Origin of the sequence: Enterobacter sp. BNK-22 (assembly GCF_048684805.1) — a bacterium.
Taxonomy (GTDB): Bacteria; Pseudomonadota; Gammaproteobacteria; order Enterobacterales; family Enterobacteriaceae; genus Enterobacter; species Enterobacter quasiroggenkampii.
Genome location: NZ_JBLQTT010000001.1, coordinates 1151672 through 1209051, shown reverse-complemented (window position 1 = coordinate 1209051; position 57380 = coordinate 1151672). Strand labels below are relative to the sequence as shown.

At 52.9% G+C, this 57380-nt stretch carries 54 protein-coding genes and 2 pseudogenes (1 of these 56 cut by a window edge); 31 read left to right on the top strand and 25 right to left on the bottom strand.

What is annotated here, in order from left to right:
• Positions 1 to 107 precede the first annotated feature (107 nt).
• The 8 genes from ACMGGE_RS05540 to ACMGGE_RS05505 all read left to right on the top strand — a co-directional run bounded on the left by ACMGGE_RS05540 (position 108) and on the right by ACMGGE_RS05505 (position 8974).
• Positions 108 to 1697, top strand: coding sequence for a methyl-accepting chemotaxis protein (locus ACMGGE_RS05540; protein WP_420293488.1), 1590 nt, complete (start codon positions 108 to 110; stop codon positions 1695 to 1697).
• Between the two features lie 62 nt (positions 1698 to 1759).
• Positions 1760 to 2686 (top strand): glutaminase B, encoded by a 927-nt coding sequence (gene glsB / locus ACMGGE_RS05535; protein ID WP_045910537.1) that lies wholly within the window; start codon positions 1760 to 1762, stop codon positions 2684 to 2686.
• On the top strand, positions 2686 to 3042 hold the full coding sequence (locus ACMGGE_RS05530; protein WP_045910538.1) for a DUF4186 domain-containing protein: 357 nt from the start codon (positions 2686 to 2688) through the stop codon (positions 3040 to 3042). Before glsB ends, ACMGGE_RS05530 begins: the two co-directional genes overlap by 1 nt.
• A 113-nt stretch (positions 3043 to 3155) precedes the next feature.
• Positions 3156 to 4595: a GGDEF domain-containing protein gene (locus ACMGGE_RS05525; protein WP_045910539.1), complete on the top strand. Its 1440-nt coding sequence runs from the start codon at positions 3156 to 3158 to the stop codon at positions 4593 to 4595.
• Positions 4596 to 4714: 119 nt separating this feature from the next.
• On the top strand, positions 4715 to 5680 hold the full coding sequence (locus ACMGGE_RS05520) for a sensor domain-containing diguanylate cyclase (protein WP_045910540.1): 966 nt from the start codon (positions 4715 to 4717) through the stop codon (positions 5678 to 5680).
• An 82-nt stretch (positions 5681 to 5762) separates the two neighbouring features.
• Positions 5763 to 6290, top strand: a complete 528-nt coding sequence (locus ACMGGE_RS05515) for a GNAT family N-acetyltransferase (RefSeq protein WP_196346330.1) — start codon at positions 5763 to 5765, stop codon at positions 6288 to 6290.
• Between the two features lie 117 nt (positions 6291 to 6407).
• A complete protein-coding gene (locus ACMGGE_RS05510) occupies positions 6408 to 7859 on the top strand; it encodes a tagaturonate reductase (protein WP_196352262.1) in 1452 nt (483 codons plus the stop codon).
• Between the two features lie 200 nt (positions 7860 to 8059).
• Positions 8060 to 8974, top strand: a complete 915-nt coding sequence (locus ACMGGE_RS05505; protein ID WP_045910543.1) for a bestrophin family protein — start codon at positions 8060 to 8062, stop codon at positions 8972 to 8974.
• On the opposite strand, the gene ACMGGE_RS05500 is transcribed toward ACMGGE_RS05505, so the two are convergent.
• Positions 8962 to 9510, bottom strand: coding sequence for a GNAT family N-acetyltransferase (locus ACMGGE_RS05500; protein WP_420293487.1), 549 nt, complete (start codon positions 9508 to 9510; stop codon positions 8962 to 8964). The two genes, ACMGGE_RS05505 and ACMGGE_RS05500, sit on opposite strands and share 13 nt — an antisense overlap.
• Positions 9511 to 9628: 118 nt before the next feature.
• Here ACMGGE_RS05500 and ACMGGE_RS05495 point away from each other — a divergent pair, with 118 nt between their 5' ends.
• From ACMGGE_RS05495 to ACMGGE_RS05470, 6 genes are all read left to right on the top strand, one after another.
• Positions 9629 to 10099 carry a GNAT family N-acetyltransferase gene (locus ACMGGE_RS05495; RefSeq protein ID WP_420293486.1) on the top strand — a complete coding sequence of 157 codons (471 nt, stop codon included), beginning with the start codon at positions 9629 to 9631 and terminating at the stop codon, positions 10097 to 10099.
• Between the two features lie 12 nt (positions 10100 to 10111).
• The gene (locus ACMGGE_RS05490) at positions 10112 to 10552 is read left to right on the top strand and encodes a GNAT family N-acetyltransferase (protein ID WP_420293485.1); all 441 of its coding nucleotides are present in this window, start codon (positions 10112 to 10114) and stop codon (positions 10550 to 10552) included.
• 145 nt (positions 10553 to 10697) lie between these two features.
• On the top strand, positions 10698 to 11693 hold the full coding sequence (locus ACMGGE_RS05485) for an alpha/beta fold hydrolase (protein ID WP_063621625.1): 996 nt from the start codon (positions 10698 to 10700) through the stop codon (positions 11691 to 11693).
• Positions 11694 to 11737: 44 nt separating this feature from the next.
• The gene (locus ACMGGE_RS05480; protein ID WP_420294178.1) at positions 11738 to 12478 is read left to right on the top strand and encodes a response regulator; all 741 of its coding nucleotides are present in this window, start codon (positions 11738 to 11740) and stop codon (positions 12476 to 12478) included.
• The gene (locus ACMGGE_RS05475) at positions 12475 to 13776 is read left to right on the top strand and encodes an ATP-binding protein (RefSeq protein WP_420293484.1); all 1302 of its coding nucleotides are present in this window, start codon (positions 12475 to 12477) and stop codon (positions 13774 to 13776) included. The genes ACMGGE_RS05480 and ACMGGE_RS05475 overlap by 4 nt, the downstream gene beginning before the upstream one ends.
• 137 nt (positions 13777 to 13913) lie before the next feature.
• Positions 13914 to 15104 carry a cytochrome c biogenesis protein/redoxin gene (locus ACMGGE_RS05470; protein WP_420294177.1) on the top strand — a complete coding sequence of 397 codons (1191 nt, stop codon included), beginning with the start codon at positions 13914 to 13916 and terminating at the stop codon, positions 15102 to 15104.
• Positions 15105 to 15109: 5 nt separating this feature from the next.
• On the opposite strand, the gene tam is transcribed toward ACMGGE_RS05470, so the two are convergent.
• Positions 15110 to 15868, bottom strand: coding sequence for a trans-aconitate 2-methyltransferase (tam, locus tag ACMGGE_RS05465; RefSeq protein WP_063621942.1), 759 nt, complete (start codon positions 15866 to 15868; stop codon positions 15110 to 15112).
• A gap of 440 nt (positions 15869 to 16308) precedes the next feature.
• Between tam and ACMGGE_RS05460 the strand changes: the two genes are divergently transcribed.
• Positions 16309 to 16947 carry an acyl-homoserine-lactone synthase gene (locus ACMGGE_RS05460; protein ID WP_048223222.1) on the top strand — a complete coding sequence of 213 codons (639 nt, stop codon included), beginning with the start codon at positions 16309 to 16311 and terminating at the stop codon, positions 16945 to 16947.
• Positions 16948 to 16961: 14 nt separating this feature from the next.
• On the opposite strand, the gene ACMGGE_RS05455 is transcribed toward ACMGGE_RS05460, so the two are convergent.
• Entirely contained in the window at positions 16962 to 17654 is a 693-nt protein-coding gene (locus ACMGGE_RS05455) for a helix-turn-helix transcriptional regulator (protein WP_048030459.1), read from the bottom strand.
• A gap of 306 nt (positions 17655 to 17960) precedes the next feature.
• On the bottom strand, positions 17961 to 18545 hold the full coding sequence (locus ACMGGE_RS05450) for an NUDIX domain-containing protein (RefSeq protein ID WP_045910554.1): 585 nt from the start codon (positions 18543 to 18545) through the stop codon (positions 17961 to 17963).
• An 86-nt stretch (positions 18546 to 18631) separates the two neighbouring features.
• Between ACMGGE_RS05450 and ACMGGE_RS05445 the strand changes: the two genes are divergently transcribed.
• On the top strand, positions 18632 to 19405 hold the full coding sequence (locus ACMGGE_RS05445) for a DeoR/GlpR family DNA-binding transcription regulator (RefSeq protein WP_420294176.1): 774 nt from the start codon (positions 18632 to 18634) through the stop codon (positions 19403 to 19405).
• Between the two features lie 38 nt (positions 19406 to 19443).
• On the opposite strand, the gene ACMGGE_RS05440 is transcribed toward ACMGGE_RS05445, so the two are convergent.
• The 3 genes from ACMGGE_RS05440 to ACMGGE_RS05430 all read right to left on the bottom strand — a co-directional run bounded on the left by ACMGGE_RS05440 (position 19444) and on the right by ACMGGE_RS05430 (position 20851).
• On the bottom strand, positions 19444 to 19806 hold the full coding sequence (locus ACMGGE_RS05440) for an NUDIX hydrolase (protein WP_420293483.1): 363 nt from the start codon (positions 19804 to 19806) through the stop codon (positions 19444 to 19446).
• A gap of 135 nt (positions 19807 to 19941) precedes the next feature.
• Positions 19942 to 20313 (bottom strand): VOC family protein, encoded by a 372-nt coding sequence (locus ACMGGE_RS05435; protein ID WP_196364570.1) that lies wholly within the window; start codon positions 20311 to 20313, stop codon positions 19942 to 19944.
• A gap of 94 nt (positions 20314 to 20407) precedes the next feature.
• On the bottom strand, positions 20408 to 20851 hold the full coding sequence (locus ACMGGE_RS05430; protein ID WP_420293482.1) for a PACE efflux transporter: 444 nt from the start codon (positions 20849 to 20851) through the stop codon (positions 20408 to 20410).
• Between the two features lie 425 nt (positions 20852 to 21276).
• Here ACMGGE_RS05430 and ACMGGE_RS05425 point away from each other — a divergent pair, with 425 nt between their 5' ends.
• The gene (locus tag ACMGGE_RS05425) at positions 21277 to 22314 is read left to right on the top strand and encodes an aldo/keto reductase (RefSeq protein ID WP_262808289.1); all 1038 of its coding nucleotides are present in this window, start codon (positions 21277 to 21279) and stop codon (positions 22312 to 22314) included.
• Positions 22315 to 22418: 104 nt separating this feature from the next.
• On the opposite strand, the gene ACMGGE_RS05420 is transcribed toward ACMGGE_RS05425, so the two are convergent.
• Positions 22419 to 23405, bottom strand: coding sequence for an aldo/keto reductase (locus tag ACMGGE_RS05420; RefSeq protein ID WP_262801690.1), 987 nt, complete (start codon positions 23403 to 23405; stop codon positions 22419 to 22421).
• Between the two features lie 212 nt (positions 23406 to 23617).
• Between ACMGGE_RS05420 and ACMGGE_RS05415 the strand changes: the two genes are divergently transcribed.
• Positions 23618 to 24526 (top strand): LysR family transcriptional regulator, encoded by a 909-nt coding sequence (locus tag ACMGGE_RS05415; RefSeq protein ID WP_420293481.1) that lies wholly within the window; start codon positions 23618 to 23620, stop codon positions 24524 to 24526.
• Positions 24527 to 24553: 27 nt separating this feature from the next.
• Here ACMGGE_RS05415 and ACMGGE_RS05410 read toward each other — a convergent pair whose 3' ends face one another.
• Positions 24554 to 25453 carry a LysR family transcriptional regulator gene (locus ACMGGE_RS05410; RefSeq protein WP_196352252.1) on the bottom strand — a complete coding sequence of 300 codons (900 nt, stop codon included), beginning with the start codon at positions 25451 to 25453 and terminating at the stop codon, positions 24554 to 24556.
• Positions 25454 to 25592: 139 nt separating this feature from the next.
• Between ACMGGE_RS05410 and ACMGGE_RS05405 the strand changes: the two genes are divergently transcribed.
• From ACMGGE_RS05405 to ACMGGE_RS05370, 8 genes and pseudogenes are all read left to right on the top strand, one after another.
• Complete coding sequence (locus ACMGGE_RS05405) at positions 25593 to 25898, top strand: hypothetical protein (protein WP_045910563.1); 306 nt, start codon at positions 25593 to 25595, stop codon at positions 25896 to 25898.
• A gap of 11 nt (positions 25899 to 25909) precedes the next feature.
• A complete protein-coding gene (locus tag ACMGGE_RS05400) occupies positions 25910 to 26599 on the top strand; it encodes a type 1 glutamine amidotransferase domain-containing protein (RefSeq protein ID WP_063621635.1) in 690 nt (229 codons plus the stop codon).
• Positions 26600 to 26683: 84 nt separating this feature from the next.
• Positions 26684 to 27631: pseudogene (locus ACMGGE_RS05395) on the top strand (aldo/keto reductase).
• A gap of 102 nt (positions 27632 to 27733) precedes the next feature.
• Positions 27734 to 28768: an amidohydrolase family protein gene (locus ACMGGE_RS05390; protein ID WP_420293480.1), complete on the top strand. Its 1035-nt coding sequence runs from the start codon at positions 27734 to 27736 to the stop codon at positions 28766 to 28768.
• 150 nt (positions 28769 to 28918) lie between these two features.
• Positions 28919 to 29491: an NAD(P)H-dependent oxidoreductase gene (locus ACMGGE_RS05385; RefSeq protein ID WP_420293479.1), complete on the top strand. Its 573-nt coding sequence runs from the start codon at positions 28919 to 28921 to the stop codon at positions 29489 to 29491.
• A gap of 2 nt (positions 29492 to 29493) precedes the next feature.
• A complete protein-coding gene (locus ACMGGE_RS05380) occupies positions 29494 to 30513 on the top strand; it encodes an aldo/keto reductase (RefSeq protein WP_417929149.1) in 1020 nt (339 codons plus the stop codon).
• Positions 30514 to 30572: 59 nt separating this feature from the next.
• A complete protein-coding gene (locus ACMGGE_RS05375) occupies positions 30573 to 31268 on the top strand; it encodes an antibiotic biosynthesis monooxygenase (protein WP_420294175.1) in 696 nt (231 codons plus the stop codon).
• Positions 31269 to 31283: 15 nt separating this feature from the next.
• The gene (locus ACMGGE_RS05370) at positions 31284 to 32087 is read left to right on the top strand and encodes a carboxymuconolactone decarboxylase family protein (RefSeq protein WP_032705781.1); all 804 of its coding nucleotides are present in this window, start codon (positions 31284 to 31286) and stop codon (positions 32085 to 32087) included.
• 505 nt (positions 32088 to 32592) lie between these two features.
• Here ACMGGE_RS05370 and ACMGGE_RS05365 read toward each other — a convergent pair.
• The 3 genes and pseudogenes from ACMGGE_RS05365 to ACMGGE_RS05355 form a co-directional block, all read right to left on the bottom strand.
• On the bottom strand, positions 32593 to 35040 hold the full coding sequence (locus ACMGGE_RS05365; protein ID WP_414455195.1) for a sigma factor-like helix-turn-helix DNA-binding protein: 2448 nt from the start codon (positions 35038 to 35040) through the stop codon (positions 32593 to 32595).
• Position 35041: 1 nt separating this feature from the next.
• The gene (locus ACMGGE_RS05360) at positions 35042 to 37270 is read right to left on the bottom strand and encodes a DEAD/DEAH box helicase family protein (protein ID WP_414455196.1); all 2229 of its coding nucleotides are present in this window, start codon (positions 37268 to 37270) and stop codon (positions 35042 to 35044) included.
• Positions 37271 to 37951: 681 nt separating this feature from the next.
• A pseudogene (locus ACMGGE_RS05355) lies at positions 37952 to 38279 on the bottom strand (Silver-binding protein).
• Positions 38280 to 38499: 220 nt separating this feature from the next.
• Between ACMGGE_RS05355 and ACMGGE_RS05350 the strand changes: the two are divergent.
• The gene (locus tag ACMGGE_RS05350) at positions 38500 to 39027 is read left to right on the top strand and encodes a hypothetical protein (protein WP_414455197.1); all 528 of its coding nucleotides are present in this window, start codon (positions 38500 to 38502) and stop codon (positions 39025 to 39027) included.
• A gap of 41 nt (positions 39028 to 39068) precedes the next feature.
• On the opposite strand, the gene silA is transcribed toward ACMGGE_RS05350, so the two are convergent.
• The 4 genes from silA to ACMGGE_RS05330 are packed head-to-tail and all read right to left on the bottom strand — an operon-like array spanning position 39069 to position 45233.
• Positions 39069 to 42209 carry a Cu(+)/Ag(+) efflux RND transporter permease subunit SilA gene (gene silA, locus ACMGGE_RS05345; RefSeq protein WP_420293478.1) on the bottom strand — a complete coding sequence of 1047 codons (3141 nt, stop codon included), beginning with the start codon at positions 42207 to 42209 and terminating at the stop codon, positions 39069 to 39071.
• A gap of 10 nt (positions 42210 to 42219) precedes the next feature.
• A complete protein-coding gene (locus ACMGGE_RS05340; protein WP_414455199.1) occupies positions 42220 to 43470 on the bottom strand; it encodes an efflux RND transporter periplasmic adaptor subunit in 1251 nt (416 codons plus the stop codon).
• An 11-nt stretch (positions 43471 to 43481) separates the two neighbouring features.
• Positions 43482 to 43823, bottom strand: coding sequence for a cation efflux system protein CusF (gene cusF, locus ACMGGE_RS05335; protein ID WP_420293477.1), 342 nt, complete (start codon positions 43821 to 43823; stop codon positions 43482 to 43484).
• A gap of 24 nt (positions 43824 to 43847) precedes the next feature.
• Positions 43848 to 45233: an efflux transporter outer membrane subunit gene (locus ACMGGE_RS05330; RefSeq protein WP_420293476.1), complete on the bottom strand. Its 1386-nt coding sequence runs from the start codon at positions 45231 to 45233 to the stop codon at positions 43848 to 43850.
• Between the two features lie 162 nt (positions 45234 to 45395).
• Between ACMGGE_RS05330 and ACMGGE_RS05325 the strand changes: the two genes are divergently transcribed.
• Positions 45396 to 46079, top strand: a complete 684-nt coding sequence (locus ACMGGE_RS05325; protein ID WP_420293475.1) for a copper/silver response regulator transcription factor — start codon at positions 45396 to 45398, stop codon at positions 46077 to 46079.
• Positions 46069 to 47523, top strand: coding sequence for a Cu(+)/Ag(+) sensor histidine kinase (locus ACMGGE_RS05320; RefSeq protein WP_420293474.1), 1455 nt, complete (start codon positions 46069 to 46071; stop codon positions 47521 to 47523). Before ACMGGE_RS05325 ends, ACMGGE_RS05320 begins: the two co-directional genes overlap by 11 nt.
• Positions 47524 to 47526: 3 nt before the next feature.
• Here the strand turns inward: ACMGGE_RS05320 and ACMGGE_RS05315 are convergent, their stop codons facing one another.
• Complete coding sequence (locus ACMGGE_RS05315) at positions 47527 to 48432, bottom strand: LysR family transcriptional regulator (protein ID WP_048223255.1); 906 nt, start codon at positions 48430 to 48432, stop codon at positions 47527 to 47529.
• Positions 48433 to 48549: 117 nt separating this feature from the next.
• On the opposite strand from ACMGGE_RS05315, the gene ACMGGE_RS05310 reads away from it, so the two are divergent.
• On the top strand, positions 48550 to 49953 hold the full coding sequence (locus tag ACMGGE_RS05310; RefSeq protein WP_420293473.1) for an MFS transporter: 1404 nt from the start codon (positions 48550 to 48552) through the stop codon (positions 49951 to 49953).
• A gap of 38 nt (positions 49954 to 49991) precedes the next feature.
• Here ACMGGE_RS05310 and ACMGGE_RS05305 read toward each other — a convergent pair whose 3' ends face one another.
• The 6 genes from ACMGGE_RS05305 to ACMGGE_RS05280 form a co-directional block, all read right to left on the bottom strand.
• On the bottom strand, positions 49992 to 50477 hold the full coding sequence (locus tag ACMGGE_RS05305) for an Hcp family type VI secretion system effector (protein ID WP_420293472.1): 486 nt from the start codon (positions 50475 to 50477) through the stop codon (positions 49992 to 49994).
• Positions 50478 to 50498: 21 nt separating this feature from the next.
• Positions 50499 to 50933: a hypothetical protein gene (locus tag ACMGGE_RS05300; RefSeq protein ID WP_420293471.1), complete on the bottom strand. Its 435-nt coding sequence runs from the start codon at positions 50931 to 50933 to the stop codon at positions 50499 to 50501.
• Entirely contained in the window at positions 50911 to 51303 is a 393-nt protein-coding gene (locus ACMGGE_RS05295) for a polymorphic toxin type 44 domain-containing protein (protein WP_032623152.1), read from the bottom strand. Before ACMGGE_RS05295 ends, ACMGGE_RS05300 begins: the two co-directional genes overlap by 23 nt.
• A 235-nt stretch (positions 51304 to 51538) precedes the next feature.
• Positions 51539 to 52534: a DUF2891 domain-containing protein gene (locus ACMGGE_RS05290; protein WP_420293470.1), complete on the bottom strand. Its 996-nt coding sequence runs from the start codon at positions 52532 to 52534 to the stop codon at positions 51539 to 51541.
• A gap of 9 nt (positions 52535 to 52543) precedes the next feature.
• Positions 52544 to 53530 (bottom strand): DUF979 domain-containing protein, encoded by a 987-nt coding sequence (locus ACMGGE_RS05285; RefSeq protein ID WP_420293469.1) that lies wholly within the window; start codon positions 53528 to 53530, stop codon positions 52544 to 52546.
• Positions 53527 to 54249: a DUF969 domain-containing protein gene (locus ACMGGE_RS05280; protein ID WP_061715107.1), complete on the bottom strand. Its 723-nt coding sequence runs from the start codon at positions 54247 to 54249 to the stop codon at positions 53527 to 53529. The genes ACMGGE_RS05285 and ACMGGE_RS05280 overlap by 4 nt, the downstream gene beginning before the upstream one ends.
• A gap of 200 nt (positions 54250 to 54449) precedes the next feature.
• Here ACMGGE_RS05280 and ACMGGE_RS05275 point away from each other — a divergent pair, with 200 nt between their 5' ends.
• The gene (locus ACMGGE_RS05275) at positions 54450 to 54995 is read left to right on the top strand and encodes a winged helix DNA-binding protein (protein ID WP_024908533.1); all 546 of its coding nucleotides are present in this window, start codon (positions 54450 to 54452) and stop codon (positions 54993 to 54995) included.
• On the opposite strand, the gene glgX is transcribed toward ACMGGE_RS05275, so the two are convergent.
• Positions 54996 to 57071 (bottom strand): glycogen debranching protein GlgX, encoded by a 2076-nt coding sequence (glgX, locus tag ACMGGE_RS05270; protein ID WP_420293468.1) that lies wholly within the window; start codon positions 57069 to 57071, stop codon positions 54996 to 54998.
• Positions 57072 to 57086: 15 nt separating this feature from the next.
• Positions 57087 to 57380 carry the end of a malto-oligosyltrehalose synthase gene (gene treY, locus ACMGGE_RS05265; RefSeq protein WP_420293467.1) on the bottom strand. It continues 2175 nt past the right edge of the window, so 294 of the gene's 2469 nt are visible here — the last part of the coding sequence; its start codon lies beyond the right edge, outside the window; the stop codon is at positions 57087 to 57089.

Genomic DNA, 57380 nt, shown 5'->3' with positions numbered 1-57380 from the left:
TAATTTCGGCCCTCATCACGAGGGCCGTTGTCACTATTCTGCAATGGTTCTGTCATTTTCATTTCGTAGACTCGCTCGCGTCTAACGCCTTGTAAATGAAGCTAATTATGAACCTAACGCAAATTTTCCGCCGTATTGCGCAGCGTCTCACCCCCCGTCACTTTGGCCTGCTGACGGGCATCTTTTGCATCATTGGCCTTTTCTCCGCGCTGCAGCTCTCCTCGTCACTCCTGCTTAATGCCTCCCTGAACGAAGCCCAGCGCAACGAGCAGCACAACCTGTTGGCCTGGCAGCAGCAGAGCAAGCTGGATTTGGCTCGCGTCTCTCTGCTGGCCGCAAGCGATCTCCTTAACCGCTCCGGTGTCTGGTTTATGCAGGATAAAGAGACCGGCTCCGACGGAAGCTGGCATAGCCTGATGGATGACGCGCAAAAGGCGCTGACGGTTTCGCAGCAGGCATGGAAGGCCTGGCTGGCGCTGAATCCACCGAAAGACGACGCGCTGGTGAATAGCTATCAACTTTTCTACGGTGCGATCAAAGAGCAGGCGGAAGGTCTGGTCAAAACCAACACCATCGACGCTTTTTTTGCCGTTCCGGCGCAGGCGTTTCAGACGGATTTTAACGACAACTATGCGCGCTATCAGCAGGCAAGCGAGAAGCAGGCGATACAGGGGCGTCAGAGCCTCATGGCGCAACTCTCCGACCTGCAAACGTTATTCCTGTTTGCGCCGGTGCTGTTAGTCGCCATCGCCGCTGTCGTCTGGTTCGGTATGTCCCGATGGGTGATTACACCGCTGCGTCGGCTCATCGCGCATATCAACCGGCTGGCAGCAGGGGATCTCTCCGGCACGCCGCCGAACGTTATGCGCTTCAATCGCGAGATTGGGCAGCTTAGCGACAGTATTGCCACGATGCAGCTTGGCCTGCAGCAGCTGGTGACGCAGGTCAGCCATGCCACGGCGACCATGGTGGAGAACATTGATGCCCTGGCACAGGGTAACCAGAAGCTGTATCAGCAGTCGGCACGTCAGGCGAAAGAGCTTGAGGATGTGACGGCGCATATCGCGGCGCTGGAAAGCCACGTTGAAGGCAATACCGGGTATGCCAGACTCGCCAGCGCCCGGGCCGATGAAGCGCGCCAGGCAGCCGTGGGGGGAGACCAGATGATGTCGACCGTAAACGCGTCGATGCAGGCGATCGTCGAGCGATCGTCAGAGATGCGCGGGATCGTGGCGATGATCGACAGCGTGGCGTTTCAGACGAACATCCTGGCGCTGAATGCCGCTATTGAGGCGGCCCATGCCGGAAATCAGGGGCGAGGGTTTGCCGTCGTTGCCCGGGAGGTTGGGCTGCTGGCCAGAAAGAGCAGCCACTCGACGCAGACCATTCAGGAGCTGATCAACCGCTCGGTGCAGGGGATTGAAGACGGTTCTCGTGCCGTCACCCTGATGGAAGAGAATCTGCAGCAGGTCACCGGTCTGGTGGGCAATTTAAGCAGTTTGCTTAATGAGATCTCCACCGCCACGCTCAGTCAGGGAGACAGTATTCACCAGATGACGCGTCAGCTTCAGGCGCTGAACCAGGTCTCCCGTCAGACGGATTTGCTGGTCTCTGACGCCTCGGATGCTTCTGAACGTCTGCAAAAGCAATCCGATCTTTTATTGCAGGCCGTTTCGCGTTTTCGTCTTAGCGCCTGACGCAATACATAAGCCTCTGTTATACTCGCAGCCCGTTTTAGCCTGAGGGCAAGGAGCAAAGTGTGGCTGCGGTCATCCATAATGAGATGTTGGACGAGATTCTGGCGCAGGTTCGTCCGTTAATTGGAAAGGGGAAGGTTGCCGACTATATTCCGGCCCTTGCCTCGGTCAGCGGGAATAAGCTGGGCATTGCTATCTGTACCATCGACGGACAGCGATACCAGGCAGGGGATGCAACAGAACGTTTTTCCATTCAGTCCATTTCGAAAGTGCTCAGTCTGGTTGCGGCGATGCGCCAGTATGAAGAAGACGAGATCTGGCAGCGGGTGGGCAAAGATCCGTCCGGCCAGCCTTTTAACTCGCTGCTTCAGCTCGAGATAGAACAGGGTAAACCGCGAAATCCCTTTATCAACGCCGGGGCGCTGGTGGTCTGCGATATGCTGCAAAGCCGCCTCAGCGCGCCGCGTCAGCGTATGCTGGAGATCGTGCGGCAGCTTTCGGGCGTCGACGACATTGCCTACGATCCAGTGGTGGCCCGCTCGGAATTCGAACATTCCGCCCGTAACGCGGCCATCGCGTGGCTGATGAAATCCTTCGGCAATTTCCATAACGACGTGGCGACCGTCCTGCAAAACTACTTCCATTACTGCGCCCTGAAGATGAGCTGCGTTGAGCTGGCTCAGACGTTCCTGTTCCTGGCGCATCAGGGGCACGCGCCGCATCTCGATCAGGAGGTGGTTTCACCTCTGCAGGCACGCCAGGTTAACGCGCTGATGGCGACCAGCGGGATGTATCAAAACGCCGGCGAGTTTGCCTGGCGCGTTGGTCTCCCGGCTAAATCGGGCGTCGGTGGCGGAGTCGTGGCTATTGTGCCGCATGAAATGGCGATTGCGGTCTGGAGCCCGGAGCTGGATGAAACCGGAAATTCGCTTGCCGGTGTGGCGGTTCTGGAGAAACTGACCCAGCGTATGGGACGTTCAGTCTACTGATGTCTGACCTGGATCCTCTTTTTTCCCGTCTGGCGCGATCGACGTTTCGCTCGCGCTTTCGCTTAGGCGATAAGGAACGGCAGTACTGCTGGGACAAAGGCCCGGATACCATTGACCGGCATGCCGCGGATTTTGTCGAAAAGCGTCTTGCCCCTGCACAACCTGCAAACGACGGGAAACAGACGCCCATGCGCGGTCACCCGGTGTTTATCGCCCAGCATGCTACCGCCACCTGTTGTCGGGGCTGCCTGGCAAAATGGCATAATATTCCACACGGTGTTCAGCTCACCGCACAGCAGCAGCAGTATATCGTCAGCGTTATTCACCACTGGTTGGTACTGCAGATGAACGCCTAAATTTGACGAGTTATGATCCCGCTGTATTTGTGTTATAGATGCATCTTAAGTGAGCTCCGATCGTGCTGACGACCGCAATAATTGCCATAAGCTTTCATATGGAATGATATTTAATGCGTTCTGCTCTTACCGCTTTCAGACCGTTCCAGCCTGACACGCCGCTGCGAAATGCATCGACGATCTTTATCCTCACCACCTTGTTCTATTTTGTGGGCGCGGAATTACGTCTCGTGGAGGCCTTGTCGCTGTTCTGGCCACTCAATGGCGTGATGGCAGGGATCTTTGCCCGATATGTTTTCCTGAATCGCCTGCATTACTATGCGGTATCCTATGTCGCGATGCTGATGTACGACGCGGTCACGACCAGCTGGGGGATGGCCTCCGTGGTGATCAACCTGTCTAACATGGTCTTTATCGTCGTTGTGGCCGTGCTGGTTCAGCGTGACAAGCGGCTGATGAAGAAAACCCCCGATCCGCTTAACGCATTACGCCTGTTCAACTACTGTCTGATTGCCGCGCTGCTGTGCGCGTTGCTCGGCGCGGTAGGTTCGGTCGGGATTGACAGTCATACGTTCTGGCCGTTGTTCGCCGACTGGTTTAGCGAGCAGTTCTCAACCGGGGTGCTTGTTGTGCCGTGTATGCTCACGCTGGGCATGCCCGTGCGCGAATTCAGGTTGCGTCTGGAGCAACTGTTACCGGTTATTGCGCTAATTGTCTCGGTGGTCGCGTCGGTGGTGATCGGCGGAGCGGGGAGCCTCTCTTTTCCTCTGCCTGCGCTTATCTGGTGTGCGGTACGCTACCCATTGCCTGTGACCTGCTTGCTGACGTTTGTGACGGGTGCCATTGAAATTATTCTGGTTGCCAACTCGGTGATTAATATTGCCGTGGCGACGCCGTTTACCACCCCAATGATGTTTTCTGCCCGGCTGGGTATTGCCACGATGGCGATCTGTCCGGTGATGGTCTCCGTCAGCATGGCTGCCATTAATTCCCTGATCCGTCAGGTTTCCCTGCGGGCGGATTATGACTTCTTAACGCATGTTTACTCGCGTTCCGGGCTTTATGAGGCGTTAAAACACGAAGAGACGCACCGGCACTCGCGTTTTCTGACCGTCATGCTGCTGGATATCGATTACTTTAAAAGCATTAATGATAACTATGGCCACGAGTGTGGTGACCGCGTGCTGGCGTCATTTGCCAGACAGGTTCAACAGGTTGTCGGCGAAGACGGCATGGTTGCGCGAATGGGCGGGGAAGAGTTCGCGGTGGTGGTAAACTCTGGTAATTCGCAAAACGGTTATGAACTGGCGGAACGTATCAGAACCACCGTCGCCAGCCATCCTTTTACGTGGCGCCACCAGACGCTCTATCTGACGGTCAGTATTGGCCTCGGAAGCGGAAAGTCTGAGTCATGGCAGTTGACCGAGGTCTTCAACACGTTGATGGCCGAAGCGGACGATCATCTTTATCGTTCAAAAAAAGCGGGTCGAAATCGTACCAGTGCCCGGATGTCGGACGAGCAAGTTGCCGCGACCTCCGGGAGTGAAATATAGCTGCGTTAATCGTCATAAGGCATTGACGTGAATAGCAAGCGGCTTAACAGGATGTTCGAACACTGACAATGTCTCTGTTTAAGCTACGCTTTTAGTAACGCTTTACGTCAGGAGACATTATGAAAGCACCTGCAACCCCTGAAAATGAAACAGACAGACTGAACTCGCTGCGCGAATCCGGTTTGCTTGAGATAGACAGCTCCCCGGCGTTTGACCGGTTAACACGTCTTGCAAAGCGCTTCTTCCAGGTGCCGCTGGCGATGGTCAATCTGATTGATGAGCATTCACTTATTGTGAAGTCGGCCGACGGGCAGGCACCCAATTCCGTACCGCGTAACATTTCGTTTTGTGGCCATACGATCCTCACCGAAGCACCGCTGGTGGTGGGGGATATGCTGCAGGACGATCGTTTTGCGGATAATCCGCTGGTGGCCGGTGAACCTCGCGTGCGTTTTTACGCGGGCTTCCCGCTGCGCCTGCGTGACGGCGCGAGCGTGGGCTCGCTCTGCCTGATTGACTACGCGCCCAGGGAGTTTTCAGCGGCCGATCTCGCGGTGCTGGGGGATCTTGGCGCGCTGGCTGAAGATGAGTTTGCCGCTATCAGCGCGGCGACAACGGATGAATTAACGGGTTTATTCAACCGTCGGGGCTTTAATCAGCTGGTGCGGTTCACGCTTTCTGTTGCCCGGCGCCGGGCTGAGCCGCTCACGCTCGGCTGGCTGGATTTGGATCGCTTTAAGGAGATTAACGATCGCTACGGGCATGAAGAGGGTGATAAGGCGCTGAAAGTCATGGCGCAACTGATGCGTGCTTCTTTCCGTGAAGCGGATCTGCTGGTGCGTTTTGGCGGGGACGAGTTCGCCGTGCTGTTTGCGGATACCGACGAGCAGGGCGCCTGGATAGCCATGCAGTATCTCGCTGAGCAGGTGGAACACTATAACGCCCGCAAGCTGCATCCCTGGTCGCTTCAGTTCTCATGGGGGCTTAGCGAATTCGATCATAACGGCAACGACCTGCAGCAGTGGTTAAAAGATGCCGATGAAAAGATGTACGCCATGAAACAGCAGCGCCAGCGCGCCCGGTGACATAACAAAAGCCTATGTCCGATCCGCTTGCGTTAATAAGTTGTTAAATACAAAGTGAGTGTATTCAACGTAAGGAAAAACAATGAATACCTCACTGCAAATCAAAAATCTCACCCGGGAAGAGATCCTCACCCATCTTGATGCGCTGGCCGGGATCCTCGAAAACTGCGTAAACGGCGGGGCATCCGTCAGCTTTATGCTTCCTTATGGCCTGGATAAGGCCCGTATTTTCTGGCGCGGTATTGCCGAAAGCGTCGCGCGTGGCGAGCGACTGGTGCTTGCCTGCGTCGATGCGCAGGACGGAATCATCGGAACGGTGCAGCTGATCACAGATCAGCCGGAAAACCAGCCGCATCGCGCCGATGTGGCGAAGCTGCTGGTCCACGAGAAAGCGCGCCGGAAAGGGGCCGCGATGGCATTGATGGAAGCGCTGGAAGCTGAGGCCAGAGCCAGAGAGATTTCGGTGCTGGTGCTCGATACCTCCACCGGCAGCGGGGCCGAGACTTTCTACCAGCGTGCCGGCTGGCAAAAGGTTGGTGAGATCCCGCGCTATGCCCTGATGCCGGACGGTGCCATGACATCCACGTCCGTGTTTTATAAGTTCTTATAATTTTTCTGCACAACTACGCGACGTATTGATCAAAACAGGGTTTCTGGTCGTTAAGTTTTGATAAGTTATCGTACCAATCTTATCAGGCTGTATGACTAATCATAAAAGGAACCTCTTGTGAACACGCTCAACCGTCGCGATTTTCCCGGTGCTCTGTATCCCGAACGCATCATTCAGTTTGGTGAAGGCAACTTCCTGCGCGCGTTTGTCGACTGGCAAATTGACCTGTTAAACGAACATACCGATCTTAACGCCGGCGTGGTTATCGTCCGTCCGATTCAGAGCGACTTCCCGCCGTCACTGAATACACAGGACGGTCTCTATACCACGCTCATTCGCGGTCTGAATGAGAAGGGAGAGGCGGTGAGCGCGAGCCGGCTTATCCGCTCCGTTAACCGGGAAATCGACGTCTACGGCCAGTATGATGCGTTCCTGAAGCTGGCACACAATCCGGATATGCGCTTTGTTTTCTCGAATACCACCGAAGCGGGTATCAGCTACCACGAGGGTGACCGGTTCGACGATGCCCCAGCGGTGAGCTACCCGGCGAAGCTGACGCGTCTGCTGTTTGAGCGCTTTAGCCACTTCAACGGTGCGGCTGACAAGGGCTGGATCATCATTCCCTGCGAGTTGATTGACTACAACGGTGACGCACTGCGTGAACTCGTCTTGCGCTATGCGCAGGAGTGGGCGCTGCCCGCCGCCTTTATTCAGTGGCTCAATGACGCCAACAGCTTCTGCTCGACGCTGGTTGACCGTATCGTGACGGGGTATCCACGTGACGAAGCGGCTGCGCTTGAAGCTGAGCTGGGTTATCACGATGGGTTCCTGGACACGGCCGAACACTTCTATCTGTTTGTTATTCAGGGACCTGCATCCCTTGCCCGCGAACTTCGTCTGGATAAGTACCCGCTAAATGTACGGATTGTCGACGACATCAGGCCCTACAAAGAACGCAAGGTTGCCATTCTGAACGGGGCGCATACGGCGCTGGTGCCGGTCGCCTTCCAGGCCGGGCTGGATACGGTAGGCGAGGCGATGAATGATGCGGAGATCTGCGCGTTCGTCGAAAAAGCAATTTATCAGGAGATCATTCCGGTCCTCGATTTGCCGCGTAACGAGCTGGAATCTTTCGCCAGTGCGGTGACTGGGCGTTTTCGTAACCCTTACATCAGACACCAGCTGCTTTCCATTGCGCTTAACGGTATGACCAAATACCGTACCCGCATCCTGCCGCAGCTGCTGGCAGGGCAGAAGGCAACGGGGCAATTACCGGCACGTCTGACGTTTGCCTTAGCCGCGTTGATCGCGTTCTACCGCGCGGAGCGTGACGGGGAGAGCTATCCGGTGCAGGATGATGCGTGCTGGCTGGAAAGCTATCAGCAGCTCTGGGCGCAGCACCGCGATCGGCAGTTGAGCACCCGTGAGCTGGTACAGTCCGTGCTCAGCGCACGCGAACACTGGGAGCAGGACTTGACGCAGGTGAGTGGGCTTGTCGACCAGGTCACGCTGGACCTGGATGCCATTCTGCTGAAGGGCATGCGCGCTGCGGTTAAACCGCTTTGCTAATGCGTTCACCCGGCTTCGGCCGGGTTTGAATACGATCTGTTTAGTTACAACATACTATTGGCTTTGTTTTTAAAAAGCACATGCAGCACTGTGCGGATTTCGCTAATCAGGGGAGAAAATGCAATGTCCCGTTAACAAGCTTGCAACGGTGACGGGGATCTCGTTTAATAGCCTCGCTCTTTTCTTTCCTGAAACTCACTATGATCGTTCGTCCTAAACAGCACTGGCTACAACTGATTTTTGTCTGGCACGGTTCGGTACTGCCTAAGATCTATACCCGATTGCTGCTCAATTTCCTGCTTTCTATTGCCGTTATCCTGATGTTGCCGTGGTATACCTCGCTGGGCATCAAATTTACCGTGGCGCCATTCAGCATTCTCGGCGTGGCGATCGCTATCTTTTTGGGTTTTCGAAACAACGCCTGTTATTCACGCTACGTTGAGGCTCGCCTGCTCTGGGGGCAGTTGATGATAGCGGCACGCTCGCTGTTTCGCGAGGTAAAAAACACCCTGCCTGACGATAAACACCTCGGCGAATTCGTGCGACTGCAGATTGCTTTTGCCAACTGCCTGCGGATGACCCTGCGCCGGGAGCTGAACGCAGATCAACTCTCTCGCTATCTTTCTCCGGATGATTTACGTCAGGTGATGAAGGCCAGTGCGCCCGCGAACCGTATTTTACTGATCATGGGGGAGTGGCTGGCCGTGCGGCGACGTAACGGGCAACTCTCAGACATCCTGTTTCACAGTCTGAATAACCGTCTGAACGATATGTCCATCGTCCTGTCCGGCTGCGAGCGCATTGCGACCACGCCGGTACCGTTTGCCTACACGCTGATTTTGCACCGTACGGTCTATCTGTTCTGCATTATGCTGCCGTTTGCGCTGGTTGTGGATCTGCACTACATGACGCCCTTTGTCTCGGCGCTGATTTCATACACCTTTATCTCGCTGGACACCCTGGCGGAAGAGCTGGAAGACCCGTTTGGCACCGAAGATAACGACCTGCCGCTGGACGCCATCTGCAACATGATGGAACGCGATCTGCTGCAGATGAACGACGAAGAGAATATTCCGGAAAGGCTGGTGCCGGATAAGCACTATCAGCTGACCTGACGGGCGTTCCACTCGTCGCGGGTGATCTCCCACAGCTCGGAGTCCAGCATCCCGCTGACGTAGGCTTTCTTCTCCGTCCTGATAAGCCGCATGCCGCTACTGTCTGAAATACGACGGGAGCGGCTGTTAGCAGCGGCCTTCGGTGCCCGCAAAACGGATTTGTTTAGCGTGTTGAACCAGTAATCCGTCGCGGCAATGCTGGCTTCGCGCATAAATCCCTGACCCTGGAACTCCGGCGCGAGCCAGAACCCGCGGTTGTTATCCTCGACGTCGTACAGGCAAATAATGCCCATCAATTCATCCGGCACCTCACGTCGCCGGATGCTCCAGAACCAGGCAATCCCTTTCGCCATATCCGGCAGCGCCACGTTGTTGACATAGTTTTCCGCGCCGTTATCCGGATAGGGCCAGGGCACGGAAGAGACCATATAGCGGACGATCTCCCAGCGTGGATACAGCGTTTGTATCTGGACGGCATCTTCCGCAACCAGCGGTTTCAGCAGTAAACGTTCTGTCGTGATCGTCGGTATCGTCATGCGCGGATCTCCCTATTTAGGCGTTATGCTTTTGTTTGCGTTCTGGTATTTTCATCTCAATAGCACTCTATCTCAGCAAGCTCACTTTTCCATCCTACTATCATTTGCAGAGGTCACTATGGCATTGAGACGAGCCCATCCGCAGGAAGCCGAAGTACTCTGGGACATTCGCAACCAGGCGATTCGTCACGGCTGTAAAACCAGTTACGACGCAGAGGTCATTGCGCGTTGGACGCCTGATCTGATGCCCGAACGCTATCGGCAGATGGTCATTGAATACCCTTTTTACGTGATTGAAGATGAAAAGGGCGATGTTGCGGCAAGCGGCTATCTCGATCTGGATACCCATTGCCTGGAGGCGATTTTCACCTTGCCCGCAGCCTTCGGTAAAGGCATGGCGACCCGGATTATTGAGGCACTCAAACACGAGGCCCGCAGCCGGGGGATAACCCGCCTGACGCTCGATGCGACGCCTAACGCCCAGTCGTTTTATCATAAGCTTGGGTTTGTTACGCTGAGAGAACATAATCATCATTCGCGTATGGCGGGGGCTGATTTACGCTGTTTTGAAATGGCAATTGACCTGTAATGTGAGGAAAACATGGCAGTTACGGTAAGACCTTTACGCGCAGAGGATTATTCCCAATGGCGACCGTTGTGGGAGGGTTACACCCATTTTTATGATTGCTTCCTCGAGGAATCCGTCACCGCAGCGACGTGGGAAAGGGCGCTCTCAGCGCATTCATCGATGTTCTGCCGGGTCGTGGAGAAGGACAAAAAGGTCATCGGTTTCGCAATGTGTGTTCTGCATGAAGGCACCTGGTCAACCGCGCCCATCTGCTACCTAGAAGATCTGTTTGTTGATGCTGCCGAACGCGGGGCGGGAGCCGGTAAGGCGCTCATTGACGCGCTGATTGACGAAGGCAAGCGCGAAGGGTGGTCGAAACTGTACTGGGTCACCCGGGAAAACAACCCGGCGCGTAAACTCTATGACAAATATGGTGAAGCTGACGATTACGTCCGCTATCGTCTCTCCCTCTAAAACTTCAGCGCCTGTGTTTGTATCACACTGTATCAGCGTCCCGGATACATACACAGGCTTGCAATAAACCCGCTTTCGCACATATCCGCTATACATTGAGGTGTTGTGATATCCCCGTGAATTGTACTCAACCGGAGATACCAACATGTTCAGCAAACTTGCTTACTCAACCCTCGCACTGACCGTTTCGCTTGGCACCGTGATGTCCTGTCAGGCCGAAGTCACCGGCACAAACGTCGCCGCAGCCTTTGATCATCCTCAGCAAATTAACGCCGGCGATCTGAATGTCGGTTATGTCGACATTGGCCCGAAAGACGGTCAGCCGGTTATTTTACTGCATGGCTGGCCCTACGATATTCACAGCTATGCCGAGGTTGCACCCGCACTGGCGGCAAAAGGGTACCGGGTCATTGTGCCGTCTCTGCGCGGCTACGGTACCACGCGCTTCCTGTCAGCAAACACACCGCGCAATGGCCAGCCCTCGGCGATGGCGAAAGATATCGTTAATCTGATGGATGCCCTGAATATCAGGCAGGCGGTATTTGCAGGATATGACTGGGGCGCCCGGACGGCGGATATCGTCGCGGCGCTGTGGCCTGAGCGCGTAAAATCACTGGTGTCGGTGAGCGGGTATCTCATCAGCAGCCAGCAGATTGGCAAACAGCCGCTGCCGCCAAAAGCAGAGCAGCAGTGGTGGTATCAGTTCTATTTCGCCACCGCGCGCGGTGCTGAAGGCTATGCCAAAAACACGCATGACTTTGCGCGCTTAATCTGGTCGCAGGCCTCGCCTGACTGGAAATTTAGCGATGCGGTCTTTAACGCCAGCGCCAAATCCCTCGATAATCCGGACCACGTCGCGGTGACGCTCAGTAATTATCGCTGGCGTTTAGGGCTGGAAAAAGGCGAGCGTAAATACGACCGCTACGAGCAAAAACTGGCCACGCTGCCAAATATCACCGTCCCAACGATCACCATCGAAGGCGGCAACAACGGCGCGCCGCATCCGGCACCGCAGGCCTATGCAGCTAAATTTACCGGCAAATATGAGCACCGCACCTTCGGCGCAACCGTGGGGCATAACCCGCCTCAGGAAGATCCACAGGATTTCGTCAAGGCAGTTATCGACGCGGATAAGCTGTGAAATGTGCTATTTTCAGTACGTTACCCTTCGGTCTGGAGAGTTCGGTGGAACATATTGACCACATCCTTGTCGTCGATGACGACAAGGATATTCGTGAACTGATTGTCGATTATCTCGGTAAGTCTGGCTATCGCGCGACGGGCGCGGCCAACGGCAAAGAGATGCGTAGCGTACTGGATAAACAGCATATCGACCTGGTGGTGCTGGACGTCATGATGCCTGGCGATGACGGTCTCACGCTATGCCGGCAGCTACGCAGCGGCAAACATAAAGATCTGCCCATCCTGATGCTGACGGCGCGCAATGAGGAGACGGACAGGATCCTGGGTCTGGAGATGGGGGCGGATGACTACGTGGTGAAGCCGTTTGTCGCCCGTGAGCTTCTGGCACGCATCAAAGCGATTTTACGGCGTTTTCGCACGATGCCGCCCAATTTACAGGTGACAGAAGCAGGGCGGCTGGTGATGTTCGGTGAATGGCAGCTCGATACCGTTGCTCGCCACTTAATCGACCCGGAAGGGGTGATTGTGGCACTCAGTGGGGCGGAGTATCGTCTGCTGCGCGTTTTCCTGGACCATCCGCAACGCGTGCTGACCCGTGACCAATTGCTCAATCTGACGCAGGGTCGTGACGCCGAACTGTTTGAACGTTCTGTCGATCTGCTGGTAAGCCGGGTTCGCCAGCGTCTCAATGAAGATGCCCGCACGCCCGCCTATATCAAAACCGTGCGCAGCGAAGGTTACGTCTTTACGATGCCGGTGACCATCAAAGAGGTTAACGAATGACGCTCTGGCCACGCTCTCTGCTGGCCCGTTTGCTGATCGTCGTACTGTCCGGTTTGCTGCTGGCTAACGCCCTGAGCCTGACGCTGGTCATGACTGAACGCATGCACAGCGCGCGCACGGTGATGCTCGGTAATCTGGAAAACGATGTCGCAACCAGCGTCGCCATTTTAGACCGCTTACCGGCCAGCGAACGCGCCGCCTGGCTGCCTCGGCTTGAACGAGGTAACTATCGTTATATTCTGGGCACAGGAGAACCCGGCGCAGCGCCGACGGATAAGCGTTCGCAAGATGCCATCCGAACCTTAAAAGCGACGCTTGCCGCGCATTACCCGCTTAGCTTTACCGCGGTTCCCGGCGCCATTTCGCATATTCAGGCCCATCTTACATTACGCGATGGCGCGCCGCTGACCATTGACCTGATCCCGCGCATGCCGCCCGTCGCCAGCTGGCTCCCGATCGTTCTCGTCCTGCAGTTGCTGGTTCTGGCCGTCTGCGCCTGGGTCGCCGTGCGGCAGGTGGTACGGCCTTTTTCACATTTTACCCGCGCGGTGGATGCGCTGGATCCGGCGGCCAGTACGCCAATGACGGAAAAAGGGCCGCTTGAGGTGCAGCGGGCAGCGCATGCCTTCAACGCCATGCAGGCGCGCATTCAGTCTTATCTCCGGGAACGCGCGCAGATCCTGGCCTCGATTTCCCACGATCTCCAGACGCCCATTACTCGCATGAAGCTGCGTGTCGAAATGGCCGGGGAGCCGGAACTACGCGACAAGCTCCTCAATGATCTTGATAGTATGTCTCGTCTGGTGCGGGAGGGTATCGCATATGCCCGGTCATCAGAATCACTGGAAGAAACGTCGCTTAAGCTGGAGCTGAACGCCTGGGTCAACAGCATCGCCAGCGATTATCAGGACATTGGTAAAAACGTGCAGTTTCAGGCAAGCGAAACCCGCCTGCCCATCATTACGCGTCCACAGGCGCTTCGTAGAGTGATGACTAACCTGCTGGATAATGCGCTGAAATTCGGCGGCGGTGCCGTTATTGCCATTGATATTTCGTCTGCCGAAGAGGTGGTGATTCACATTGTGGACGACGGGCCGGGAATACCCGAAGCCGAACTGGAGGCGGTTCTGCAGCCGTTTTATCGGGTTGAAACCTCGCGTAATCGCGATACCGGCGGGACAGGTCTCGGCCTGGCGATTGCCGCGCAGCTGACCGCACAGCTGGACGGCAAACTCAGGCTGGCGAACCGCGCCGGAGGCGGACTGGATATCGCCATTACGCTACCGCGTCGTTCGTAAAATTGTACGGCTTTGTATCTCCTGGCCTGGGTGATACAGAGCCAGACAAAAACCGCGCGTTTACACATATCCTGAACACATCAGGACGATGAAATAGCCTCACTGCAGTGTCGCAGGACGTGTAATGTGAGGTCATGATGTTTCTGTTAATCGCTTTTCTGGGCGGGATGATAAGCCTGCTCAGCCCATGTACGCTCCCGGTTATTCCACTCCTGTTTGCCGGTTTTCAAGGACAACGACGACATATTTTGGCCCTGCTCGCAGGGATGGTCGTGATGTTCACCCTGGTGGCGATGGTCGTCACCGTCGCCAGCGAGTGGATAACAGAGACGACCATTGTCGGGCGCTGGATCGCGCTCGTCATTCTGGCCACCGCCGCGCTGGCCTTAATTTTCCCGTCTTTCGCCCAGCGTATTGCCGGTCCGGCCGTCAGCGCGGGAAATGTCCTCAACACCCGAAGCGGGCAAACGCGCGGAATGGCATCGGCTTTTTTGGCCGGGCTTGCGGTAGGACTGCTCTGGTCTCCCTGCGCGGGCCCCATCCTGGGAGCGATCTTCAGCATTAACATTGCGGGGCATTCCGCCATTACTACCGGCGCACTGCTGGCTGCCTATGGCAGCGGATGCGCGCTGATGCTGGGATTACTCGTCACTGGAGGCCGCACGCTAATGACCCCGCTGAGAGCAAAATCGGCACTCATGGCGAAGCTGCGTCAGGGGGCGGGGGTGGCGATGTTAGCGGCAGTCGTCCTGAATGCGACGGGGATGACCTCGTTGCTGAAAGGCGCTAACGGCGTCGCAGACCATCTTGAGACCGCGCTCTTAAACGTGGCAAAACCCACAACCGCGACGGTGAAGCTCCAGCCGGTGGCAATCGCTGAGCCCAGCACCCAGCTGCCTTCGCTAAGTGGTGGAACAGGATGGATTAACGGTGACACTGTCACGTCTGAATCCTTGCGAGGGAAGGTTGTTCTGATTGATTTCTGGACCTGGGACTGCATTAATTGCCAGCATACGCTCCCACATGTGCGGGAGTGGGCTACAAAGTATCAATCGCAGGGTCTGGTGGTGATTGGGGTTCACACCCCGGAATACCCCTGGGAAAAACCGCTTTCGTCGGTTAAAAATGCGGTGAAAAAGTGGCAACTGCCGTATCGGGTCGTGACGGATAACAACTATCAAATCTGGAATGCGTTCGGCAACCAGTACTGGCCAGCGCATTACTACTTTGATGCCAAAGGGCAGCTGCGCTATACCGCCTTTGGCGAGGGGGATTATGCGCAGCAGGAAAAGGTTATCCAGCAGTTGCTCAAAGAAGCCCGCCTGTAATCGGATCAGGGCTGGCGCTGAGCCACGATAAACAACCGAGGAAAAGCCAGCAGTATCTGCCCGTTTTCCTGAAGCGGATACTGCTCTTCCAGCAGTTCATGGTAGCGTTTCAGGAAACGTTTCTGTTCGCTCTCATTCAGTTCCTGGAGCCAGGGCCGCAGGCCGGTGGCGCTTACCCAGTCAATAATGGCCTGATGAGAGCTCATTTTGTGATAATAGGTTGTCCGCCAGATATCCACCTCACAGCCAGCCTCCGACAGAATATCGTAATAAGCATGTACGCCCGGCAGAGGTTCGCGGCCCCGGTCTGGGTACTCTTGCTCCAGCGCCACTTCACGCATCGCCACATGAGTAGGTTCCAGCCAGTTGTCGGGCATCTGGATCGCCAGCACGCCATTTAACTTAAGCAGGGAGACAAGATGCGGCAGGAGATCGTAATGGTCCGGAACCCATTGCAGTGACGCGTTGGCATAAATCAGGCTCAGCGGCTGACCAGGCTTGTACTGCCGGATATCGGCCTCAACAAAGTGGCAGTCAGGTAAGGCGGCGCGTGCTTCCTCGAGCATAGCAGGGGAGTTATCAACCCCGGTGATGTGCGCAGAAGGCCAGCGATGCTTCAACAGCGCCGTGCTGTTGCCTGGACCGCAGCCCAGATCGGCGATAGTCGCAGCCTCATCCAGAGGAATTCTGGCGAGCAATTCGGCGGCTGGACGCGTTCTTTCTGCGCCAAATTGCAGGTAAAGAGAAGGGTTCCAGTCGGCCATCATCAATTCTCCGTCTTACATGATTCAGCAAGAATAGCACAGGCAGATGTCTGTAAAGCGGTACCGACGAGGGTTTTGGGCAGATGAAATCAGCAGAGTCAGTAAAACGAAGGGAAGGTAGAAAAAATAATCAAAACGGAAATATTACCCCTTAAAAGATTAAGGGGCAATGTTTTTATTGTAATTATTTTGTGATTATTGTTTTTTAATATTTTATCGGCAAAGTGCTTCTTATGCTCTGTACCCGAAACTTTAAATATTAGATAATCATCGATGGGTATATCCCTGGTGTTTCGTAGGTCTTTGACCTCCTGACCGCTTAGTTTTGCGAGAACTTCGTGGTCAGGTACTTTTTAAGTATAGGGAATATGCGGCACAATGAAAGCTGTCCTTAAAGACAGGTGATAATAGTTTCAGGTGTTATTATCAGGAACAAGAGCATGAATTCTGTCATTGAATTTTTTTTACACGACTACGATGATTTACCACCAGCATTAGCACACGAACTCTACCGACTCAGAAGAAAAACTTTTCGGGACCGACTCGACTGGAAAGTGGAATGCATCGAAGGTATGGAAAAGGATCAGTTTGATTCCCATAACACGACATACTTGCTGGGGATGTATGATGGACAGCTGTTATGCGGCGCGCGATTTATTAACGCAACGCAGCCGACAATGATAAGCGAGATCTTTCACAACTATTTCGATAATCCCATTGTTTTTCCAGCAGATGTTCCCTGTTGTGAAGTGAGTCGCTTATTTTTAGATAAAGAAACACGAGACTCTGCAAGTCTGCAGGGCGTGCCCGCCAGTAAAGCATTGTTTCTTGCAATGAATATTTATTGCCTAAAGAAAAAATATCACGGGATGTACGCAGTAGCCAGTCGTGGTATGTATGCCATATTTCGCCATGCAAACTGGAAAGTTGAAGTAATTCAGCGCGGTGTCTCTGAAAAAGGGGAGGTTATTTATTATATTTATATGCCTGCCAGCCCCAGCATTATTGAAGACATTATTAGCAAAGATAAATCCAGTCACTGGCTTCGCGAAATGCTCGAGCATTTACGCCATTTATAACCAGTGGCTGAGGCTCAGTCCTCCAGTAACCGGAGTTCCGTCCCAAGTTTTATTGCGTGTCTGGCATTATTTACACCGAGTTTTTTCATTATATTGCCCATGTGAAATTTAACGGTGCGCTCGGCAATAGACAAAATAACCGCAATTTCTGCGTACGTTTTCCCGGCGCTGACCCATTTAAGGATTTGGCGCTCGCGTGGTGATAAGAAAACATTCTTTTTCTGCTGATGCTGACTATAAAGATTGAGTGTCTTCTGATGTAACTGAACAAGGAAGCGTAGAAATTGCGGTCGATATTTCTCTATGTCAATGCCAGAATGCTTAGGACTGATGACGGATAAGACCACAAGATTATTCAGATAGTCATGCAGAGGAAAGGTCTGTCCCTGGTAAATATCATACTGGACACTTTCGTCGAAAATGCGTGTCAGGTTGTAACCATCCGACAGGACGACGTCACTTTCCCAGAAAAAATCGTCAACACAGCGCAAAGCCCGAATAATGACAGGGTCAATGAACTGATATTTTCTTTCAAGGTAGATATTAAACCACTCGGGGCTATTATTGAGTATCCTCATCTGTGAAGGATCTTTCTTGTTCATAATAGCGTAGGCGAAGACGATCCCTTTGAAATCCTCAAAAAACGCGTCCAGCTCACTCTGAATTTGCGTGTTGATCGTTATGTCGTTGTAATATGTATCCTTCACGTGAGTTGCTGCCTCCTGTTCGAGTGGAGGACCAAGTATAATATGCTTCGTTATCTGTAGCGAGTCGCATTTTAATCCAGACAACCGATAAGACAGGCTACCTCAGCAGGCAGCCTCGTGAACGTTTGGCATTTTTGAATGATAAATGCAGGTGACTGAGGGAATAGTTGATGATTTTATCGAATTTCGAAATCGTTCACTAAATATAGTAGGCTGCAAAATTTAGGAGGTTTTCCGCTTTTCATCCGGGTAGCGCACAAGCGTACCGATTTCATGTGCCTTCAAATCAGGATGTAAACCAGTAGGTTACAGAATACCTTTCAGGGCAACATGATAAAGCAGCATGATGGTCTTACCGTCGACAATCTTGCCCGTTTCAATGCTGCGTAAAGCCTCTTCAAGCGTCATTTCCAGCACATCGATATCTTCCCCCTCGGCCTTGATCCCACCGCCTGCGCCGGTTCTGTCATCTGGCTGGTACTCTGCAAGATAAAAATAGAGTTTTTCCGTGACGGAGCCTGGGCTCATGTAGGCTTCAAAGATTTTCTGCACGCGCGAAACGTGAAAGCCGGTCTCTTCTTCTGCTTCTGCTTTTATGCGGCTTTCGGGATCCATGTTGTCCAGCAATCCCGCGGCAGCTTCAATTAAATCGTCCTGGTGGCCGTTGATAAAGACAGGGAAGCGGAACTGACGCGTCAGGATCACCGTCTTTTTCTCACGGTTATAGAGAAGAATCGTCGCGCCGTTGCCACGGTCATAGACTTCCCGATGCTGCCGTTGCCATTCACCATCACGTCGCTGGAGGTCAAATGTATATTTTTTAAGGATGTACCAGTTGTCAGAAAGGGTTTCACTGTCGATGATGCGCACATCTGCACGTTTTGATTGCACGATTGTTCCTCCTTACGTAGAGTAATGATCATAAACAGCAATATCATGCATGTTCAAGATAAAACATGCAACATCAGGAATTCATGATGCTCACCAGTCAGCGAAAACAATTGATCCTTGAAAAGCTGGATGCCGAAGGCCAGGTCCAGTCAAAAGCGCTCAGCATTCTCTTTGACGTCTCTGAAGATACCATCCGGCGCGATCTGCGTGAGCTGGCGGCAGAAGGGCGTTTGCAGCGTGTTCATGGCGGCGCGCTGCCGTCATCTTCCGCTATAGCTCCGTTTGCAGAACGGCAATCCGTGAAGATGGATGCGAAAAAAAGGGTGGCCCGGAAAGGAGCACAGCTGATTTCATCAGGCCAGGTGGTGATTGTCGACGGTGGCACGACTACCTCGGAGCTGATTACATTTTTCCCTCCTGACTTACGCATCACCGTGGTGACGCACAGCCCAAGTATTGCTCTGGGGCTCGTTGATCATCCTTCCATTGAGGTGATTTTAATCGGCGGACGCTTGTATAAACACTCGATTGTTGCGGTCGGTGCTGCGGCCATCGAAGGCATAGAGAATATACATGCAGACCTGTTCTTTATGGGGGTGACCGGTATTCATCCCGATGCGGGGCTGACAACCGGTGATTTCGAAGAGGCATGCATCAAACGTGCATTTTCCGGCAGAGCCGCGGAAACGGTCGTTCTGGCGTCTCCGGAAAAGATCAACACCGCGTCGTCGTTTGTGATTGGCGATGTATCTTCAGTGAATACCATCGTTGTTGAAGACGGTACGGATAAGGAGTGGATCCGCGCGGTATCAGAAAAGGGGGTATCCGTCGTGCTGACCTCAGATCGTGACCGCCTCTGACAGCCAGCCTTTAACGTTAGGCTGGCTGGCGTCATGGCTTACGCTTCTGGAATGTTCTCAAGCGCGGTATACACGCTGAGACCATATTTTCTGGCTACCTCAATGTCCATATCGGCACCTTTAGACGCACCGGCAATACGATAAATCGCATCGCATTTTGCGATGAGCCGGTGAGCAATGGGGTACAGCATCGCTTCGCTGATTTCATCACCCACCGTTTTTGAGCCTGCGGCTTTTGCCAGCGGCAAAGCAAGCCATTCACCAATGACCGGGATGTGGCCACGCTGGTAAACGGCTAATGCTGCGTTTTCGAGACGCGCCAGATTCTCATCAATTCGCGCCTGAACACCATCGGTTCCGCTGCGATAGGGACCGGCAATTAAAATCAACTGTTGTGTCATTAATACCTCTGTCAGCGTTATTGCATGAAAATGCACATTTACAGAGGATACCTTACGCCATTACCGGCCTGAAATACAACTCTTCGTGCAATATCGTGCACAAAGTCGCATGAGCATTTTGACAAAGGCGTTGTGCTACTGGCTCTCCGGTGCATGGCACACGGCCTCGATGTTATGACCATCAGGTGAGATGACAAAAGCAGCATAATAATTTTCACCGTACGGACGTAATCCCGGCCCGCCGTTATCACGTCCGCCAACACGCAGCGCGGCGTGGTAAAAATCATCAACCTGCTGGCGTGTAGTAGCCACAAACGCCAGATGCAGAGGCGCAGGTTTATCATTTGTCTGGAAAAGGCAAAGTGAAACGTCGCCAGCGCTCATTTCAACACCGTAATCTGGCGCGCCTTCATCAATGAGTTCCACACCAAGCGGGCGAAGCGCCTCAAGGAAGAAGGTTTTACTTTTTTCATAATCGCTGACGCCGAATTTAACATGGTCAAACATTATCGACTCCTCAAAAGAGATAGAGAAATGAAGAGTATAGAAGGTGAGAGGAGTCGAATATGATCAAGGGCGTGCCTATGTGACAGATGTCTCGCTACAGAGCTGACCGTTTCCGTCCAACAAATGTCCAGCGCAGGTAGTCGTAGAGCCAGTTAAACAGCATCGTGTACGGCAGGAAAAACAGTACAAGACCGATCTCAACAAAAAAAGCCTCCGTCACCGTTAAATTCAGCATCACCATTGCCACAGGAATTAATGTGATGATAAGGCCAACTTCAAAAAAGGCCGCATGGAGCGCGCGGACCAGAAATGTTCTTTCAAATCGGTATTTTTTCTGCAGAGAGTCAAAGAGTTTGTTAAACACAAAATTCCAGGCCGTGGCGGTTAGCGCGGATATCACGGACAGCGAGCCTGACTGGAGTACCGACACGTTCATCAGCCAGGCAAGCGACAGCGCGATAATAACGTTGGCCGTCACTTCAAAAATGACCGCGTGGAAAATCCTTTCTTTGACACTTTTATCTAATTCAATTTCCATAAGTTTACGGCAGCAGTGGTCAAAGGCTGAAGTATATCAAACGTCTTTCAACCATGTGTAAACGTAGAGGTTGGGTTGTGTGGGTATCATGACAGCATGAACGCGTGAAAAGGCGACTGCACGAGCTCTGAATGGTCCAGGACAATTACGACCGAATACATCCAGATTTTGAGGAATCATACATTGGTGCGCATAATGTATATTATGTTAAATTGCATTTATAGGTCTATTCTCCATGGTGCTCTCATGCAGCTCCAGAAATTAGTACGTTGGTGTCCTCCCTTCTCGATAAAATCCACCGTCGATAACAAACCATTTGTGAGAAAAACTCACAGCACCATTCGATAGCACATGCTGGTCCCCTTCATACCAGTGCAATAACCTGTCGCATACAGAATTGCTGGTAATAAAAGAAGGAACACCGAATGAAGTATGTGAATCTGGGTCGTAGCGGTTTGAAAGTCTCCCGTCTTTGTCTCGGTTGTATGAGCTATGGTGACCCCGAACGTTTGCCTCAACCCTGGTCCCTGGATGAAAAAGCGTCACGTCCGCTCATTCGTCAGGCGCTTGAAGCTGGCATTAATTTTTTTGATACCGCAAATATCTACTCTGGCGGAAGTTCTGAAGAGATCACAGGAAAAGCGCTGAGAGAAATGGCCAGACGCGACGAGATCGTTGTGGCGACAAAGACCTTCTTTCCGTGGCGCAACTCACCCAATACCGGGTTTCTTTCCCGCAAGGCCATTTTTCAGTCTATTGACGATAGCCTGATGCGCTTAGGTATGGATTATGTGGATCTCTTTCAGATTCACCGCTTTGACCACTCCACGCCTGTTGAAGAGACCATGGAGGCTCTGCATGACCTCGTTAAATCAGGAAAAGTACGTTACATCGGCGCATCATCTATGGAAGCCTGGCGCTTTGCAAAAATGCAGCATACTGCAGAGCGTAACGGCTGGTCCCGATTTATTACGATGCAACCGCAATACAACCTGCTTTACCGGGAAGAAGAGCGCGAGATGCTGCCCCTGTGTGAAGACCAGGGCGTTGGTGTGATCCCCTGGAGTCCGATGGCACGCGGCAGGCTCACGCGCGACTGGAGTGTCACGTCCCGACGAACGCAAAACGATGCCTTTGCGTTAAAAATGTATGAGAACGCAGCCCTGCTGGATAAGCCCGTTGTTGATGTTGTTGCCAGAATTGCCAAAAAGCACGATGTGCCAAGAGCTCATGTCGCAATTGCCTGGTTGCTATCAAAAACGGTCATCACAGCACCGATCATCGGCGCGACGAAACCAGAACATCTTTCCACGGCTATCAGCGCGCTGGACTTTTCACTTAGCGATGCAGAAATCACGGAACTCGAGGCACACTATCTGCCGCACCCCGTCGACGGGATCATTCCCCCACTTCCGGATACGCCACCTTCACTCACGCCGCCTTCAGCAATACAGGACTGTTAATGCCCTACCCTGGCCCGGCGTTGCCGGGTCCCCCAGTAAAGGTTTAACTTTTATCATACTGACTTTCGGTTAACGGATCTGCGCGACCACCCTACATACGGTAATTACCAGGCATAAGCCTGGGGCGCTTCTCCCCCGGGTCCGGGCCAGATTTCGTCGAGACAGCTCATGGTGTCGTCTGATAGCGTGATTGTCGTTGCGTGAAGCGCCTGATGGAGTTGTTCGACCGTACGAGGCCCGATAAGTGGAGCAGTAACGACAGGATTCTGCAGGAGCCACGCAAGCGCCACATCGGAAGGGGTTTCGCCGAGGTCCTCACATAATCCTTCGTAGGCTTCCAACTGAGGACGGTGTTGTTCAATTAGACGGGCAAACGCGGGCCTTGCACGGCGCCCGCTTGCCATCTTTTTCAATGCGCCGCCAAGCAACCCTCCGGCAAGTGGGCTCCAGGGGATCAATCCCATGCCAAAATGGCGGCATGCGGGAATGACCTCCAGCTCAACAGTTCGGGCAGTTAGATTGTAGAGACTTTGCTCAGCAACCAGGCCAAGGGAATGACGGGCCGTAGCAACTGACTGCGCAGTCGCAATGTCCCAGCCCGCGAAATTGCTGCTACCGATATAAAGCACTTTTCCCTGCTGAACAAGGAGTTCCATGGCCTGCCAGATCTCTTCCCATGGCGTATAGCGATCGATGTGATGCATCTGATAGACGTCAATATGGTCGGTCTTAAGCCGTCGCAAACTGTCCTCGCAGGCCTTGCGAATATGGTAAGCAGAAAGACGGCGATCATTCGGACCTGGCCCCATTGGCTGATAGACTTTCGTCGCCAGAACGATACGGTCACGGCGTCCACCCTGCTGGATCCAGCGACCAATAATATCTTCGGACAGCCCCGATCCTTGCTGGATATCGGGTGATTGTTCGGTGCCATACACGTCTGCTGTATCAATGAAATTTATACCTGCCTCAAGCGCTTCATCCAGAATGCGGGCGCTGGTTTTCTCGTCGGTGACGTCACCAAAATTCATGGTTCCGAGACAAAGGCGGCTGACTTTCAGGCCGGTGCGGCCAAGATGCGTATAGTTCATACACGGCTCCGTTAGGTGAATATTCCGCCCTGACCGACGGCCAGAGCGCATAATTTTCAAGAATAACGAAGCACAACGTGTTCAGTGAGAGGCGATGAGTGGATGGACTTGTGAAATAAATTCAGCAACGGATTAGCGCTAATCGGTCTATGGTGTATATCATTTCCGTATCAATACATTCGGGCCTTAACGCACAAGGAAAACGATTCTGTATGCAAATAAGCAGAGCGGATGTCGCCGATCTCATTTATTTCATGGCTATTGCACGTCATCGCAGTTTCAGCCGTGCGGCGATTGAATTAGGTGTGAGTGCATCAGCGCTTAGTCATGCCCTGAAGGGGCTGGAAACCCGGCTCGGTGTTCGCCTCCTTAATCGCACGACGAAGAGCGTTACACCTACGGCTGCAGGTGAAGAACTGGTTCAGTCTGTCCTTCAGCCTTTCGACAAGATAGAAGGCGCGCTTGAATCGCTTAACCGGTATCGTAATACCCCTACCGGACGTATCCGCATCAATGCTGCCGTTGAAGCGGCCAATCTTTTGCTTGCGCCAGTTATGCCCGCGTTTATGGATCGCTATCCCGATATTGAAATCGATATTGTGGCCAGCAACCGTATGGTTGACGTCACTGATGCGGGCTTCGATGCCGGTATCCGCTATGGTGGCACCGTCCCGGAAGACATGGTTGCCCGGCGTTTATCTGCCGATATTCGCTGGGTTATCGCAGCATCCCCCGACTACCTTGAACGCTACGGAACGCCTGAACATCCGGATGATTTATTACACCATCGCTGTATAAGCAATCGTCTCGGCGACGATCGGATTTATCGCTGGGAACTTGAGCGAGACGGCGAAACGTACCAAATCAGTGTGCCTGGCTCTGTGACGGTCAATCAGGCTGAAACGGGCCTTGTGGCCGTATTAGGCGGAGCCGGCATGATGTATTTTCCGGAGCCTCTTGTTGCATCCTATGTGAAGGATGGACGGCTCCGCCTGGTGCTTACGGAGTGGTCCCCGCTGGAGGAAGGTTTTCATATCTATTATTCAAGCCGCCGGCAACTACCGACCGGGCTTCGCCTTCTGATTGAGTTCATACAGGAGGCCCGACCGCTAGGGTTGTGAAATAGCGCCTCCATACTGAACGAGGCGTTATCGTCCCGTAGCGGATATCAGAAAATCAATTAGGGCCTTCACTCTTTTCGTTTTACCCGCGTTTTTGGGGTAATAGAGATACACTGGCGGGTAGGTTTTCCAGTAGCTCTCCATCACGGGTATAAAGCGCTCCCTGTCCGGCTGTAACTGCAAGATGGGTTCAAACAAACGTCCGATTCCCAGGCCGTTACGGATCCCGTCTGCCATAACGTCAATATCGTTGCTGATTAACTGCCCGGGCATCTCAACCGTCAACTGCTCTCCGCGATCGTTCAGAATCAACGGAAGGATGCGGTTGTTAGTAATAAAACGGTAGCCAATTAGCTTGTGTTGACTGAGGTCAGCCGGCACCTCGGGCATTCCATGCTCGCTGATATAAGCTGAGGATGCATATAACCCTTCACGAAAGGGTTTCATTAACGGCCGCGCCACCACCCCACCTTCGAGGATATCGCCAAAACGGATCCCAAGATCAAAACGCTCTTCGATAACATTCACGGTACCGTCGTAAACCGAAATTTCAAGCTGTATACCCGGATATTGCTGACAGAATTTCGCTATTGCAGGCTTAAGAATTAACAGATAGGCAAAACGCGAGAGCGTGATTCGCACGATACCAGAGGGCTCCTGATTCTGGTCGCGAATGCTTTCAAGCGAATGTTCCAGCGACTCCACCGCCGCAGCGGTCTGTTCCAGCAACAGCTGCCCCGTTTCCGTCAGCTCAATACGGCGGGTCGTACGCACAAAAAGCGGATGGCCAATATGATCTTCCAGCAGCTTAAGCGCATTGCTGACGGAGGGAGGCGTAATTTCCAGTTTTCTTGCGGCTGCCGAAATATTGCCCTCACGTGCAATGCTCTGAAAGATCCGTATCTGGTTATACAGGGCGTTATTCATAATGTTTTCCTAAAGCAATCTCCGCCTGATTATTAAGTACAGTCTAAAGATGCTTAAGTCAATGCTCCTCTAATCTTCGTGAAATTCGCCTCTTATACTTTTATCTCTTTCTACAACGACCTGAGTTCAGGAGACTATGATGCGAATTTTATGTCTGGATATCCCCGCACCTGGAGCATCGCTGGAAAAATATGCTCCACACCTTAACGCTGAAGCGCTGCACGCCTGGGGATTGTATAAATCCGGCTTCATCCGCGACATCTACTTCCGTCAGGACAGACCTGGCGTCGCTATTTTTCTTGAATGTGACTCTGTCGATGAAGCGATGAACGTAATGGCCGAATTCCCGCTGGCAAAAGCTGGCTTATTAAGCTTTGAGTGCATTCCGCTTGGCTCCTTTATTAACTGGGAAAATCTCTTTGCCGCTGAATTTAAAAATAAATAGTGAGGCCCGATATGAAACCTGCAGATAAACCCGTGCTGTGTGTCGTTTCCAGCCATCCGATTAAAGGCGCATCCGGTGTACCAACCGGTTTTTTCCTGGCCGAGCTGACCCATCCGCTGAAAGTACTGGAAGATGCCGGACTAAAAACGATGATCGCCAGCATTCGCGGGGGACAGCCGCCGGTGGATGGATTTGACCTCAGTGATCCTGTCAACGCCTGGTACTGGAACGAAACCGATTTTCAGCAGCGCCTGGCAACAACACCAGCGTTATCCGAGCTAAACGGTACCGATTACAGCGCCGTTTTCTTTGCAGGCGGCCATGGAACCATGTGGGATTTCCGCGACAGCCAGGATGCCCAGCGTATTATCCGCGAAGTATATGAAAGTGATGGCATTGTCTCAGCCGTCTGCCACGGACCTGCGGCACTGGTTGACGCAAAGCTCAGTAGCGGCGAATACCTGGTGAATGGCAAAAACGTGGCGGCCTTTACCAACAAGGAAGAGGAAGAAGTTCACACTACAGATGTGGTTCCCTTCCTGCTTGAGACTGCACTTCGCGAGCATGGCGCGCTTCATCATGAAGCCCCGAACTGGTCTGAAAACGTGGTTACCGACGGTCGCCTTATCACGGGGCAGAATCCCGCTTCAGCGCACGGTGTCGGTGTGGCGCTGTTAAATGCCCTCCGTCAGTCAGCTTAATCCATTCATCTCTTTTTCACCGTTACTCACCCTCTTTGGCCGGTTTCCGTCAGCAACGTTCCGGCCTTTTTACAGGAGCTGAATATGAAAACACTACCTCCCGTCGCGCTGGGCACATGGTCCTGAGGCACAGGTTTCGCCGGTGGCGACTCCGTCTTCGGCAATCATCTTTCTGATACTCAGATGGCAGACGTGTTCACCACGGCCATGAGTAAGGGCCTCAATCTCTGGGATACCGCAGCAGTATATGGCATGGGGAGTTCCGAGGCAGCGCTGGGAGCATTAGTCCGTCAGTTCCCCCGCGAGGATATGACTTTATCCACCAAATTCACGCCGCAGATTGCGAACGAACAGTCAGCGCAGCCTGTCAGCGATATGCTTGAGGCCAGCCTCGGACGCCTGGGCGTGGACGCGATTGATATCTACTGGATCCATAATCCCCTCGACGTTGAGAAATGGACGCCAGGACTAATCCCACTTTTACAAAGCGGTAAGGTAAAACGCGTAGGAGTTTCCAACCATAATCTGGCACAAATCAGACGCGCCAACGAAATCCTTAACGCTTCCGGTTATTCCCTCAGTGCAGTACAAAATCACTACAGCCTGCTCTATCGCGCTTCTGAAGAGGCCGGAATCCTTGATTATTGCCGACAAAATATCATCACGTTCTTTGCTTACATGGTCCTGGAGCAAGGCGCGCTCAGTGGTCGTTATGATTCAAATCATCCCATGCCTGCCGGGAGTGGCCGGGCCGAAAGTTATAACGCGGTACTGCCGCAGATAGAAAGATTGACCGCCGCCATGAAAAAAATGGGAGCCGAAAGGAATGCCAGCGTTGCACAGATAGCCATCGCATGGGCTATTGCAAAAGGTACCCTTCCCCTCGTTGGTGCGACTAAAATCCATCACGTTCTGGACGCCGCCTGCGCTTCAGACATCCAGTTACGCGATGAGGAAATCATCATGCTGGAACAACTCGCCGCAGAGACCAGAGTGGATACACGAGGCGCCTGGGAAAAACCGATGGTGTAAACCCCATCCGAGACAGACTGTCATGAATCACATTCACGTATGGACAGTTCCGGGCGATCCTAATCTGTATCACTTTTACTGCTTTGTATGAAGGGTGAGAATATGAAAATCATTTGCCTTGAAGAACATTATCTCGACAGCGAGTTAGGCCGAGCGTGTATGCCTGTTGCGCTTGAGCAGGCGCCTTTCCTTGGCGACTGGGGGAAAACCGTCGCTGATGGTCATAATCCTGACCGAAGCCGGCCGCAGATAGAAAAGAATGCGCTGATAAATGCGAAAGGCGCTGATTTGGGAAGCCGCCGCCTCAGGGATATGGATGAGGCTGGAATTACCCTTCAGATCCTTTCTGTGGGCGGATTCCCCCAGCTGGCACCTAAGGATGAAGCGGTAACATTAAATACGGCGGCAAACGACCGCCTTGCCGGGGCGGTAAGAAATCATCCGGATCGCTTCGCGGCATTTGCCACTCTTCCCTGGGCACAGCCGGAAGAGGCTGAAAAAGAGCTTGTCCGCGCAGTTGAAGAACTGGGGTTTAAGGGGGCACTTCTGAATGGCCGACCCTCTTCATGCTTTCTCGATAATCCTGACTATGACTCCCTGCTTTCCCGCTTTAATAAACTGAATGTGCCACTCTATCTTCATCCCGGATTACCGTTTAAAAGCGTGCAACAGGCCTACTTCACGGGCTTCAGCGCAGAGGTCAACGCCCGGCTCTCTATGTTTGGCTGGGGCTGGCATCACGAAGCCGGGATCCATTTGTTACGGCTGATGTTATCGGGCGTATTTGATAAATATCCCCACTTGCAGGTAATCAGTGGCCACTGGGGGGAGATGCTGCCCTTCTGGCTGCAGCGTCTTGATGACAGCCTTCCACTGGCTGCAACGGGTCTGTCACGCACGCTAACGAGAACCTTCCAGGAGCACGTTTACGTTACCCCGTCAGGTATGCTGTCGCTGCCGCACTTCCAGTTTATCTACGCGTTAATGGGGGCAGAAAGGATCCTGTTCTCCGTAGATTATCCCTATCAGACCCTGGACGGTGTAAAAACCTTTATCGACAGTCTGCCCGTCCACAAGGCTGAAAAAGAGGCCATCGCATTTCGCAATGCAGAACGTTTACTGGGCATCACGGCGTAGTTCACGGGTTCGTGATGACCGGTACAATGAGAACAGTCGACCATTATTAGTTTTTGTCTAAAAGTGAATGAGTCTTTACTGCTCTAAAAAAAATAATGGTGTCACTCTATACTGGGTTAAACATTCATCAAATATATTTAACTCATTGAAATGAAAAATATCCTTATTGTTTCAGGCCATCCTGAGCTTACCCATTCCGTCGCTAATGCCACGATCCTTGATGAAGTGGCGACCGCCCTTCCCGATGCTGAAATTCGTCGTCTGGACTGGCTCTATCCGGACGGCAAATTCAATATCGCTGCGGAGCAGGAAAGCCTGCTCAGGGCCGATGTGATTGTCTGGCAGTTTCCTTTTTCCTGGTATGGGCTGCCCGGGTTAATGAAACAATGGCTGGACGAGGTCTTTGTCCACGGCTTCGCGCATGGCTCAACGGCGAAACTGGGCGGTAAAAAGCTGCTCCTCTCCTTCACTACAGGGGCGCCACAGGCGCTCTATACCGCTGAAGGTTTCTTTGGCCATGCCATTGAAGAGTATCTTATTCCGTTCGAGACCACGGCAAAACTGTGCAATCTTGAGCTGCTGGCGCCGGTTTATACCTGCGGTATCAGCTATGCCGACCGGGATGCCGACAAAATCGCGCAGCAAAAAACGCTTGCCCGGGAACACGCTTCAAGGCTTGTCGATCTGCTCAATTCCGTCGTGAATAATCCAGAGGGAGAATAACGATGCAGTATACCCGGCTCGGTAAAAGTGACTTACTGGTCTCCCGCATCTGTATGGGATGTATGGGGTTTGGCGACCCGTTAACGGGCCAGCATCGCTGGACGCTGGACGAAACAGCAAGCCGGGACATCATCCGCTACGGTCTCGAAAAGGGTATCAATTTTTACGATACCGCCCTCGCCTATCAGAACGGCTCCAGCGAGCGATACGTTGGCCGGGCGCTGCGGGAGATGGCAAAACGCGAGGACGTGGTGCTGGCCACCAAGTTTCTGCCACGAACCGCCGCGCAAATTGCCGCGGGGATCGGCGGAAAAGAGGCAATAGCCCGATCACTCGACCAGAGCCTGCAGAATCTGGGGATGGACTACATCGACCTCTACATTTACCACATCTGGGATTACAACACGCCAGTTATTGAGGTGCTTGAAGCGCTTCATGCCGCCGTTACTGAGGGCAAAGTGCGCGCTATTGGTATATCCAATTGCTATGCCTGGCAGCTTGCGAAAGCGAACGCCCTTGCCGAACGCGAAGGGCTGACGGGCTTTGTTTCCATGCAAAGCCACTACAACCTGATTATGCGTGAAGATGAACGAGAGCTCTTCGGTCTGTGCGCTGAAGATGATATCGCCATGACCCCCTATAGCGCGCTGGCCAGCGGTCGTCTCTCCCGGAAAGAAGGCCACACGCGGCGAGCCTCCGAGGATGCCTATGCCCGCGGAAAATATGACAGCACGGCTGAACAGGATCGGAGCATTATCGAGCGCGTCGCCGAGCTTGCTGAACGACATCAGGTGTCCATGACGGAAATCTCACTCGCCTGGCTGCTGACAAAAGTCACGTCACCTGTCGTAGGGGCCACAAAAAAAGATCACGTCGATGGCGCGGTAAACGCCGTAAATCTTCAACTAAGCCCGGAGGAAATCCGGTTTCTGGAAGAAACCTACCAGCCGCACGTTCTGACGGGGATCATGGCGCAAAACACGCCGCAAACGAAAGACGTTAATCAGGTCTGGACGCGGTAGCAAACAGTAATTTCAGTAAAAGGATCATCGTGAAAAAGCCCCTTATGCTTTTAATTTGTATGCTCATAAGCAGCCCTGTCTTTGCAACAAAACTGGACGCGCCGGATAAGCGAGTGATGAATATCTTTGAGCTCGGCGTCAGGCCCGATCGGGACAAAGATTTTGCAGACGTAGCCAGACAGACGATTTCCGCTTCGGTTGATCATGAAGTAGGTACGCTGGCGATGTACGCCCTGCACCGCAGCGACAATCCACATAAGGCATTCATGGTCGAACTCTATGAAAACGAGAGTGCTTACCGCAAACATCTAAATGCTGAACCATACAAGGCATTCGCTGCCCGGGCACCTGACATTATCGATTGGAAAAATAAAATCACTCTGGAGCCCCAATTTCTGGGGGACAAACACATCATACCGAATGAGCGAACCATTAATAATCTGGTGATCGTCGAGGTAAAGCCTGAATTTCAGACCGAATTTAAAAACATCGTCATGCCTGAAATGGCTGAGTCACTCAAAGTAGAGAAAGGCGTGTTAGCCATGTATTCCGCTACAGACTCACAGACTCCGAACCGCTGGTATTTCTATGAGATTTACGCCAGTGAGGAAGCGTATCAACTGCACCGACAAACGCCACACTTCCGTGACTATCTCAGGCAAACGGCGCATATGAGCACCTGTAAGGACGCTATCCCGGTAAAACCGGTATTTCTTCGTAACAAAGGCGGAATCAAACAGGATCCGCACCGTTGACCAGTGAGGATTGACATGAAAAGCGTAATTGCAGCAGCGGCCATGTCGCTTGTTATTTCTGATTTTGCTAATGCTGAGGAAACAAGAGGTAAAACTATGATGAAAATTGAACCTTCAGCGATTTCTGAAGCTGATATTCGTTCTGTCTCACCGGCTCTTGCGCGCTTTGGTCGAGAAGCGATTACTGAAGATCTGTGGACACGCGATGCCCTCTCGCCCAGGGATCGTAGTATGGTGACCGTCGCCATGCTAATTGCCAGAAACCAGCCTGGCGACCTTAAGCACTATATAGACATTGCCCTTGATAATGGCGTTACACCAGCGGAATTGTCAGAAATCATTACCCATCTGGCGTTCTACTCAGGTTGGCCAAATGCAATGTCAGCCGTCAGCGTGACCAAAGCAGTATTTGAAACTCGTGGCGTTACGGCAGATGCACTTCCTGAAGCTTCTCCGGACCTGCTTCCTCTCAATCAGGAAGCAGAAAAGCAGCGTTCAGAGACAGTGGAAAAAAATGTTGGCCCAATATCTCCAGGCCTGGTTAAATTCACTGCTGATCCACTCTTCCTGGATCTCTGGCAAAGACCCGCTCTGAAACCCCGCGACAGAAGCCTGATTACGGTCAGCGCCTTAATCGCATCCGGACAGAGCGCGCAGATTGGCTATCACCTCAATAGAGCAATGGATAATGGACTTTCTGTTGAGGAAGCTGGTGAGATCGTTACCCAGGCCGCCTTCTATGCTGGCTGGCCAAACGCATTTACCGCTGCTCCGGTTGTGGGAGAGGTGCTAAACAATCGATCATCGAGTAAAAGGTAACATTACTGAACACTAAAACCTGACGCACATCACAAAATTAGAACGATCAGTTCATGAACCAACAGACGTGACATCGAGTGATTTATGGACAGCGTTTAACACAGTTATGAACCAAAACTGAGTTCATAACTGTGAGTTTGAATCGCCATTTGATTAATATCCATTTAAAACAGTTTGTTATACTGTTTCTGGTGCTGTCGTAAATTATGTATATTCCTCAAACCCAGAATAGTTAAATTGAATTCATAATTCTATTATCCATGGTGCTCTCATGCAGCTACAGAAACCAGTACGTTGGTGTCCTCCCTTTTCTATAAAATCCACCATCGATTACAAACCTTTTGTGAGAAAAACTCACAGCACCATTCGATAGCACATGCTGGTACCCTTCATGCCAGTGCAATAACCTGTCGCATACAGAATTGCTGGCAATAAAAGAACGATCCTTCCATGCCAGTCGGACTGATGGATAACTTAGGCCCTCTCGTAAAGTCCTCTGATGTTCTCAGTTGACCATAAATCGTGCAGTGCGCCAGTTTTGAATAGCAATGGCAGCCGTTTCACGTGTAATGGCGATATTTTCCTGCAGAGCATCAATGTTCTGCTGCAATGAAGCCCCATAATCGCAGTGTGTATCCATCGCCGATGATATATTGCTAAAAGGGATCTCTGTGGCCGAATAAAGGCTATGTTTACGGTGCCAGCCCTTTTCTTTGGCATTTAACCGGGCAAGAGAAGCATAGAAATACTTCGAGTAGCTTCGCTCAAATTGTATATTCAGTTGTGCTTTAAAAATGGAGGGTTCTACTGGCTTACCAAAATGCAGGAGCAATGCATGAAGGGCCGCGACATAGTCGTCGATGACGATATTTTTATAGGCGCAGGCTGGTGTGGTATAGAGCATGCGATCCACCTGAACAACACTCCCCCGCTCAATCATTTCATCCAGATAAAACGACGCATGTGCTAGACTTTTACTTTTCAGCAAATTGGCAATTTCAGGTTTCGTTAGCGGTTTATCGCTGTTGTTCATCGCTTCGATGATGACGTCCTTTTGCGTGATGTTCTTAAAACCTTTCTCCATCCCTATTGAATCTGCCTGAGATTTTCCGTCGAAATAAAAACCGTAATCCTCGCCGAAATGTTTCACAAAATGGCGAATGATATAGTAATCATGCTTTTTCATATTACGCGAGGCTTGGTAAAACTCATTCAGGTGGAAAACCGAGCGGGAATATTTCTCGGCGTATTCCATCATTTCCAGAAAAATGTCGTCTATCTGCGCCGCATCGATATCGATAAAACAGGTGTGCTTGTAGGTACCCTTGCCGGAAAGGTAGATATATTCAGGCTGGTTTAACGCTTCTTGATCCTGACGGTCCTCGTAAACAGGACTGCGCGAATAATTATTCCCATTGATTAATTTTGCAATATCCAGCCAAGGCAGACCCTTTGGGTGTTTAATCAGTACGCAGGCGCTGGCCTCAGCTTTCTTTAGTTGCAGGGGGTAGACATTCTCACCTTTAAGCTGGATGGCGCCTTGTTGCGCTAGATGACGAATTGCATTGTCAACGTAGGGTATTTCTATGCTGCAGACGGAGGGGATAAACTCCCGGATGTCGTCAAGGTGGATTGGTGCGCCATTCTCGGCAAAGTAGGTATTCAGGATCGCCTTGTCAATCTCGGGATAAACATGAGCGATAAGCTCTGTCTGACCTGAAACCATATCCAGAAATTCAAAGAAGTCACGTTCAGAGTGGAAACAGGAAAAAAGTGACTGCATTTTCAAACAAAGGTCCGGCGATATCTCAGGCTTCAATGCCTCCCAAACTGATGGTTGACTGACACGCATATGTCCAAGGAATTCTTGTTTGATATCGGCCTGAATTTGGCGAATGCGCTCTCTTGATACGTCGTAATCGGCCCCGATCTCTTCGAGAGTCTTTTTTTCTTCGACGAACCCCCAGCGGCGTTGGGCAATGTCGACCTTCATTTCACTACTTTTATCGAAGTAAGATTCGATATCTTCCAGTATAACAGCTTCAAGTTTATTCAATGGGCAGTTAATAAGTCGTTTTGGAACGATCAATACGGATTCGAGCGCCAGGTAGTCAATGTCACCATTCTGGATAGCGATGATCTCTTCCCGTAATCTGTCTCTAAATGCCAATAGCTGTGTGGTACTACCCTTTCCCCAAGCAGGAATGGCTACTAATTGCTCATGTTCAGCATTCAGAATAGCCTGCAATATATCGCCCATATCTTCCTTTTTAAGATAGCGACCAAATTTTTCCAGTACTTTCGTATATTTGGCTTCCACGCCAGCAAGGCTCAACCGCATCTGGCTGATATCCATCTTTGCGAAATCAATGACCATATTAATAGTATCGTTAGCCTCAAAGGAAGGTGCAGACTTAGCCCACTGTTGCAATTCTTTAAAAGTCTCAATATATAGAGCCCCTATTCCAGGCTGTGCGGCCAGCTCATGATCTGTTAGTGCAACGAGTTCGCCGAAGGTATCTCCGAGTCCAAAATCGGGGTTTAGCAAGTGTACGTTTTTCAGCCTCCTGATTAATTTCATAAACCTATCAGGTAACTCAATCGTGTCCAGTAAAGTATAGGAGGCAGGGATCTGTAGACATTCCATCCCCAGCTCATCACTCGTCATCTGCGGCTTTTCCTCAACATCAGTTTCAATTTTCCTCATATCCTCATCATCTACTGCAAGCTTCTGTCCTTGAGGGGGATAAATCTCTACTGCTCGCAGAAAATCTGCGAAATAGACATTTTTCTTCAATGCCATGAATTGCTGCATGCTGAGTTTTTCACAGAGCTCCCAGGCACTACACATTTCTCCGAGCGTGAGTCGACTTTCTTCGACCAGGTTATGGAAGAGTTTATTGATAGCTCGGTCGAGCTGAAGTTGATCTACAACGATGTCAATTTTTTCCATATTAAAGCGCGTCTTTTAACTTTTTGAGAAATACAAATGCCGATTGATATTTATTCTTAATCTGTTCCTGCACATCCGACGGTAATTGCTTAAAGCTGACAAGGTTCATAGACTGTCCCCGGTACGTTTCGATCCACGGGCAAACTTCCGCTTCCTTCACCGGCATATAACTCACGACCTTAGGGGCTGTCACTTTAATTCGTGCACTGACAAGGTTGTCGTAATCTGGGAGAAGCTGTTGAATCTCTTTTTCGCTAAATTCGTACAACGGGTTCACGCCGAAATTCAGTGAAATAGTGTAAAAACTTGGTGCCATATTGTTCTCCTCGATAAAGGTATCGAGAAACTCTATCAGTCTCGTGCGCATGGAAGGAGTATCCACGTCTTCATTGAATGCGATTGTCTGGTAGCTAAAATAAGAGCCGAAATGGGTGGCAATTTGATCAAGGCTGACGTCATCTAACTCTTGTTCCAGTTGCGCAATGGAGGGTAACTCGGCATTTTCTTCTCGATATCGGCGCAACTTATCTAGCAGTACATCTCGGCTATTAAGCTGCATTTTCATCTCTTCCAGCAGAGCCAATACTTTCGCAGCCTCTGCACTGAATTGCACATCCAGCGAAGTGTCATGATAAACCCCGGACGCGCCCATTTCCTCCGGATCATCAATAGAGCTATCGGGATACCTTGGCTGCTGTTCAATCTCTTTTGCAAGGCCCTTAATCTCATTCAATCGCTCAAGGGATCCAACAAAATCTAAAACATGAACAAACTCTTTATTTGGCGTTTTGCGCAACCCACGTCCTAACTGTTGCAACCAGATTGTACGTGACCCGGTATAACGCATAAAAATCAATAGGTTGGTTTCTGGAATATCAATACCTTCATTGAACAGGTCGCACACCAAAATGTATTTATAATTCCCTTCCCTGAACATTCGAATATTTTCTCGTCGTTCCTGGGCATACATTTTTGAGTGCACAAGGGTGGCTGTGCCGGGCTCAAAGAATGCAATAAGATGATTCATATGCTGGATGTTACGGCAAAAGATAATCCCTTTTACGTTCTCTATCCCCTGCTCGGTCACAGTTTTGTCAATGAGGCGAACAATCTCATGATCTTTTTTATGCAAAAAAAGTAGTTTATCGATATCGGATAGAGAAAGACCACTCTCGAGCTGATCGATCTTATCCTGATCCAGATCGTCAAGCAGAACAAGATATTTGGGGAATGCCAATTTTTTATTTTTTAGTGCCCAAACCAGATCAAACTTACCGATATGCCCATCGGCACCACCAAAGAAACTCACTACATCGCGATTATCCGTCCGGTACGGGGTCGCGGTTAGGCCAATCAGAAGTTGCGGTTCGAAAAGGGACACCACCGCAGAATAGGTTTTTGCCAGTGTATGATGGGCTTCATCGACAATGACGTAATCAAATACTCCTGCAGATAACGCATCGAGTTTGCTATAGATAGTATCAAACGACGCAAAGACGAAATCAGTCTCTTCGGGATGTGCGCCACCGAAACAGGCAGAAAAACTGTAGTTACCAATACCCAAAACGTTTTTAAATGCGGTAACAGATTGCAATAAAATCTCAACCTGATGTGCCAGAAATAGCACTCTTGATCTGCGACTATTTTGTTGGAATAAGCGCTTAATTAAGTGGGCAACGGTATAGGTTTTGCCTAATCCCGTCGCCATTTCAATCAGCAGTTTTGACTTTCCTGCCGCATGAAGTTCAAGGGCCTCGTTAATCACATCCTGCTGATAAGTTCGCGGCTTAATGTCACGACCAATCTCGGAATGCTTAATGACCCAAAGATTTTGCAACTCATCCCGGTCTATCAACTCAACTCCGAGTCGTAATGCTCGCGCCTTCACTTCAGAGGTAAACCAGGAGTTGGTAACTAAAATTTTGTATGTAACATTAGCCAGTGTGGCGCCGGTAACTAGTTGATTAAGAGCCTTCACATCTACTGTCGTACCCAGTTGGCGCTGTTTCACCTCAATAGCAAATTTTCGTTTCCCTTTCCAGGCGAAAATATCGACTCCACCATCTCCGTGTTTGAATTCTTTGCCTGTTTGGGTAATTTCGGCATCGGTCCATCCCGATGCGACAAACAAATCGCGAACGAAAATTTCAAAGTCCGAAGCCGAAAGTTTATCGATGTCTTTAAATTCTGCGATTAATGGTTTGTACTGCGGAATTACAGAAACCGTCATAACACCGTTATCCTCCATAAAAAAAACTTATTAACTTCATAGCCACATGCTTCCGCGAAATGTAGGGACAACTTGCCGGAGTGATGCCAGGCTTCCTGCCCTAAACAATGTCCACCGATGTAAACAAGAAAAAGAGATTTCTCTGAACCTGGTTAAAAGGGATACTGATAAAGCTAATGTGTGCGATCGAAACAATGGGTTACCTTTACCAAGAAGCCTGCACGATAGCTGGCAGAGGCACCGATGGCGGACGTGGCGAAAAATATCAATTACTAACATCACGGTGTACTACTCAATAGGCGGCGGGTCAAGTCTATGCTATAGCAACCTGCATTTTATTCAATAGATCAACCCGATAACCCTTCAGTACCATGAGATGTTCTTTTTGAAAATGTGATATGAGATGGCTAATAAACTGGAACTACCTGTCAGCTAAAGCTAGCTACATTGCGTTAGTTTAGGAAGTAAATTATTGGCGAGTAATAAAATACACTTAAAAAACAACACAATAAATACATCTTATTCATTAACCAAGTTTGCACTCAACATAAGTTAAATGAGATATTGCAGTAACCCCAATCTCAACACCTTCAGCGCCATCCCGGCCTTTCCCATAAAAAACGCCCCTCTTTTAAGGAGAGTATCAGTAACATCAATAATCAATGACAGACTTGCTGTAGATTAACTCCCGTTCATCTGGCGACGATGCTGTTCAGCCTGCTGCTGATGGCTAGCCGAAGACTGGCCGTTATTCGCCGTTTCGTGTGCAATCGCCGCTTTCTCGTGTTCATTTCATCGCAGAAAACGACGTTGCTGTTTCGTTAGTACTGCATGGACCGTTTTTGATCATCTCCTTATGCATGTCAGCCATGCTCTGGTGTGCAGCTTCTGTGTTGTTTTGCATCATGTCATAAGACATTGCTGCCTGTTCGTTGTTGTTTGTCTCTGCAGCCCAGCTGGATGCAGAAACCGCCAGGATGGCAATAACAGATAAAAGGAACTTTTTCATGGTTGTATCTCCGAAGTTAAAGTGCTCAACAGTTGGTGGCCTTCTTTATAATGAATTATAAAAACCGGCCGCTGTTTATCGCATGACTGGCGAGTGACATTTCTGTCACTCCAGGGGCTTAATCCCTACCCTGTTCCGGGACTCAAGGAGTGAGAGAGGAAAAACTTTGATTATTCAAATAATTAGAAGAGCATCCCGTCGCCTGCAACACTGTAACGAGGTGGCTACCAGCATAAGCAATACCTGCCCGACACAGCTGCAACAGCTAAAGACTCAGTTGGCTGAAGAAATGGGCAAACCTGTTGGTCTACACACCATGGGTATTCCGGCGGCAATCAGTACTCTCGGGGTAATTGTCAGCTTCGCGATTCCTCAGCTGTGGTTGGGCTATGGCGTACTCGCCGCACTCGGCCAGCCAGCCGAACGCGTATTCGTGTGGATTGTGCTGATCGCCCTACTGTTCGCTGGCATCAACGGCGTGACGATGTTTATGATTGGCAAAGGCAGCATGCGCGCCGTGCGGTTACATCTTACGCTGGCGGTGATGAGTCTGGTATTAACGGCAGCCTATCTGCTGGCCGCGCTGAGCGGTAGCGCTGCTCCGGGCGTCAGTCTGACCGCTGCGATGGTGAGTACTGTCATGCTGGGGCTTAGCGGCAGCTGTATCCTCTCTACCGCTTTCTATAAGATGCTGCTATTTACTCTGCATAACAGAGCCTGGCGCAAACTGATCAGCAAGGCGCGCTAAGCATTCATCACGTAAAAATCCGCCGCTACCGGCGGGTTTTTTTATGGCTTTTTATGTCTGCGCAACCAAATTAACTTATACGCCGCAGGAATAATAAACAGCGATAGCAGCGGTGCTGTAATCATCCCGCCGATCATGGGGGCCGCTATCCGGCTCATAACTTCTGACCCTGCGCCGGTCCCCCAGAGAATGGGCAGCAGACCCGCGATGATCACCGCGACGGTCATTGCCTTTGGCCGCACGCGCAACACGGCACCATGATAAAGCGCCTCATCAAGCCCTCGTTCAGTGAACGTTTCCTGGCGGGACAACGCCGGATGTTCTTCAACGGCATGACGCAAATACATCAGCATGACCACCCCAAATTCTGCCGCCACCCCGGCCAGGGCGATAAACCCGGTGCCGGTTGCAACTGACATATGAAAACCCTGCCAGTAGAGGAACCATATCCCGCCGACCAGCGCGAACGGCAGGCTCATCAGGATCAGCAACGCTTCATCCACGCGACGGAACGCCAGATAGAGCAGAATGAAAATGATCATCACCGTCATCGGCACCATCAGCTTCAGTTTCTTGTTGGCGTGTTCAAGCAGTTCAAACTGTCCGGAGAATGACACGCTGGTACCCGGCCTCAGCTTCACGTTCTGGCTGATGGCCGTTTTAATGTCGTTCACTACGGACACCATATCCCTGCCGCGGGCATCGATATAAATCCAGCTTGCAGGTCGGGCATTCTCCGTTTTTAGCATCGTGGGGCCGGAAACCACGTTGATATCCGCCACATCACCCAGCGTGATCTGCTGTTTCATCGGCGTCAGGATCGGCATCTGCCTCAACGCGTTCGGGCTGTTCCGGTAGTCCTGAGGATAACGAATATTAATCGGGTAGCGGGCCACGCCTTCCACCGTTTCCCCCACCGTCGCGCCGCCGATGGCCGAGGAGACGAACAGCTGCACGTCGCCCACCGTCATTCCATAGCGGGAGGCTTTCTCCCGGTTGATATCAACATCGATGTAGCGCCCGCCTTCCAGACGTTCAGCGAGGGCAGACACCACGCCTGGCACCGTTTTGGCGACGGCCTCTATGCGCTGCGCCGTGGCGTCGATATCAGCCAGAACGGTACCTGAAACCTTGATACCAATGGGGCTTTTAATCCCGGTTGAAAGCATATCGATGCGGTTGCGGATGGGCGGAACCCAGAGATTCGCCAGGCCAGGCAAACGAACGGTCTTATCGAGCTCGTCAACGATCTTGTCAATCGTCATGCCGGGTCGCCACTGATCCTCAGGCTTAAGCTGAATGGTGGTTTCGACCATTTCGAGCGGCGCGGAATCCGTGGCCGTTTCGGCTTTACCGGTTTTACCGAACACCGACGCTACCTCAGGCACGGTTTTGATGAGTTTGTCCGTAGTCTGCAGGAGCGCCGCCGCTTCTGCCGGAGACACGCCTGGCAATGTCGAGGGCATATACAGCAGATCGCCTTCGTTGATCTTCGGTAAAAACTCGCCACCCACCTGACTCAGGGGCCAGATCACCGTGAAGATGGATAATGCCGCAACCAGCAGGGTTGTTTTAGGCCAGTGGAGCACCCGAATCAGAAGCGGATGATAGGCGTTAATCAACAGTCTGTTCAGCGGGTTACGGGTCTCGGCGGGAATTTTACCCCGGATCCAGAATCCCATCAGAATGGGTATCACGATGATGGCCAGCGCGGCCGCGCCCGCCATGGCGTACGTTTTCGTGAAGGCCAGTGGACCAAACAGCCGCCCTTCCTGACCCTCGAGGGTAAAGATGGGAATGAACGACAAGGTGATGATCAGCAGGCTGATAAACAGGGCTGGCCCCACTTCAACAGAGGCACTGGTGATCACCTGCCACCGGGTGGCGTTGTCAATCTGTTCCCCCGGATGCTGGTGATCCCACTCTTCCAGCCGTTTATGCGCATTTTCAATCATCACGATGGCGGCATCCACCATTGCACCGACGGCAATGGCAATACCTCCGAGCGACATAATATTGGCGTTCAGCCCCTGGAAATGCATGACGATGAAGGCAATACACAGGCCAAGCGGCAGAGAGATAATCGCCACCAGCGCTGAGCGAATGTGCCAGAGGAACAGTGCACAGACGATGGCCACCACGATAAACTCTTCGAGAAGCTTGCCGCTCAGGTTATCAATGGCCCGGTCGATGAGCTGGCTGCGATCGTAGGTGGTCACAATCTCAACGCCTTCCGGCAGGCTGGCCTTCAGCGTCTCCAGCTTATCTTTCACCGCCGTGATGACCTCGCGCGCATTTTTACCCGAACGCAGGATCACCACGCCGCCCGCCACTTCACCCTGCCCGTTCAGCTCGGCAATACCGCGGCGCATTTCCGGCCCTGTTTGTACGCGGGCAACGTCACGCAGAGAGATCGGTACGCCGTTCTCGCCGGTTTTCAGGACAATGTGATTGAAATCATCGATGGTCTGCAGATAGCCGCTGGCCCGAACCATATATTCCGCTTCCGCGATTTCTACGGACGATCCCCCTGCTTCCTGGTTAGACGACTCAAGGGCCTGCTTAACCTCCGGCAGGCTGACGCCATACTGTGCCAGCTTTAACGGGTCAACCTGAATCTGATACTGCTTCACCACGCCGCCGACGGAGGCCACTTCGGCCACGTTCGGGATCGTTTTCAGCTCAAACTTCAGGAACCAGTCCTGCAATGAGCGCAGTTCGGCGAGATCGTGTTTTCCGCTGCGATCCACCAGCGCATATTCAAATATCCAGCCCACGCCGGTGGCATCCGGGCCGATCTCGGAACTCACGCCAGCAGGGAGTTTGCCCTGAACCTGGTTCAGGTACTCCAGCACGCGCGAACGGGCCCAGTACAAATCAGTGCCATCTTCAAAAATGACATAGACATACGAATCACCAAACTGCGAAAAGCCGCGCACGGTCTTCGCGCCGGGAACCGACAGCATGGTGGTGGTGAGTGGATAGGTCACCTGGTTTTCAACAATCTGCGGGGCCTGGCCGGGATAGCTGGTTTTGATAATCACCTGAACGTCAGACAGATCGGGCAAGGCATCAACCGGGGCGTTGATGATGGTCCATGTTCCCCAGACGCTGAGAAACAGCGCCCCCATCATAACCAGGAAACGATTAGCCACTGACCGCCGGATAATCCATTCAATCATCATCGTCTCCTTAATGGCCAGAATGGGCGTCGTCAGGGGTTTCAGCGTGGCGCATGCGCTCCAGCGCACCGGTAATATTGGCCTCCGAGTCAATCAGGAACAGACCGCTGACGACGACTGACTCCCCCTCTTCCAGCCCGCTACCAATGCTGGACTGCTGCTGAGATTCATGCAGAACGTGGATCCTTTTCGGTACAAAATTCCCGTTAGCGTCAACGGTAATAACGCGCTGCTCTTTGCCGGTATCGATAACGGCCTGAGACGGAATCAGCAGCATTTCCTGACTTTGGGTATTCAGCTTCAGGTAGGCATTCATGCCCGGTTTCAGCAGCTCATCCTTGTTGGAGACCTGCAGGCGCACCTGCAGCGTACGGGTGGTTTGATCCACGCTTGGCAGAAGACTCCACTTTTCAACCGGGAAGGATTTATCCGGCCAGGCCGGTACCGAAACAGCAAACTGCGAGGTATCTTTCAGCAGATACGCAATCGATTCTGGGACCGCCGCGCCGATCCAGACCGGATCCATTCCCTGAATTTGCGCCACGACCTTATCTTTCGAAATATTCATCCCGGTGCGCAGGTCAAATGCCGTGATCACCCCGTCGATGGGCGCCCTGATGGTAAACCGGGTCTGGATAGTGCGGGTCGCACGCAGCCGCTGAATATCCTCATCCGGCATACCCGCCAGCCTAAGCCGTTCCAGAACCCCTTTAATCTGCGTGGGCGTTCCACCGGTGCCGGAGAGCAGCAGGAACTCGCTCTGCGCTTCGACCCAGTCAGGAATGGTAATATCAATCAGCGGCGTGCCTTTCTTCACCTTATCGCCGATCGTCAGCGGGTAGACTTTCTCAACGAACCCTTCCGCGCGCGCCTGCACAATGACAAACTGATAGTCGTTATAGCTGACGTTGGCCGGGATCGTCTGGGCATAATTCAGCGTTCCGCGCGTCACTTTTTGCGTTTTTAATCCTAAATTCTGGACCTGCGTCGGATCGATACGGATACCGCCACCGCTTTTATCGTCATTTTCGTCCGCATATTTCGGGACCAGATCCATATCCATAAACGGTGATTTACCGGGCTTGTCGAATTTCACGTCAGGCTTCATCGGGTCATACCAGAAAAGGACCTTTCTTTCCGCAACGCTATTTGCTGTTTTTTCAGATGAATAGAGTGTCTGCCATGCCGTCACGGATATCAGCCCTCCGGCAATAAGGCTGCTGACTATCATGGCAGCGTATTTTATTTTTAATGAGGCCATGCCGTTTCTCGCTATTTAATGCTCTTTAGTAAAGAGATATTGCCCTGCTGAACAAATGAAAAATCAACGTGACTGCCGACCTTTAAGGCGTTGATGCTCTCATCGGCCTCAATAAAGGTGAAACGCATGGTCATCGAGGGCCAGCCAATCGCCGGGATGGCCTCATGAGAAATCGTGACTTTTTTATTCGTGAGATCAATGTCTTTCACGATACCGGTCCCGGTAATAACCTGCTCTGCGGCCCCTTCACGGGCGGCGCTCATCGCCTCGTGCTGATGAACCTCAGCCTGAAGGCCGGCAGAAAACGTCACAACGATCGCACCGAATACCACGGCTTTAAGTGAATTACGCATTTTTAGTTTCCTCTTTAAGTACAGTTATTCGACCCAACCGCCGCCCAGGGCGGTGAAGAGCGTTATTTCATTAACCTGTCGGGCATAAATAAGGTCGAGAAGGGTCTGGCGGGTGGAGAAAAGAGAACGTTCCGCGTCCAGCACGTTGATATAACTGACCGCACCACTGGCATATAATCCTCTGGCACGCTGGAGTGTGATCTGGAGCGAATCAAGATAACGACGCTGAGCGTCAATTTGCTGGTTAATACTGTCCCGCAGCGCGAGCGCATCGGCGACCTGTTTGAAGGCGGCCTGTATTTTTTGTTCGTAATTCACAACCGACTGCTGCTGACGAATTTCAGCCAGTTTCAGGTTGGCCTTATTCCTGCCCGCATTAAAAATGGGAATATCGATTTTAGGGATAAAATTCCACATCCCACTGCCCGCGGTGAACAGGCTGGATAATTCCGTGCTGCCTGTGGAAAGCCCGCTGGTCAGGGAAATCGACGGGAAAAAAGCGGCACGCGCGGCGCCGATATTCGCATCGGCCGCGTTAAGCTGATACTCCGCCTCCATAATATCCGGGCGCTGCAGCAGTATCTCTGAGGAAAGATGAGGCGGGAGTTTTACCGGCGCAATATCGCTGGCGTTCATTCCACTGTCGCCCGGCAGCGCATGGTACGTGCCGAGAAGCAACTGCAGGGCATGATTGGCCTGCGCCAGCTCCCCCTCACGTTTGGCAATCTCTGCCTGCGTGCTTTCGATCTGTCCCCGGGCCTGCTCCAGCGCGAGTACGTTAGTGCTGCCCGTCACCAGCTGTTGCTCAACGAACGCATAAGACTGCCGGTAATTTTCCAGCGTTTCCCGCGCGATACGCAGCTGTTTATACGCAAGCTGCTGGTTGAAATAGCTCTGCGACACGTTAGAGACGAGCAGGATATGTACCGCGCGACGGGCCTCTTCCTGGGCATAATAGTTTTGTCGATCAGCCTCACTCATGTTCTTCAGCTTGCCGAAAAAGTCGAGTTCGTAACTGAGCGCAAGACCCGCGTCGTACTGCTGCGAAGTCGGTTTGTCACTTTTCAGTCCCCCGCTGTACGTGATACCCGCGGATCCATTCAGCTGTGGATAACGGTCCGCCTCCGTCACGTTGAACTGCGCCCGCGCCTCTTCAACCTTCAGTACGGCCATTTTTATATCGCGATTATTGTTCAGGGCTTCCGTAATCAACCCGGCTACCTGCGGATCGACAAAAAAGGTGCGCCAGCCGGTGTCCTGATACCCCGCCACCGCGGGCGTCAGGCCGTTACGCGAAAGCGAAAACTGCTGGGGGACCGGTGACGCCGGGCGCTGATAGTCGGGGGCCAGCGAGACGCAGCCTGCCAGGATAAATACCGTACTGATGCTAAGTCGTTTTATCAGGAACATAACGGTTCAAATGAAGTCCAGAGTATTTTTAGGGCTACTCTACTGAACGCTTCCTGTTTGACGGGTGACGGGATAATGACAATGTTGTCATTTTTAACGTAAGTCATTGTGAACGGTGGCGGGCGCCATAGAATGTCATCAGCAGCCAGTCAGGGGAGCAAGATGAAAATACTGATCGTTGAAGACGAAATGAAAACCGGTGAGTACCTCAGCAAGGGACTCACTGAAGCAGGGTTTGTCGTGGACCACGCTGATAATGGCCTGAACGGTTACCATCTCGCCATGACCGCTGAATACGATCTGCTGATTCTCGACATCATGCTGCCCGATGTGAACGGCTGGGATATTGTCCGCATGCTCCGCTCTGCCGGAAAAGGGATGCCCATACTGCTTCTGACGGCTCTCGGTACGATTGAACATCGTGTTAAAGGGCTTGAGCTGGGCGCAGATGATTATCTGATCAAGCCGTTCGCCTTTGCCGAGCTGCTCGCCCGGGTAAGGACGCTGTTAAGACGCGGAAATACGGTGATCGCAGAAAGCCAGCTTCAGGCAGCAGACCTGACGGTTGACCTCGTGTCGAGAAAAGTCAGCCGGACAGGAAGTCGGATTGTGCTCACCAGCAAGGAGTTCAGCCTGCTGGAGTTTTTCATGCGCCATCAGGGGGAAGTGCTGCCCCGCTCCCTGATTGCCTCCCAGGTATGGGACATGAACTTTGACAGCGACACGAACGCGATTGATGTGGCGGTAAAGCGGCTGCGCGCAAAGATCGATAATGACTTTGAACCGAAGCTGATCCAGACGGTGCGCGGCGTGGGCTATATGCTGGAGGTGCCGGATGCGCGTTAAGCCCCTCCGACGCCCGTTCTCTCTTGCGCTGCGACTGACCTTTTTTATCAGCCTCTCCACCATACTGGCCTTCTTCGCCTTTACCTGGTTCATGCTGCACTCCGTTGAGAAGCACTTTGCCGAGCAGGATATCAGCGACCTTCAGCAGATCAGCACCGCGATGCACCGCATTCTGCACTCACCGGCAGATCCCGACCAAAAGAAAATCAGTAAGATCAAAGAGTCGATCGCCAGTTACCGCAACGTGGCCGTCCTGCTTCTGGATCCGCAGGGCAATACCCTGTTCAGCTCGACGCAAGGGGCGGCATTGCGCCCGGCAATGAAGACAGCGGACTTTAGCGAACACCGTCGTGCACAGGATGTGTTTCTCTGGACGGTAGAAGACCCGGCCAACCCGATGTATGCCGGGTCCGACATGAAAATGGAAACGTACCGGATTATCGCCTCCTCAGGCACGGCGACGCTGCAGGGCAAAACCCAGGACTACGTCATGCTGATCGGGCTCTCCATTAATTTTCATCTCCACTATCTTGAGGCGCTGAAAAAAAACCTTCTGGCGATTGCCGCGGTTATCAGCCTGCTGATTATTCTTGTCATCCGCATCGCAGTGCGTCAGGGACATTTGCCCCTGCGTAACGTCAGCAACGCCATTAAAAACATCACCTCCGAAAACCTGGATGCACGACTGGAGCCGTCCCGCGTCCCCGTTGAGCTGGAACAGCTGGTCATCTCCTTTAACCAGATGATCGAGAAGATAGAAGATGTCTTTACCCGTCAGGCTAACTTTTCCGCCGATATCGCGCACGAAATCAGAACCCCTATCACCAACCTGGTGACGCAAACCGAAATCGCGCTGAGTCAGAACCGTTCTCCGAAGGAGCTGGAGGATGTGTTGTACTCCAGCCTTGAAGAGTACAACCGGATGACCCGCATGGTCAGCGACATGCTGTTCCTTGCACAGGCCGATAATAATCAGCTCATCCCGGATCGGGTGATGTTTGATTTAAGCGCCGAGGTCATGAAGGTGTTTGATTTCTTCGAAGCCTGGGCGGAAGAACGCCACATCGCGCTGACATTCAATGGGATGCCCTGCCTGATAGAAGGCGATCCGCAGATGTTCAGAAGGGCAATCAATAATCTGTTATCTAACGCCCTGCGCTATACGCCAGCGGGCAAAACGGTGACGGTCTCACTGCGAAAACAGGATAATGACGTTGAGCTGGTGACAGAAAACCCCGGTACGCCGATCCCGCCGGCGCATTTGCCGAAGCTGTTTGACCGTTTTTATCGCGTCGATCCGTCCAGGCAGCGTAAAGGCGAAGGCAGCGGCATTGGGCTTGCCATCGTGAAGTCCATCGTCACGGCACACCACGGAAAAGTCCGCGTGGAATCGGATGCGGTGTCGACGCGCTTCATCCTCACCGTGCCGGGGAAAGTGCTCTGAGCGTCAGCAAACCGCGCGGCACACTTCAAGGACCTTTTCCCTGAGCCAGCGATGCGCCGGGTCCCGTTCCATGCGCGGATGCCACATCTGGGATACCGTAATAGTGCGGGTCTTAAAGGGCAGTTCAAAAACGTGCACGCGCTCGGTCATCGCCTGATTGAGCAGGTATAACGCCGGCACCATGGCAATCAGATCGGAGGCCAGCGCCACGGATAACGCCGTCGGAAAACCGGGCACCACGCTGGCGACCTTGCGCTTCATCCCGCGCTCCGCCAGCGCCTCATCAACAAACCCGTGCAGCGATCCGTCCGGCGAGGCCACCACATGCCCCCAGGCGACATAGTCACTCAGGCTGACCTCCGGCTGCTCTGACAGCGGATGCCCCTTGCGCACCGTGCCAACAAACCGATCCTGGAAAAGCCTTTGCAGCCGTATTTCAGGCCCCATGTTGCCCTGCACGCCGATCTCCAGATCGACAAGTCCTTCACGCAAGTAGCGCGACGTTTTTTCCGGTTTCGGTGAGAAGCGGATGCACACCCCGGGCGCAACGCTCGCCACCGCAGCAATAAGCAGAGGCCCAAACGCCACCACAAAACCGTCATTGGCCCGGATGGTGAACAGCCGTTCGAGGTTTTCCACCTTCAGCGCGTCGGTGGAGGGCTGCAGCACCGCCCTCGCCTCGTGCACGGCGCTTCTGGCGCGGTCCCGGGTGGCTTCGGCCCAGGGCGTCAGCACCATGTGACGACCGGCCCGTACCAGGATCGGATCGCCGGTCACCTCCCGCAGCCGGCTCAGGGTGCGGCTCATGGCGGAGGTGCTCAGGTTCAAACGTCGCGCCGCGCCCGCCACGCTGGCTTCTGCCAGCAAAACGTCGAGCGCAACCAGAAGGTTAAAATCAGGATCGGACACGATGGCTCCTCAGATATGGCGTTACGTGCAATGATTAAGTGCAAATGCTGCGTCTTCCGCCCTGTATACCGCATGATTATAGTTTCGTCATCACGATTCTTATTCGGAGTAACGACGATGACGCTCTTTTCAAACCAGCCCGGCGATGAAGGTTTACCCGGACATGAACGTGCCAGGGTGATGGCCGCCGTTATGACCACCACGCTGATGGGCGTTTTTGACGGTACCATGATCAACATCGCGCTCCCCTCCATGGCAAGCGCGATGCAGGTCCCCGCGAACGTTGCGGTCTGGTTCGCCAACGGTTATCTGCTGTCAGCGGCGATGACGTTGGCCATCTTCGCGGCGCTGGCGGCCCGCGTGGGCTATCGCCCAATCTTTCTGGCCGGGCTTGCCACCTTTACGCTCACCTCGCTGGGCTGCGCGCTGGCAACAACGCCGGAAATGTTAACCGGGATGCGAATTCTGCAGGGCATCGGCGGCGCGGCGACCCTGAGCATTGCCCCGGCGATCCTGCGGTCCGTTTTTCCGGGGCGACTGCTGGGCCGTATCCTGGGACTGCACGCCCTGCTTATCGCCTCCAGCACGGCGATAGCCCCGGTACTCGGCGGAACAATACTGGACGCCCTGAGCTGGCAATGGCTGTTCACCATTAACCTTATTCCGGGCAGCATCGCCCTGCTGCTGGCATGGCGGGCCTTGCCGCGGGAATCGGCCGTTGACCGCACTCCCTTTGACGCGCCGGGCGCCGTGCTCTCCGCCGTCCTGTTAGGTTCGGCGATCATGATGGCCGACAGCCTTCAGCACGTGACGCAACACATTAACCGGCAGGCCGTCTTCTGGGGCGTTCTCGCGCTGGTCAGCGCCTTCGCCTTTACCTGGCGTATCCGGCGCGCGCAACATCCTTTACTGCCGCCGGTGATGTTCAAAAACGGGCGTTTCACCCTCGCCGCGCTGACCTCGCTGGCCTCGTTTGTGAGCCAGGGGATCACGTTTGTCGCGCTGCCGTTCCTGTTTCAGAGCGTGTATGGCTACAGCCCGGTGGTGTCGGCGCTGCTGTTTACCCCGTGGCCGATTGGCATCGTGCTGATCGCGCCGCACGCGGGTCGCTGGGCGGATACGATCTCCGCGCCGCTGATCTCGACCCTCGGGCTGATCGTCTTTGTCGGTGGGTTGGTCCTGCTGGCCACGTTGCCGGAGAATCCTTCCGTGTGGAATATCTGCCTGCGCAGCCTGGTATGCGGTATTGGATTTGGCTGCTTCCAGAGCCCCAATAACCGGGAAATGCTCGCTAACGTCGCGCGGGAATATGCCAGCTATGCTTCCGGCGTGTTGTCGATTGTGAGGACATTCGGCCAGTGTCTCGGCGCCGCCGTGGTGGGGGTTCTGCTGGGAGCAGCGGCAGGATGGGACCATCAACATGCTATTCAGGTTGCACTGTGGCTAGCCGTTATCGCCTCGACGGGTTCGGTGGTATTTAGCCTGAGCAGGCTGCGCCCTGCGGTTCGGGCATCCGCGTAAATTGTTGCAGCGCCTCTCGGCGCTGCTCGTTTTTACGCCTACGCTGCAGGGCGTTCGTTCCACGCATCAGTGAACTGAATATTTCCGTCCAGAATTTTCCATGTGATTTTTGCATATCGCAAAGATACATTTTCCATGTGACCAGTACCGGGACAATCTCTTGTATCATGCATTATTGGAGTTATTGAAATGACCTTCACCCCTTCCATAAGGATATTGAAGTATTCCACTTCCTGACCAGCATCATTGATGTGGTAGAACTTTAATTCAGCACTATGAAGCGTTTGACCTGTAGCCACAGCTTTGTATAGATAGGGTGAAGATGAATCAATTGCTTTTGTTAGACTGAAAGCAGAGTGTTGCCTTGTACCTGTGAGTTTACCCGTTGCATCATCTGTTGGAATGCTCAGGTTATGAATCAGATCTCTGAGCTCTATACTTCCTTCACGGTCTGCAACATCAGAACCGCCACGGATCATTGCTCCGCCATCATCTTTCAAAAAGAGGTGTACTGGTACAGCCATTTCTATAACTCCTTATGTTACTTAATCTCTTATTCCATTGGCTATGAGGTTAATTACAGGCATGATCGCTACACCATCTGCATAGAACAGATCAGAATTAGTGAATGAATAAACCTTGCCGGTGATTTTTACATTTACCGTGTTCCCATAAGCTGAAGCAGTAACATTGCTTGTATTGGCTTCAAGGAATGGTGATCGATCTTCAAGGGCTTTCATAATGTTCCCGCTGTTGTCTTTATCTAAATAGAAGCGGTAAACATCCGACACCGTAGCGCCTCCATCATCATACTTAGTTATGTACAATGTGACGGAATCAGAGAGTTTCTGTTTGCTGACAAAACTATCGTGAGAAGGTGCGTTAAAATAGTATTGATATGTCAGAAACCCACAAACAACGAGCAATAGAATCGTTGTGAGTAAGCATTGAAGCCGTTTAATAACCGTATTTCTTTGCATATTCTATACCTTGCCTTATCCAAAACTGATCGTGAGGATCATCCCCATAAGGCGGTTTTTGATACCAGTGCCCCCATTTCTTTTTGGAGGTTTTAGCTCTTTCCTGCGCCCATCCAGCACCCATCAATAGCGTTTCTGATGGTATCCCGGCAGCATAGCCAGCCGAACCATAATTGAAGTTCCCAAAATTTGCTAACTCCGGGTGTCCTTGCTTGTAATCCCACGGCCCCTTATTTCTTACTTTTTGATAAAACCAAAGATAGGTCGTAGGGATAGCCATGTTTCTACTCATACCATGCGCTCTTGCAATCCTCATGTTTGCCAACACAAGTGCGATTCCTTCTTTAGGCAACAAAGGTATAACAGCCATATTAACCATCAATCCACTGTGGGTATTGGGTATGTGGCCGCGTATCGTACACTTTTGCGATGGTAAAAAAGATATCTGTTTCCAGAGAAATGACGGAAAAATATCCGACTAAGGTATTAATCGCATTAAAAATCAAAGAAATGTAGGCTGCGCCCGGCAAGGCCTACAGGCAAGCGTTGCACAATGTAGGCCGGGTAAGCGCAGCGCCACCCGGCAAGAAAGACGGCGCGTTTGTTTACTCCAGCGCCAGCAGCGCAAAGCTCGCCAGCCAGTGCCCGCCGCTATAGTGGCTGCCGACCACATGCCCGACACTTGCGGCAAGATGTTTCGTCACCGCCTCGCGCAATGCCGGTTGCGCCGGGTGGCTGGCAGGAAGCACTTTCGCAATGTGCTTCATACACCACGCACGGCTGAGGTTTAACCCGTCCAGATGGGCAATTTTCGGGTCGGTACGATCGCTCACTTCCGCCGGGTTCATCAGTGCCGTAACGGCGCCCACCTCCGGCAGAAACGCGTCAAACCAGGCCGGGAAGTCTTCAGCCACCTTGCTCATCAGCAGCGCCTCCGTCAGCGCGCCGGAAATATACTCGTCTCCGCCGGGCTCATAATGAGCCGGATAGCGCGTGTCGGCGAGATAAAACCGCTCCGCCGCTGCCACAATCGCCTGTTCAAGCGCCTTGTCTCCGACTGCGCGACCGTAATCGAGCGCCAGCGCGAGGGCAAACGCGGTGTTGTAGTGCGTCCCGACGCGGATCGGATAGGTGAGCTTACCGAGGTAATCCACCAGCCGGTTGCGAATATCCTGGGTGAGCGGCGCCAGCGTCTGGTACCAGCCTGCGGCCTGCGGCAGCGACGACTGTTTCAGCTCCTGGGCCAGCGCCAGCAGCCAGCCGTAGCCATACGGTCGCTCAAACGAGGCGCGGAACGGCGCGGTAAAATAGGCCAACTCCTTCGCCACGTTCTCTTCGGTCATGTGCTCGTCAAAAAGCGCGACGATCGCGTCCCGAGACGGTAATTCTGGATAGAGGCGCACGCAGCGCAGCAGCAGCCAGTAACCGTGCACCGCCGAGTGCCAGTCAAAACAGCCGTAGAAAATCGGGTGCAGTTCACGCGGCGGCAGAACGTCACCATCATCATTAAGCAGGTGCATGATGTGGTTCGGGTATTCCTGGCGCAAATAGGTCAAAGGCATGCGGGCAAACGCGTCGGCCTGATGTTGCGTTAATTCCATGACAGCTCCTTAGCGAAACACGAGGAAATACATTAAGAACACGTTCACCACCAGCAGGGTTAACGCGGTCGGGATCTGGATCTTGATCACCTGATATTTGTCTTTCAGCTCCAGCAGCGCGGCGGGAACGATATTGAAGTTCGCGGCCATCGGCGTCATCAGAGTGCCGCAGTAGCCTGCATACATGCCAATCGCCAGCAGCGGCGCAGGATTGCCGTGATGCACGTTGATCAGAAACGGCAAGGCGATACCGGCACTTAACACCGGGAAGGCCGCAAAGGCATTACCCATAATCATGGTAAACAGCGCCATACCCACGCAGTAAATCACCACCAGCATAAAGCGGCTATCCGGGTTCACAAACAGGCTCACCACCTTCTGTACCGAGTCGCCCGTGTTGGCCACCACGAACACGCCGCCGAGCATGGCCAGCATCTGCGGCAGGATCACCGCCCAGCCGATGGTATCGACAAGACGACGGGACTGACGAACGGCATGCAGCGGTGTGCCTTTGGTCAGCCACCAGCCGGTGAGGATCGCCGCGACGCAGGCCACGCACAGCGCTGCCAGGGTGAGCTGCTTCTGATCGAGCAGAAACACGTCGCCGATCGAAACGCCCTTCAGGAATAACGTGCCCAGCACCGTCACCACTGGGATCATCAGCGCGGGCAGGAACAGCCAGTTTTTAAGCCGGTTTGACGACGTGACGCGCTCCTCCTCGGTGGACATTTTATAGTGCCCTTTCCCGACGAGGCCAAACCCCGCCAGCAGCGCGATAACGATAACGCCGCCGCCGATAATCCGGTACGCCAGCGATTTGCCGAGTTCCTGAACCATCAGATCGCCAAACAGGAAGATCCCGCCAAACAAGAACCAGAACAGCGCGGTGGTAAAGCGCTTCGGATTGGCGCGATCGCGCAGGGTCATCACAACCAGCAGCATCACGACAAAGCCAATCAGGTAGTACACGCGGTTAATGGTGATAAGCGTCATCATTGCGTGGCCTCCTGCGTACCCTGCTCTGCACGCCAGGCCATCACGTCGCGACGGATACTTGCATCGAGGCGCAGCAGGCGCGTCATATGAATAATCAATGCCGCAATCGCGGTGGGAATGGCCCACAGGCCGATATGCAGCGGTTCAATGCCCTGAATACCATTCTCTTTCAGGAACGCGTCGATCAGCAGCACCGCCCCAAAGGCAATAAAGATATCTTCCCCAAAGAAAACCGCGATGTTGTCGCACGCGGCGGCATGGGCTTTGATTTTGTCGCGAATGTGCTGCGGCAGCTCGCCATATTCGTTCAGCGCCGCCCCTTCGGCCATCGGCGCCAGCAGCGGGCGCACCGTCTGCGCGTGACCGCCCAGCGACATCAGGCCCAGCGCGGCGGTACCTTCACGGGCGACAAAATAGAGCATCAGAATACGCGCTGAGGTGGCGCTGGCGATCTTCGCCACCCAGGCCTGGGCGCGCTCTTTTAGCCCGTAATATTCCAGCAGACCAATCACCGGCAGGATCAGGATGAAAGTGGCCAGCGATCGGCTATTGACGAACTTCTCGCCAAAGGTCTCCAGCAGCATGCCGAAATCCATCCCGACCAGCAGACCCGTCGCCAGCCCCGCCACCACGACCACCAGCAGCGGGTTGAAGCGCAGTGCAAAACCAATAACCACGATCGGTATCCCGATCAGCGGCAACAGCGTAGTACCGTCCATAACGTTTACCCTATCGAAAGTGAGCGTTGCGCGCCGACGGCTATTTTTTTAATTTGCGGCGAGCGATGTTGTGTTTTGTTGGCAGGCTTCGCAAAACCTGCGCTAAAAAGCTATATCTGAACCTCAAAAACATGTAAACAAATTATCAATAAAATGTTCTTATTTTATCGATGAGTTTACATTTCTGGCTAAGGAACGTTATGACCTCAGAAAAGAGTGCTTCACCCGATCGCGACGATATCAACGATGGCCGGATCGTCTCTTCCCGCCACCTGGTATCCGAGCGCTGCGCGGAGTTATCAGAGCTGGAATATGCGCTGATCATGACCAGCAACGCGTTCAACAAATGGATGGTGCGCTGCATGACGGCTGCCGGCGAGCCCGATATGGGCGCCTTTGACGTTTCACTGCTGCATCACGTGAACCACCGCGACCGCAAGAAAAAGCTGGCCGATATCTGCTTCGTCCTCAATGTGGAAGATACCCACGTGGTGACCTATGCCCTGAAAAAGCTGGTCAAAGCAGGCTACGTGACGAGCGAGAAAGCGGGTAAAGAGCTTTTTTTCTCCACCACGGAGGAAGGGAAAGCGCTGTGCATGAAATACCGGGACGTGCGGGAAGCGTGTCTGATTGCGATCCACGCGGAGAGCGGCATTGCCGGGAAGTCGATTGGCGAGACCGCGCAGCTGTTACGCACGATCTCCTCCCTGTATGACACCGCCGCCCGGGCGGCGGCGTCACTGTAACTAAGGACGGCGGAACAGCGTAATGCTGCGCCCGGCCAGTTCGTACTCAACGGTTTCGGTGATCGCTGTCCCGGTGGCAGCGTCATCCGCCGTAGACAGCTCCAGCACCCATCCCCCTTCGCCAAATTGCGGGATCTGGAACGGCACGGTGCCTTCAAACGGGTTGAACAGCATCAGCACGTCGTGCCAGATACCGTCCTCCTGCCGCAGATCCGGCCTGCTGATGGAGACCCCAAGCGTCGAGCCTTCATCCCACTGCTCGGCCTGCTGTGGACCGCCTCCGGCATTGAACCAGCGGATCTCCAGCCCGTCGCGCCAGCTTTCACGGCGCAGTAGCGGTTGCTGCGCGCGAAGGGCAATCAACCGCCGGGTAAACTCGCGCAACGCGGCGTCATTTTCTGACAGCCCCTTCCAGTCGATCCACGAGATCTCACTGTCCTGGCAGTACCCGTTGTTGTTCCCCTTCTGCGTACGGCCAAACTCGTCCCCCGCCAGCAGCATCGGCGTGCCGTGGGAGAACAGCAGCGTGGTCAGGAAATTACGTTTCTGCCGTTCGCGGGTAGCAATAATATCCGGGTTCTCGGTTGGCCCTTCCTCGCCGTAGTTGTACGAGCGGTTATCGTTATGCCCGTCGTTATTGTCCTCACCGTTGTCGGCGTTGTGCTTTTCGTTGTACGACACCAGGTCATTCAGCGTAAAGCCGTCATGGGCGGTGATGAAATTGACGCTGGCCCACGGACGGCGTCCGCGCAGATCGTACAGATCGCCGGAACCGAGAAGCCGCGCGGCAAAGTCCGTGGAGACGTTGTCCCCCTTCCAGTACTCGCGAACGGTGTCGCGGTATTTGTCGTTCCACTCCCCCCAGCCTGGCGGGAATCCACCCACCTGATAGCCGCCGGGACCGATATCCCAGGGTTCACCAATCAGCTTCAGTCGGGATAAGACCGGATCCTGAGTCATGGCGTCAAAAAAACCGCCGCGCGGGTCAAACCCTTCGGGCTCGCGGCCCAGGATCGTCCCGAGGTCGAAACGAAAACCGTCAATGTGCATCGATTCCGCCCAGTAGCGCAGGGAATCCATCACCATCTGCAACACGCGCGGATGCGAGGTGTTGACCGTGTTTCCCGTCCCGGTGTCGTTGATGTAGTACCGGTGCTGGTCCGGGAGCGTGCGGTAATAGCTGTAGTTATCAATCCCCTTAAACGAGAGCGTCGGGCCAAGCTCGTTCCCTTCCGCCGTGTGGTTGTACACCACGTCAAGAATGACCTCGATGCCCGCGTCATGATAGGCGCGCACCATATCGCGAAAGCCCTGAATCCCTGCCGGGCCGTAGTAGCGCGACGCCGGAGCAAAAAAGCCCAGCGTGTTATAGCCCCAGAAGTTCTTCAGACCGCGGTCGAGCAGATGCTGGTCATCCGGGAACCAGTGAACCGGCAGCAGTTCCACCGAGGTAATACCCAGGCTTTTGATATAATCGACCGAGGCTTTATGCCCCATGCCTTCAAACGTGCCGCGCAGCTCGGGCGGTATGGCCGGGTTCATCTGGGTAAAGCCTTTCACGTGGCTCTCATAGACAACGGTATGCGGCCAGGGCACGTTCGGCCGGCTGTTGTCCTGCCAGTCAAAGGCGTTCGGGTCGATGACCCTGCCTTTCGGCGTAAACGGCGCGCTGTCCCGCGTGTCAAAGCTCAAATCCAGCTCGTCATGCCCCAGCTCATAGCCGAAATGGGCATCGTTCCAGTCGATGTCACCCACCAGTTCGCGGGCGTAGGGGTCGATAAGCAGCTTATGCGGGTTAAAGCGATGACCGTTTTCCGGGTCGTAGGGGCCGTAGACGCGATAGCCATACAGTGCCCCCGGCTTCAGGTCAGGCACATAGCCGTGCCAGACCTCATGGGTATACTCCGGCATCTCCAGCCGGCCGATTTCCGTTTTCCCGGACGAGTCAAACAGACAGAGCTCCACCCGTTCAGCGTGAGCGGAGAACAGCGCGAAGTTAACGCCCTTCCCGTCATAATTCGCCCCCAACTGCTGGCCATGACCGGCCCGAATTTCAAACGTTGTATCCTTTGCCATTTTCGTTCTCCACGATTATTCGCAGGTAAGCAGAACCAGTACACATCCCTTTTCTGACGTTAACGCCAGCGTTTCTTGCAGCATGCGGCTTTCGCCGCTGAACAGATCCCGATAGCGCTTCCCGGCCAGTTCGTCGGGTAACGCGACCGTGGTATTGACCCACAGCTGATGATTATCGGTGACGTCAAAAACCAGACGCGGTACGGCGACAATCAGCGCCTCGTCGTCCTTAACGCGCGCATAGACAATCAGGTTCTCCTCGCGCTCGCCGCTGACCTTAAGCGGTAGCCAGTCGCCGTAGCGGAAAAG

Bases quoted from the DNA above. Each gene is read 5' to 3' on its own strand.
- tam (WP_063621942.1), bottom strand. From the start codon at position 15,868: ATGGCCGACTGGAACCCTTCTCTTTACCTGCAATTTGGCGCAGAAAGA.
- ACMGGE_RS05425 (WP_262808289.1), top strand. From the start codon at position 21,277: ATGAAGTATGTGAATCTGGGTCGTAGCGGTTTGAAAGTCTCCCGTCTT.
- ACMGGE_RS05505 (WP_045910543.1), top strand. From the start codon at position 8,060: ATGATCGTTCGTCCTAAACAGCACTGGCTACAACTGATTTTTGTCTGG.
- ACMGGE_RS05320 (WP_420293474.1), top strand. From the start codon at position 46,069: ATGCGCGTTAAGCCCCTCCGACGCCCGTTCTCTCTTGCGCTGCGACTG.
- ACMGGE_RS05360 (WP_414455196.1), bottom strand. From the start codon at position 37,270: ATGACGGTTTCTGTAATTCCGCAGTACAAACCATTAATCGCAGAATTT.
- ACMGGE_RS05415 (WP_420293481.1), top strand. From the start codon at position 23,618: ATGCAAATAAGCAGAGCGGATGTCGCCGATCTCATTTATTTCATGGCT.
- ACMGGE_RS05420 (WP_262801690.1), bottom strand. From the start codon at position 23,405: ATGAACTATACGCATCTTGGCCGCACCGGCCTGAAAGTCAGCCGCCTT.
- ACMGGE_RS05325 (WP_420293475.1), top strand. From the start codon at position 45,396: ATGAAAATACTGATCGTTGAAGACGAAATGAAAACCGGTGAGTACCTC.
- ACMGGE_RS05385 (WP_420293479.1), top strand. From the start codon at position 28,919: ATGAAAAATATCCTTATTGTTTCAGGCCATCCTGAGCTTACCCATTCC.
- cusF (WP_420293477.1), bottom strand. From the start codon at position 43,823: ATGCGTAATTCACTTAAAGCCGTGGTATTCGGTGCGATCGTTGTGACG.
- ACMGGE_RS05390 (WP_420293480.1), top strand. From the start codon at position 27,734: ATGAAAATCATTTGCCTTGAAGAACATTATCTCGACAGCGAGTTAGGC.
- ACMGGE_RS05295 (WP_032623152.1), bottom strand. From the start codon at position 51,303: ATGGCTGTTATACCTTTGTTGCCTAAAGAAGGAATCGCACTTGTGTTG.
- ACMGGE_RS05470 (WP_420294177.1), top strand. From the start codon at position 13,914: ATGTTTCTGTTAATCGCTTTTCTGGGCGGGATGATAAGCCTGCTCAGC.
- ACMGGE_RS05300 (WP_420293471.1), bottom strand. From the start codon at position 50,933: ATGCAAAGAAATACGGTTATTAAACGGCTTCAATGCTTACTCACAACG.
- ACMGGE_RS05440 (WP_420293483.1), bottom strand. From the start codon at position 19,806: ATGACACAACAGTTGATTTTAATTGCCGGTCCCTATCGCAGCGGAACC.
- ACMGGE_RS05410 (WP_196352252.1), bottom strand. From the start codon at position 25,453: ATGAATAACGCCCTGTATAACCAGATACGGATCTTTCAGAGCATTGCA.
- ACMGGE_RS05370 (WP_032705781.1), top strand. From the start codon at position 31,284: ATGAAAAGCGTAATTGCAGCAGCGGCCATGTCGCTTGTTATTTCTGAT.
- ACMGGE_RS05375 (WP_420294175.1), top strand. From the start codon at position 30,573: ATGCTCATAAGCAGCCCTGTCTTTGCAACAAAACTGGACGCGCCGGAT.
- ACMGGE_RS05365 (WP_414455195.1), bottom strand. From the start codon at position 35,040: ATGGAAAAAATTGACATCGTTGTAGATCAACTTCAGCTCGACCGAGCT.
- ACMGGE_RS05515 (WP_196346330.1), top strand. From the start codon at position 5,763: ATGAATACCTCACTGCAAATCAAAAATCTCACCCGGGAAGAGATCCTC.
- ACMGGE_RS05520 (WP_045910540.1), top strand. From the start codon at position 4,715: ATGAAAGCACCTGCAACCCCTGAAAATGAAACAGACAGACTGAACTCG.
- ACMGGE_RS05540 (WP_420293488.1), top strand. From the start codon at position 108: ATGAACCTAACGCAAATTTTCCGCCGTATTGCGCAGCGTCTCACCCCC.
- ACMGGE_RS05380 (WP_417929149.1), top strand. From the start codon at position 29,494: ATGCAGTATACCCGGCTCGGTAAAAGTGACTTACTGGTCTCCCGCATC.
- ACMGGE_RS05430 (WP_420293482.1), bottom strand. From the start codon at position 20,851: ATGGAAATTGAATTAGATAAAAGTGTCAAAGAAAGGATTTTCCACGCG.
- ACMGGE_RS05285 (WP_420293469.1), bottom strand. From the start codon at position 53,530: ATGATGACGCTTATCACCATTAACCGCGTGTACTACCTGATTGGCTTT.
- silA (WP_420293478.1), bottom strand. From the start codon at position 42,209: ATGATTGAATGGATTATCCGGCGGTCAGTGGCTAATCGTTTCCTGGTT.
- ACMGGE_RS05290 (WP_420293470.1), bottom strand. From the start codon at position 52,534: ATGGAATTAACGCAACATCAGGCCGACGCGTTTGCCCGCATGCCTTTG.
- ACMGGE_RS05500 (WP_420293487.1), bottom strand. From the start codon at position 9,510: ATGACGATACCGACGATCACGACAGAACGTTTACTGCTGAAACCGCTG.
- ACMGGE_RS05340 (WP_414455199.1), bottom strand. From the start codon at position 43,470: ATGGCCTCATTAAAAATAAAATACGCTGCCATGATAGTCAGCAGCCTT.
- ACMGGE_RS05400 (WP_063621635.1), top strand. From the start codon at position 25,910: ATGAAACCTGCAGATAAACCCGTGCTGTGTGTCGTTTCCAGCCATCCG.
- ACMGGE_RS05330 (WP_420293476.1), bottom strand. From the start codon at position 45,233: ATGTTCCTGATAAAACGACTTAGCATCAGTACGGTATTTATCCTGGCA.
- ACMGGE_RS05275 (WP_024908533.1), top strand. From the start codon at position 54,450: ATGACCTCAGAAAAGAGTGCTTCACCCGATCGCGACGATATCAACGAT.
- ACMGGE_RS05460 (WP_048223222.1), top strand. From the start codon at position 16,309: ATGAATTCTGTCATTGAATTTTTTTTACACGACTACGATGATTTACCA.
- ACMGGE_RS05405 (WP_045910563.1), top strand. From the start codon at position 25,593: ATGCGAATTTTATGTCTGGATATCCCCGCACCTGGAGCATCGCTGGAA.
- ACMGGE_RS05525 (WP_045910539.1), top strand. From the start codon at position 3,156: ATGCGTTCTGCTCTTACCGCTTTCAGACCGTTCCAGCCTGACACGCCG.
- ACMGGE_RS05310 (WP_420293473.1), top strand. From the start codon at position 48,550: ATGACGCTCTTTTCAAACCAGCCCGGCGATGAAGGTTTACCCGGACAT.
- ACMGGE_RS05530 (WP_045910538.1), top strand. From the start codon at position 2,686: ATGTCTGACCTGGATCCTCTTTTTTCCCGTCTGGCGCGATCGACGTTT.
- glgX (WP_420293468.1), bottom strand. From the start codon at position 57,071: ATGGCAAAGGATACAACGTTTGAAATTCGGGCCGGTCATGGCCAGCAG.
- ACMGGE_RS05485 (WP_063621625.1), top strand. From the start codon at position 10,698: ATGTTCAGCAAACTTGCTTACTCAACCCTCGCACTGACCGTTTCGCTT.
- ACMGGE_RS05495 (WP_420293486.1), top strand. From the start codon at position 9,629: ATGGCATTGAGACGAGCCCATCCGCAGGAAGCCGAAGTACTCTGGGAC.
- ACMGGE_RS05445 (WP_420294176.1), top strand. From the start codon at position 18,632: ATGCTCACCAGTCAGCGAAAACAATTGATCCTTGAAAAGCTGGATGCC.
- ACMGGE_RS05475 (WP_420293484.1), top strand. From the start codon at position 12,475: ATGACGCTCTGGCCACGCTCTCTGCTGGCCCGTTTGCTGATCGTCGTA.
- ACMGGE_RS05490 (WP_420293485.1), top strand. From the start codon at position 10,112: ATGGCAGTTACGGTAAGACCTTTACGCGCAGAGGATTATTCCCAATGG.
- ACMGGE_RS05305 (WP_420293472.1), bottom strand. From the start codon at position 50,477: ATGGCTGTACCAGTACACCTCTTTTTGAAAGATGATGGCGGAGCAATG.
- ACMGGE_RS05280 (WP_061715107.1), bottom strand. From the start codon at position 54,249: ATGGACGGTACTACGCTGTTGCCGCTGATCGGGATACCGATCGTGGTT.
- ACMGGE_RS05435 (WP_196364570.1), bottom strand. From the start codon at position 20,313: ATGTTTGACCATGTTAAATTCGGCGTCAGCGATTATGAAAAAAGTAAA.